The organism is Lutibacter sp., from assembly GCF_033723435.1.
Classification (GTDB): domain Bacteria; phylum Bacteroidota; class Bacteroidia; order Flavobacteriales; family Flavobacteriaceae; genus Lutibacter.
On sequence record NZ_JAWVXC010000003.1, the window covers coordinates 173,014 to 230,684 of the forward strand.

At 31.8% G+C, this 57,671-nt stretch carries 50 protein-coding genes and 4 tRNA genes (1 of these 54 running past the window's edge); 36 read left to right on the forward strand and 18 right to left on the reverse strand.

Translation table 11 applies throughout. The annotated features are described in order from the left end of the window. From R3342_RS06630 to R3342_RS06670, 9 genes are all read left to right on the forward strand, one after another. Nucleotides 1–90, forward strand: the 3' end of a protein-coding gene (locus tag R3342_RS06630; RefSeq protein WP_318939167.1) for a DNA-directed RNA polymerase subunit omega. 237 nt of this gene lie to the left of the window's left edge; only the last 90 of its 327 coding nucleotides appear in the window; its start codon lies beyond the left edge, outside the window; it ends in the stop codon at nucleotides 88–90. Next, the gene (gene coaBC, locus R3342_RS06635; RefSeq protein ID WP_318939169.1) at nucleotides 91–1,305 is read left to right on the forward strand and encodes a bifunctional phosphopantothenoylcysteine decarboxylase/phosphopantothenate--cysteine ligase CoaBC; all 1,215 of its coding nucleotides are present in this window, start codon (nucleotides 91–93) and stop codon (nucleotides 1,303–1,305) included. It abuts the gene before it with no gap. Continuing rightward, nucleotides 1,298–2,188: a DUF4835 family protein gene (locus R3342_RS06640; RefSeq protein WP_318939170.1), complete on the forward strand. Its 891-nt coding sequence runs from the start codon at nucleotides 1,298–1,300 to the stop codon at nucleotides 2,186–2,188. The genes coaBC and R3342_RS06640 overlap by 8 nt, the downstream gene beginning before the upstream one ends. Before the next feature lie 23 nt (nucleotides 2,189–2,211). After that, on the forward strand, nucleotides 2,212–3,864 hold the full coding sequence (gene recN / locus R3342_RS06645) for a DNA repair protein RecN (protein WP_318939172.1): 1,653 nt from the start codon (nucleotides 2,212–2,214) through the stop codon (nucleotides 3,862–3,864). Between the two features lie 40 nt (nucleotides 3,865–3,904). Next, nucleotides 3,905–4,765 (forward strand): enoyl-ACP reductase, encoded by an 861-nt coding sequence (locus R3342_RS06650; RefSeq protein WP_318939174.1) that lies wholly within the window; start codon nucleotides 3,905–3,907, stop codon nucleotides 4,763–4,765. 164 nt (nucleotides 4,766–4,929) lie between these two features. Further along, nucleotides 4,930–5,811: an electron transfer flavoprotein subunit beta/FixA family protein gene (locus R3342_RS06655; protein ID WP_318939176.1), complete on the forward strand. Its 882-nt coding sequence runs from the start codon at nucleotides 4,930–4,932 to the stop codon at nucleotides 5,809–5,811. Between the two features lie 26 nt (nucleotides 5,812–5,837). Next, a complete protein-coding gene (locus R3342_RS06660) occupies nucleotides 5,838–6,857 on the forward strand; it encodes an electron transfer flavoprotein subunit alpha/FixB family protein (protein WP_318939178.1) in 1,020 nt (339 codons plus the stop codon). 52 nt (nucleotides 6,858–6,909) lie between these two features. Continuing rightward, nucleotides 6,910–8,637: an acyl-CoA dehydrogenase family protein gene (locus tag R3342_RS06665; RefSeq protein WP_318939180.1), complete on the forward strand. Its 1,728-nt coding sequence runs from the start codon at nucleotides 6,910–6,912 to the stop codon at nucleotides 8,635–8,637. A 107-nt stretch (nucleotides 8,638–8,744) separates the two neighbouring features. Then, nucleotides 8,745–9,722, forward strand: coding sequence for a glycosyltransferase (locus R3342_RS06670; RefSeq protein ID WP_318939182.1), 978 nt, complete (start codon nucleotides 8,745–8,747; stop codon nucleotides 9,720–9,722). 55 nt (nucleotides 9,723–9,777) lie between these two features. On the opposite strand, the gene R3342_RS06675 is transcribed toward R3342_RS06670, so the two are convergent. Continuing rightward, complete coding sequence (locus tag R3342_RS06675) at nucleotides 9,778–12,315, reverse strand: ATP-dependent Clp protease ATP-binding subunit (RefSeq protein ID WP_318939184.1); 2,538 nt, start codon at nucleotides 12,313–12,315, stop codon at nucleotides 9,778–9,780. Between the two features lie 256 nt (nucleotides 12,316–12,571). Between R3342_RS06675 and gyrA the strand changes: the two genes are divergently transcribed. Together gyrA and R3342_RS06685 are read left to right on the forward strand one after the other, a co-directional pair. Continuing rightward, entirely contained in the window at nucleotides 12,572–15,097 is a 2,526-nt protein-coding gene (gene gyrA / locus R3342_RS06680) for a DNA gyrase subunit A (RefSeq protein ID WP_318939185.1), read from the forward strand. A 10-nt stretch (nucleotides 15,098–15,107) separates the two neighbouring features. Further along, nucleotides 15,108–16,388, forward strand: a complete 1,281-nt coding sequence (locus R3342_RS06685) for a tetratricopeptide repeat protein (protein WP_318939187.1) — start codon at nucleotides 15,108–15,110, stop codon at nucleotides 16,386–16,388. 50 nt (nucleotides 16,389–16,438) lie between these two features. On the opposite strand, the gene R3342_RS06690 is transcribed toward R3342_RS06685, so the two are convergent. Continuing rightward, entirely contained in the window at nucleotides 16,439–17,209 is a 771-nt protein-coding gene (locus R3342_RS06690; protein WP_318939189.1) for a C40 family peptidase, read from the reverse strand. 2 nt (nucleotides 17,210–17,211) lie between these two features. Continuing rightward, nucleotides 17,212–18,387, reverse strand: a complete 1,176-nt coding sequence (locus R3342_RS06695; protein WP_318939191.1) for an acetyl-CoA C-acyltransferase — start codon at nucleotides 18,385–18,387, stop codon at nucleotides 17,212–17,214. Nucleotides 18,388–18,535: 148 nt separating this feature from the next. Here R3342_RS06695 and R3342_RS06700 point away from each other — a divergent pair, with 148 nt between their 5' ends. The 15 genes from R3342_RS06700 (at nucleotide 18,536) to R3342_RS06770 (ending at nucleotide 32,827) form a co-directional block, all read left to right on the forward strand. After that, nucleotides 18,536–19,936: an FAD-dependent oxidoreductase gene (locus R3342_RS06700; protein WP_318939193.1), complete on the forward strand. Its 1,401-nt coding sequence runs from the start codon at nucleotides 18,536–18,538 to the stop codon at nucleotides 19,934–19,936. Between the two features lie 39 nt (nucleotides 19,937–19,975). After that, on the forward strand, nucleotides 19,976–22,030 hold the full coding sequence (locus R3342_RS06705; protein ID WP_318939194.1) for an HDIG domain-containing metalloprotein: 2,055 nt from the start codon (nucleotides 19,976–19,978) through the stop codon (nucleotides 22,028–22,030). A 102-nt stretch (nucleotides 22,031–22,132) separates the two neighbouring features. Beyond that, nucleotides 22,133–22,216, forward strand: a tRNA-Ser gene (locus R3342_RS06710). A gap of 20 nt (nucleotides 22,217–22,236) precedes the next feature. Further along, a tRNA-Pro gene (locus R3342_RS06715) sits at nucleotides 22,237–22,311 on the forward strand. 4 nt (nucleotides 22,312–22,315) lie between these two features. Further along, nucleotides 22,316–22,389 (forward strand) — tRNA-Arg (locus R3342_RS06720). A gap of 230 nt (nucleotides 22,390–22,619) precedes the next feature. Then, entirely contained in the window at nucleotides 22,620–23,876 is a 1,257-nt protein-coding gene (locus R3342_RS06725; protein WP_318939196.1) for a site-specific integrase, read from the forward strand. Nucleotides 23,877–23,994: 118 nt separating this feature from the next. After that, a tRNA-Leu gene (locus tag R3342_RS06730) sits at nucleotides 23,995–24,076 on the forward strand. 714 nt (nucleotides 24,077–24,790) lie between these two features. Next, nucleotides 24,791–25,927: an AraC family transcriptional regulator gene (locus R3342_RS06735; RefSeq protein WP_318939198.1), complete on the forward strand. Its 1,137-nt coding sequence runs from the start codon at nucleotides 24,791–24,793 to the stop codon at nucleotides 25,925–25,927. 185 nt (nucleotides 25,928–26,112) lie between these two features. Then, nucleotides 26,113–26,811 carry a cytochrome b/b6 domain-containing protein gene (locus tag R3342_RS06740; RefSeq protein WP_318939201.1) on the forward strand — a complete coding sequence of 233 codons (699 nt, stop codon included), beginning with the start codon at nucleotides 26,113–26,115 and terminating at the stop codon, nucleotides 26,809–26,811. Between the two features lie 266 nt (nucleotides 26,812–27,077). Continuing rightward, nucleotides 27,078–27,647: a hypothetical protein gene (locus R3342_RS06745; RefSeq protein ID WP_318939203.1), complete on the forward strand. Its 570-nt coding sequence runs from the start codon at nucleotides 27,078–27,080 to the stop codon at nucleotides 27,645–27,647. Beyond that, nucleotides 27,647–28,543 carry a cytochrome c3 family protein gene (locus tag R3342_RS06750; RefSeq protein ID WP_318939204.1) on the forward strand — a complete coding sequence of 299 codons (897 nt, stop codon included), beginning with the start codon at nucleotides 27,647–27,649 and terminating at the stop codon, nucleotides 28,541–28,543. The genes R3342_RS06745 and R3342_RS06750 overlap by 1 nt, the downstream gene beginning before the upstream one ends. A gap of 349 nt (nucleotides 28,544–28,892) precedes the next feature. After that, the gene (locus tag R3342_RS06755; protein ID WP_318939206.1) at nucleotides 28,893–29,393 is read left to right on the forward strand and encodes a hypothetical protein; all 501 of its coding nucleotides are present in this window, start codon (nucleotides 28,893–28,895) and stop codon (nucleotides 29,391–29,393) included. Between the two features lie 345 nt (nucleotides 29,394–29,738). After that, nucleotides 29,739–30,398 (forward strand): DUF6448 family protein, encoded by a 660-nt coding sequence (locus R3342_RS06760; RefSeq protein WP_318939207.1) that lies wholly within the window; start codon nucleotides 29,739–29,741, stop codon nucleotides 30,396–30,398. Nucleotides 30,399–30,471: 73 nt separating this feature from the next. After that, nucleotides 30,472–30,684 (forward strand): heavy metal-associated domain-containing protein, encoded by a 213-nt coding sequence (locus R3342_RS06765; protein WP_318939208.1) that lies wholly within the window; start codon nucleotides 30,472–30,474, stop codon nucleotides 30,682–30,684. 277 nt (nucleotides 30,685–30,961) lie between these two features. Continuing rightward, nucleotides 30,962–32,827 carry a cation-translocating P-type ATPase gene (locus R3342_RS06770; RefSeq protein WP_318939210.1) on the forward strand — a complete coding sequence of 622 codons (1,866 nt, stop codon included), beginning with the start codon at nucleotides 30,962–30,964 and terminating at the stop codon, nucleotides 32,825–32,827. Between the two features lie 75 nt (nucleotides 32,828–32,902). Here the strand turns inward: R3342_RS06770 and R3342_RS06775 are convergent, their stop codons facing one another. Continuing rightward, the gene (locus R3342_RS06775) at nucleotides 32,903–33,913 is read right to left on the reverse strand and encodes a lipoate--protein ligase (protein ID WP_318939212.1); all 1,011 of its coding nucleotides are present in this window, start codon (nucleotides 33,911–33,913) and stop codon (nucleotides 32,903–32,905) included. A gap of 205 nt (nucleotides 33,914–34,118) precedes the next feature. On the opposite strand from R3342_RS06775, the gene acnA reads away from it, so the two are divergent. The 10 genes from acnA to R3342_RS06825 all read left to right on the forward strand — a co-directional run bounded on the left by acnA (nucleotide 34,119) and on the right by R3342_RS06825 (nucleotide 44,997). Beyond that, nucleotides 34,119–36,911: an aconitate hydratase AcnA gene (acnA, locus tag R3342_RS06780; protein WP_318939214.1), complete on the forward strand. Its 2,793-nt coding sequence runs from the start codon at nucleotides 34,119–34,121 to the stop codon at nucleotides 36,909–36,911. 37 nt (nucleotides 36,912–36,948) lie between these two features. Next, nucleotides 36,949–37,938, forward strand: coding sequence for a type I glyceraldehyde-3-phosphate dehydrogenase (locus R3342_RS06785; RefSeq protein ID WP_318939216.1), 990 nt, complete (start codon nucleotides 36,949–36,951; stop codon nucleotides 37,936–37,938). 633 nt (nucleotides 37,939–38,571) lie between these two features. Continuing rightward, a complete protein-coding gene (locus tag R3342_RS06790) occupies nucleotides 38,572–38,904 on the forward strand; it encodes a carboxymuconolactone decarboxylase family protein (RefSeq protein ID WP_318939217.1) in 333 nt (110 codons plus the stop codon). 9 nt (nucleotides 38,905–38,913) lie between these two features. Continuing rightward, complete coding sequence (locus R3342_RS06795) at nucleotides 38,914–40,335, forward strand: nicotinate phosphoribosyltransferase (protein ID WP_318939219.1); 1,422 nt, start codon at nucleotides 38,914–38,916, stop codon at nucleotides 40,333–40,335. A gap of 165 nt (nucleotides 40,336–40,500) precedes the next feature. Beyond that, nucleotides 40,501–40,953 carry a carboxymuconolactone decarboxylase family protein gene (locus R3342_RS06800; RefSeq protein WP_318939220.1) on the forward strand — a complete coding sequence of 151 codons (453 nt, stop codon included), beginning with the start codon at nucleotides 40,501–40,503 and terminating at the stop codon, nucleotides 40,951–40,953. A gap of 33 nt (nucleotides 40,954–40,986) precedes the next feature. After that, the gene (locus R3342_RS06805; RefSeq protein WP_318939222.1) at nucleotides 40,987–41,514 is read left to right on the forward strand and encodes a hypothetical protein; all 528 of its coding nucleotides are present in this window, start codon (nucleotides 40,987–40,989) and stop codon (nucleotides 41,512–41,514) included. A 31-nt stretch (nucleotides 41,515–41,545) separates the two neighbouring features. After that, nucleotides 41,546–41,908 carry a DUF488 domain-containing protein gene (locus R3342_RS06810; protein WP_318939224.1) on the forward strand — a complete coding sequence of 121 codons (363 nt, stop codon included), beginning with the start codon at nucleotides 41,546–41,548 and terminating at the stop codon, nucleotides 41,906–41,908. Nucleotides 41,909–41,973: 65 nt separating this feature from the next. Continuing rightward, the gene (locus tag R3342_RS06815; RefSeq protein WP_318939226.1) at nucleotides 41,974–42,408 is read left to right on the forward strand and encodes an Rrf2 family transcriptional regulator; all 435 of its coding nucleotides are present in this window, start codon (nucleotides 41,974–41,976) and stop codon (nucleotides 42,406–42,408) included. Between the two features lie 90 nt (nucleotides 42,409–42,498). Next, complete coding sequence (gene nirK, locus R3342_RS06820; protein ID WP_318939227.1) at nucleotides 42,499–43,683, forward strand: copper-containing nitrite reductase; 1,185 nt, start codon at nucleotides 42,499–42,501, stop codon at nucleotides 43,681–43,683. Between the two features lie 33 nt (nucleotides 43,684–43,716). Further along, a complete protein-coding gene (locus tag R3342_RS06825) occupies nucleotides 43,717–44,997 on the forward strand; it encodes an NAD(P)/FAD-dependent oxidoreductase (RefSeq protein ID WP_318939229.1) in 1,281 nt (426 codons plus the stop codon). A 128-nt stretch (nucleotides 44,998–45,125) separates the two neighbouring features. On the opposite strand, the gene hemF is transcribed toward R3342_RS06825, so the two are convergent. The 14 genes from hemF to R3342_RS06895 form a co-directional block, all read right to left on the reverse strand. Next, entirely contained in the window at nucleotides 45,126–46,028 is a 903-nt protein-coding gene (gene hemF, locus R3342_RS06830; protein ID WP_318939230.1) for an oxygen-dependent coproporphyrinogen oxidase, read from the reverse strand. Between the two features lie 43 nt (nucleotides 46,029–46,071). Continuing rightward, on the reverse strand, nucleotides 46,072–46,401 hold the full coding sequence (locus tag R3342_RS06835; protein WP_413468701.1) for a hypothetical protein: 330 nt from the start codon (nucleotides 46,399–46,401) through the stop codon (nucleotides 46,072–46,074). Beyond that, complete coding sequence (locus tag R3342_RS06840; protein WP_318939232.1) at nucleotides 46,392–46,850, reverse strand: hemerythrin domain-containing protein; 459 nt, start codon at nucleotides 46,848–46,850, stop codon at nucleotides 46,392–46,394. The genes R3342_RS06835 and R3342_RS06840 overlap by 10 nt, the downstream gene beginning before the upstream one ends. A 50-nt stretch (nucleotides 46,851–46,900) precedes the next feature. Further along, a complete protein-coding gene (ric, locus tag R3342_RS06845) occupies nucleotides 46,901–47,620 on the reverse strand; it encodes an iron-sulfur cluster repair di-iron protein (protein ID WP_318939234.1) in 720 nt (239 codons plus the stop codon). A 92-nt stretch (nucleotides 47,621–47,712) separates the two neighbouring features. Continuing rightward, on the reverse strand, nucleotides 47,713–48,147 hold the full coding sequence (locus R3342_RS06850; RefSeq protein ID WP_318939236.1) for an Rrf2 family transcriptional regulator: 435 nt from the start codon (nucleotides 48,145–48,147) through the stop codon (nucleotides 47,713–47,715). A 103-nt stretch (nucleotides 48,148–48,250) separates the two neighbouring features. After that, nucleotides 48,251–49,807, reverse strand: a complete 1,557-nt coding sequence (locus R3342_RS06855) for an FTR1 family iron permease (RefSeq protein ID WP_318939238.1) — start codon at nucleotides 49,805–49,807, stop codon at nucleotides 48,251–48,253. A gap of 273 nt (nucleotides 49,808–50,080) precedes the next feature. After that, nucleotides 50,081–50,389 (reverse strand): metal-sulfur cluster assembly factor, encoded by a 309-nt coding sequence (locus R3342_RS06860; protein ID WP_318939240.1) that lies wholly within the window; start codon nucleotides 50,387–50,389, stop codon nucleotides 50,081–50,083. 7 nt (nucleotides 50,390–50,396) lie between these two features. After that, nucleotides 50,397–51,674 (reverse strand): hypothetical protein, encoded by a 1,278-nt coding sequence (locus tag R3342_RS06865; protein WP_318939242.1) that lies wholly within the window; start codon nucleotides 51,672–51,674, stop codon nucleotides 50,397–50,399. Next, nucleotides 51,675–52,490 (reverse strand): DUF2249 domain-containing protein, encoded by an 816-nt coding sequence (locus tag R3342_RS06870; RefSeq protein WP_318939243.1) that lies wholly within the window; start codon nucleotides 52,488–52,490, stop codon nucleotides 51,675–51,677. A gap of 14 nt (nucleotides 52,491–52,504) precedes the next feature. Next, nucleotides 52,505–52,915, reverse strand: coding sequence for a CopD family protein (locus R3342_RS06875; protein ID WP_318939356.1), 411 nt, complete (start codon nucleotides 52,913–52,915; stop codon nucleotides 52,505–52,507). Between the two features lie 67 nt (nucleotides 52,916–52,982). Further along, entirely contained in the window at nucleotides 52,983–53,924 is a 942-nt protein-coding gene (gene ric, locus R3342_RS06880) for an iron-sulfur cluster repair di-iron protein (RefSeq protein ID WP_318939245.1), read from the reverse strand. A gap of 214 nt (nucleotides 53,925–54,138) precedes the next feature. Beyond that, nucleotides 54,139–54,525 carry a group III truncated hemoglobin gene (locus tag R3342_RS06885; RefSeq protein ID WP_318939246.1) on the reverse strand — a complete coding sequence of 129 codons (387 nt, stop codon included), beginning with the start codon at nucleotides 54,523–54,525 and terminating at the stop codon, nucleotides 54,139–54,141. A gap of 56 nt (nucleotides 54,526–54,581) precedes the next feature. Beyond that, the gene (locus R3342_RS06890; RefSeq protein WP_318939248.1) at nucleotides 54,582–56,801 is read right to left on the reverse strand and encodes a nitric-oxide reductase large subunit; all 2,220 of its coding nucleotides are present in this window, start codon (nucleotides 56,799–56,801) and stop codon (nucleotides 54,582–54,584) included. Nucleotides 56,802–56,830: 29 nt separating this feature from the next. After that, the gene (locus R3342_RS06895; protein ID WP_318939250.1) at nucleotides 56,831–57,265 is read right to left on the reverse strand and encodes an Rrf2 family transcriptional regulator; all 435 of its coding nucleotides are present in this window, start codon (nucleotides 57,263–57,265) and stop codon (nucleotides 56,831–56,833) included. Between the last annotated feature and the right edge of the window lie 406 nt (nucleotides 57,266–57,671).

The following is a 57,671-nucleotide window of genomic DNA, read 5'->3' on the forward strand; positions in this document are numbered from 1 at the left end:
GAAAAATTACCAAAAGCAACTGCAATAGCTGTTGAAGAATGGCTTGAAGGTAAAATTTATTATAGAAATCCAGAAGAAATTCAAGAGTAAATGTCTGTTCTAAGCGGTAAAAATATACTGTTAGGTGTCACCGCCGGTATTGCTGCTTATAAAACAGCACATTTAGTTCGATTATTTATTAAATCTGGAGCCCAGGTTAAAGTGGTAATGACTCCAGCTTCAAAAGATTTTGTTACTCCGTTAACTCTAGCTACACTTTCTAAAAATCCGGTATATTCTACTTTTTTTGATAAAAATGAAGATGAGAATGAAGAATGGAATAGTCATGTAGATTTAGGGCTTTGGGCCGATTATATGGTAATTGCACCAGCAACTGCAAATACTTTATCAAAAATGTCTAATGGTGTTTGTGATAATTTATTATTAGCAAGTTACTTATCCGCTAAATGCCCAGTATTTTTTGCACCTGCAATGGATTTAGACATGTACCAACATCCTGCAACTTCTAAAAGTATAGCAAAACTTAAAAGTTTTGGAAATACTTTTATTCCACCAGCTTCAGGAGAATTAGCAAGTGGTTTAGTTGGAGAAGGTAGAATGGAAGAACCTGAAAATATAGTAGCTTTTATAGAAAAATCTATTATTAAAGGATTGCCTTTTTATGGCAAAAAAGTACTAATTACAGCTGGCCCAACCTATGAAGCTATTGATCCTGTTCGTTTTATAGGAAATCATTCTTCAGGTAAAATGGGATTTGAATTGGCTAAAAAAGCTGCAAATTTAGGAGCAGAAGTTATTTTAATTACTGGACCTTCATCGGAAATAATTTCTAATTCCTTAGTAAAAAGAATTGATGTTGTTAGTGCAGAACAAATGTATGAGGAAACACATAATTATTTTCCTTCTGTAGATATTGCTATATTGTCTGCAGCGGTTTCTGATTATAAACCAAAAGAAGTTGCAAAAAATAAAATAAAGAAAAGTACTGATACTATTTCTTTAGAATTGATAAAAACCAAAGATATTTTAGCATCGTTAGGAGCGATAAAAAAAGAACAAGTTTTAGTTGGTTTTGCATTAGAAACAGCTAATGAGTTGGAAAATGCGAAATCAAAATTACAAAAGAAAAATTTAGATTTTATAGTGCTTAATTCTTTAAATGATGAAGGTGCTGGGTTTAAAAATGAAACAAATAAAGTTACAATTATTGATAAATTCGAAAATATTTCGGAATTTAGTCTAAAATCTAAAGCAGAAGTAGCTTCCGATATTTTTAATGAAATTTTGAATAAAATGTATGCTTAAAAAAACGCTTCAAATTATAACGGTAATGCTTTTAGGTATGTCGTTAAATGCGCAAGAATTACTTTGCACAGTAACGGTTAATGCAGATAAAATACCAGGATCTAACAAACAAAAATTTACCACTTTACAAAATGATTTAACCGAGTTTGTAAATCAAAAACATTGGACTAATTTTAATTATAAAAACCAAGAAAAAATTCATTGTAATTTTACTATTACAATTTTGCAAGAGTCTGGTGATGAATTTAAAGGAAATATCCAAATTCAATCTTCTCGTCCAGTTTATAATGCAACTTATTTAACCCCTGTGTTTAATTTTAAAGATGATGATTTTTCTTTTCAATATACAGAATATCAACCGTTATTGTTTAATCAAAATGCCTACCAATCTAATTTAATTTCAGTAGTTACATTTTATATTTACACAATTATTGGGATGGACGCGGATACTTTTAGTTTGTATGGAGGAACACCTTATTATAATAAAGCACAAAATATATTGGTTCAAGCACAGCAAAGTGGCTATAAAGGTTGGAATCAAAATGATGGAACTAGATCACGATTTGTTTTAATTGATAATATTTTATCACCAACGTATAAAATGTTCCGTAATGCTTTGTATGAATATCATTTAAGAGGTTTAGACATTATGTCTACAGACAAAAAAAATGGTAAAATTAAAATTGCAGGTGCAATTCAAAAACTAAAAAATATATATAATTCAAGGCCAAATGCATTCTTATTACGAATATTTATGGATGCTAAAGCAGATGAAATTGTAAATGTTTTTTCTGACGGACCTTATTTTGATACTTCCTCGTTAAAAGAAGATTTATTAAAAATATCACCACTTAATGCTTCAAAGTGGAATAAAATAAAGTAATTTTATAATTCTAAATTACCTACATGCTTGTATCACTTTCCATAAAAAATTATGCTTTAATTGAAAATTTATCCGTAAATTTTAAAGATAAACTTTCCATTATTACAGGGGAAACAGGTGCTGGAAAATCAGTATTACTTGGAGCTTTAGGTTTGGTGTTAGGTAAACGTGCCGATTTATCTGCTTTAAAAGATTCTTCTAAAAAATGTATTATTGAGGCGCAATTTTCAATTTTAGATTATAATCTAAATTCTTTTTTTGAAAAAAATGATATTGATTTTGAAGCGGAAACAATTATTAGACGAGAGATTTTGCCTTCAGGAAAATCAAGAGCATTTATTAATGATACTCCAACTACACTAACTATTTTACAATCGTTAAGTGAAAAGTTGATAGATATTCATTCGCAACATCAAACATTACAGTTGGCAGATATTAATTTTCAATTTCATATTATAGATGCTTTAGCAAATAATGCTACTAAATTAGTGTCCTATTCAAAAGGATTGAAATTATATAATCAATTAAAAAAAGATTTGCGAGAATTGTTGAGTAATCAACAAAAAGCACAACAAAGTTACGAGTATAATTCACATTTGTATCAAGAGCTTGTACAAGCAAAATTAGTTGTTGGAGAACAAGAAGAAATTGAGCAGGCTTTAGATAAATTAAACAATATTGAATCTATTAAATTAAACTTATCAGAAGCAGAGAATATTACCTATAATGATGAAATTGGGTTACTTGCTTTGTTAAATTCAGTTACTTCTAAAATAGAACAAATTAGTTCTTATTCAAATGAATATAAAGATCTGTATGCTAGAATTTTAAGTGTAAAAATTGAAGCAGATGATATTGCTAACGAATTAGTTTATCTAAATGAGAACGTAAATTTTGAGCCATCAGAACTAGAAAAACTTAATAATAGATTACAGCTAATTTATAATTTACAGCAAAAACATTTAGTTAAAACTGTAGGTGAGTTGCTAGAAAAACAAAGTAATTTAGAGAAGGAAGTAAGTATGGTGGAAAATTCTGCAACGTTAATTTCAGAAAAAGAAAAAGAAATTAAAAATGTTACAGAAAAACTAGATGCTTTAGCAAATACTATTAGTGTTTCCAGACAAAAAGCAATTCCAATTTTTATAAAAAAAATGGAAAAACAACTTGCAAATTTAGGAATGGAAAATACACGATTAAAATGGAATTTGACCTTAACAGATCAATACTTTTTAAATGGTAAAGATGAATTGGAGTTGCTAATTTCAGCAAATAAAGGTTTAAATTTTGGAACACTTCAAAAAATTGCTTCTGGAGGTGAATTATCTAGAATTATGCTTTCAGTAAAAGCAATTTTGTCAGACTATTTAAAATTACCAACTATAATTTTTGATGAAATTGATTCTGGAGTATCAGGATCAATTGCACAAAAAGTAGCGGATATTATGGTTCAAATGAGCAAAAATATGCAGGTAATTGCAATTACACATTTACCACAAATAGCCGCAAAAGGAAAACAACATTATAAAGTGTTTAAACAAGAGATGAATAATCAAATTGTAACACAATTAAAAGAATTAACACCTGAAGAACGAATTGTTGAAATAGCAGAAATGCTAAGTGGAAAAAACACTTCAACTACTGCAATTGAACACGCAAAACAATTGTTAAACTAGAATTACTATATTTGCAAACTATTAAAATTAAAATACAATTATGTATAATTTACTTAAAGGGAAAAAAGGAATTATTTTTGGAGCATTAGATTCTAAATCTATTGCTTGGAAAGTAGCAGAAAGAGCACACGAAGAAGGAGCAACTTTTGTTTTAACAAATGCACCTGTTGCGTTACGCCTTGGAACAATTTCTGAATTGGCTGAAAAAACTGGATCAAAAGTTATACCAGCAGATGCTACATCAATTATGGATTTAGAACATCTAGTTGATCAAGCAATGGAAATATTAGGTGGTAAAATTGATTTTGTACTACATTCAATAGGTATGTCTGTTAATGTACGTAGAGGAAATCACTATACACACCAAGATTATAATTTTACTAAAACAGGTTGGGATGTATCTGCATTATCTTTTCACAGAGTAATGAGTGTTTTATATCAAAGAAATGCAATGAATGAATGGGGAAGTATTGTTGCATTAACTTATATGGCAGCACAACGAGTTTTTCCTGATTATAATGATATGGCAGATAACAAAGCATACTTAGAATCTATAGCTCGTAGTTTTGGATATTTCTTTGGAAGAGATCATAAAGTTAGAGTAAACACAATTTCTCAATCGCCAACACCAACTACAGCAGGAAGTGGAGTTAAAGGTTTTGATGGGTTTATAGCTTATGCAGAAAAAATGTCTCCTTTAGGAAACGCAACTGCATTAGAATGTGCTGATTATACTATTTCGTTATTTTCTGATTTAACTAAAAAAGTAACACTTCAAAACTTATTTCACGATGGAGGTTTTTCAAATATGGGAGTAAGTACAGCCATAATGGAGGACTTTATGAAAAATGAAACTTCAAATGAAGTTGTTGAAGAGCCTAAAAAGAAAGATAAAAAATAAAACTTTTTCTTAAAGAATATTAAAAAGCGGTGATTAATTAATCACCGCTTTTTTTTGTAAAAAGATTAAATATCAAAATATTAAGAAGTATGAGCATTGTCATGGTTTAGGTGAACTAATTACTCTATTTTTGGTAGGATTTATTATTTCTAACCAGAATATTCATGAGACCACTTAAAATTATAGTACTAGCAAAGCAAGTGCCTGATACTCGAAATGTAGGACCTGATGCAATGAAGCCAGATGGTACAGTAAATAGAGTTAAACTTTCAACTGTTTTTAATCCAGATGATTTACATGCGCTCGAACTAGCATTAAATATTAAAGATAGAATCCCAGGCACAGAAGTTACAATTTTAACAATGGGACCTCCTAAAGCAGCCGATATTATTAGAGAAGGTTATTATAGAGGAGTTGATAAAGGAGTTATAATTTCGGATAGGCGTTTTGGAGGTGCAGATACGTTAGCTACAAGTTATACTTTGGCAAAAGGAATTGAAAAACTAGCTCCATTCGATCTGGTTCTTGGAGGAAGACAAGCAATTGATGGCGATACAGCTCAAGTTGGACCACAATGCGCCGAAAAATTAAAAATTCCACAAATAACTTACGTTGAAGAAATCTTAGAAATTAATGATACTGGTATTATAGCTAGAAGACGATTAGAAAAAGGAGTAGAATCTGTATCCTCACCTTTTCCTTGTTTAATAACAGTTCATGGTTCATCACCGGAATGCAGAAGAAGACAAGCCAAAAAGGTAATGAAATATAAGTATGCTAGAACTGAAACGGAATTAAGTTCTAGAAATATTGATGAATTATTTATAAAATTAAATAAAGAAAGACCTTATTTAAATATTCCTGAATGGAATGTTGAGGATATAAATGCAGAAGCACATAGAATTGGATTAGCAGGATCACCAACAAAAGTAAAAAGTGTAAATAGTATAGTTTTAACTGCTAGTGAAACAAAACGTTTAAGTGATTCTGATACAGATATTGAAGAAATGATTAAAGAACTAATAATACATCACACCATAGGGTAGTGGTTATAACTTTAAAATAATTACAAATGAAAAGTGTATTTGTCTATTGTGAAGTAGAAGATCATAAAATAGCAGAAATAAGTCTTGAAATAATTTCTGCAGGTAAAAAACTTGCCCAAAAATTAGGATGTTCATTAGAAGCTATGGTTTTTGGAGAAAATTTAAACAAAATAGAAAACCAGATTTCAAAATATGGAGTTGATAAAATTTATGTTGCAGATGATAAAAGATTGGAGCCATACAGAACATTACCACATGCAGCTTTAGCAACTCAAATTTTAAAAGAAGAAGATCCTCAAATTGTTTTATTTGGAGCTACATCTATTGGAAGAGATTTAGCGCCTAGGTTAGCTTCAGTTCTTAATTGTGGTTTAACTGCCGATTGTACAATTTTAGATATTGGAGATCATTTTGTAAAAAAAGAAAAGAAAGAATATAAAAATTTACTTTACGCAATTCGCCCAGCTTTTGGAGGTAGTATTATGGCAAATATTATCAATTGGGACATGCATCCTCAAATGGCAACGGTTAGAGAAGGCGTTATGAAAAAAGAAATTTTTGATGCTAATTATACTACAGAAGTTGTTAATGTTAAAGTTGATGAAGTACTAAAGGAAGAAGATTTTGTTGTAAAAATTATTGATCGTCATATGGAACAATCCGATGTTAATTTAAAAGATGCAACAATAATTGTTGCTGGAGGTTATGGCGTTGGTTCTAAAGAAAATTTTAAACATTTAGAAGAATTAGCAAATTTACTAGGAGGAGAAGTAGGAGGTTCCAGAGCTGCAGTTGATGCTGGTTATATTAAACATAATAGGCAAATTGGACAAACAGGAACTACAGTTAGGCCTAAGTTATATATTGCAGCTGGAATATCAGGCGCTATTCAACATACTGCAGGAATGCAAGATGCGTCATTAATTATTTCAATTAATAAAGATCCTGAAGCTCCAATTAATAAATTGGCAGATTATGTAATTGAAGGAGATTTGGTAGAAGTAATTCCAAAAATGATTAAATACTACAAAAAAAACGCAAAATAGAATAAAAATATAGAGGAGTTTTCAGTAAAACTCAAACCAAAAAACTATAAAAATGGATAATTTTTTTCAAGATACGCCCGATTTCAAATTTCATTTAGATCATCCTTTGGTACAAAAAATTGTTAAATTAAAAGAAAGCGATTTTAAAGAATCGGAAACTTTTGATTTTGCGCCTTTTAATCATGAAGACGCAATAGATACTTATGAAAAAATATTAGAAATAGTTGGCGATATTTGTGCTAATACTATAGCGGGGAATGCGGAATCTGTTGATGTTGAAGGTCCACATATTGAAAATAATGAAGTTATTTACGCTAAAGGAACTTCTTCGGACTATAAAGCTTTATATGATGCAGGTTTAATAGGAATGTCTTTACCAAGAAAATTTGGAGGATTGAACTTTCCTTTACTTCCTTATGTAATGGCAGCAGAAATGGTAGCAAGAGCAGATGCAGGTTTTGCTAATATTTGGGGACTTCAAGATTGTGCCGAAACTATTAACGAATTTGGCTCAGAAGAACAAAGAGAAAAATATTTGCCAAGATTTAATCGTGATGGTACAACTGCAGCTATGGTTTTAACAGAACCTGATGCTGGTTCCGATTTACAATCCGTGCAATTAAAAGCTACTTTTGATGAAGAAAATAATATTTGGAGATTAAACGGAGTAAAACGATTTATCACTAATGGTGATGCAGATATTTCTTTAGTTTTGGCAAGATCAGAAGAGAATACTACGGATGCTAGAGGTTTATCTATGTTTATTTATGATCGTAAAAATAAAGCTGTTGAAGTAAGACATTTAGAAAAAAAACTAGGAATAAAAGGTTCTCCAACGTGTGAATTAGTGTTTAAAGATGCACCCGCAGAATTAGTAGGTAAAGAACGTTTTGGATTGATTAAATACGTTATGGCTTTAATGAATTCTGCTCGTTTAGGTGTTGGTGCTCAATCGGTAGGAATTGCGGATGCAGCATACAGAGAAGCTCTTAAATATGCAGAAGAAAGAGCTCAATTTGGAAAGTATATTATGGACTTTCCAGCAGTTTATGAAATGCTTACTAATATGAAAATTCGTTTAGATGCAATTCGTTCCTTATTATATGAGACTACAAGGTTTGTAGATATTTCTAAAGTATTTGAAGAGGTAATGAGAGATAGAAAATTAGAGCAGGAAGAACGTATGGAAATGAAACATTATATGAAACTTGCAAATGTTTTTACGCCACTTATTAAAATGACGGCAAGTGAAGCTTGTAATAAAATGGCTTACGACTCTTTGCAAATTCATGGAGGTACAGGTTTTATGAAAGATTTTCCTATTGAGCGGATTTATCGTGATGCTCGAATTACTTCAATTTATGAAGGAACTACTCAATTACAAACCATTGCTGCAATAAAAGGAGTTACTACAAATGTTTTCTTAGAACAAATGAAAGTTTATGAAAGTGAAGTCTTAGAGGAAAATGAGGAATTGAAAAAAGTGCTTCAAGAAATGACTAAGGAATACGAAAATATTATAAGTAAAGTTGAAGAGATTAATAATGCAGAATATTTAGATTTTCATTCGAGAAGATTGGTGGAAATGGCTGGAAATATTATTATGGGATATTTATTAATTATAAACGGTCAAAGAGAACCTAAATTCATTAAATCAGCTAAGTTATTTATAGATTTAATTCGTTCTGAAAATACAGAAAAGTTCAATTATATAAACAACTTTAAAATTGAAAATTTGGAATTATATAAGCTAAAAACATCCGAGCTTATTGAAAATTAGTAGAACATTTAATTGTAAACTTAAATATTAAGCCCTCAATTTTTGAGGGTTTTTTTAGGCTTTCAAATTTTAATCAATATCTTTGATTCATATTACAAAATAGTTTGATGAACTTAAATGACGGTACTAAATATTTGAAATTTTCCATTATAATTCCAGTATATAATCGACCTCAAGAAATTGAAGAATTGTTGGAGAGTTTGACAAAACAATCCTATAAAAATGATTTTGAAGTTATTGTGGTAGAAGATGGTTCAACATTAAGTTCAAAGGGAATTGTTGAGCAATTTTTAAATAAATTAAATGTAACTTATTATTTTAAAAAGAATAGTGGCGCTGGATTAAGTAGGAATTTTGGAATGCAAAAAGCTACTGGAAATTATTTCATTATTTTTGATTCGGATTGTATTATTCCTTCAAATTATTTAGAAGAAGTTGAAAAAAAATTAACCTCAAATTATACCGATGCTTTTGGAGGAGCAGATGCTGCGCATAAAAGTTTTAGTATTATTCAAAAAGCAATAAATTATAGCATGACTTCCTTTTTAACTACTGGAGGTTTGCGTGGAAATAAAAAAGCAATCCATAAATTTCAACCACGAAGCTTTAACTTTGGAATTTCAAAAAAAGCTTTTGAAAAAACTAAAGGTTTTTCGGTAATGAAAATAGGAGAAGATATTGATTTAACTTTTAGGTTGTGGCAGCATAATTTTGAAACTCAGTTTATTGAAAACGCTTTTGTTTATCATAAAAGAAGAGTTTCTTTTTCTAAATTTTTTAAACAAGTTTTTGCATTTGGAAAAGGAAGACCATTCTTAAATAAAAAATATCCAGAAACTTCCAAATTATCCTTTTGGCTACCAACATTGTTTATTATAGGATTTTTTATTGCAATTGTTTGCTTGTTAAGTGGGTTTATATTGCCAATTATTGTTTACGCTATTTATTTTATACTACTTTTTTTTGATTCCTTATTTAAAAATAAAAATATTGGAGTTGCATTGTTTAGCGTTGTATCTACTTGTATACAATTTACAGGTTATGGATTAGGATTTTTGTTAGGTGTTTTTTTTAAAACAAAATAGGATTTTAAAAGCTTAACTTTCAAAATCCTATTTCAATAAGTATTAATTATTAATTTTATACTTTATCTTTTCCTTTGCCTTTATTTATTTTTATAGTTAATTCATTCGTTTTTTTGTCTAAATCCATAAAAATAGAATCACCTTCATTTAATTTTGAATTCACTATTTCTTCCGCCAAAGTATCTTCAATATATTTCTGAATCGCTCTTTTTAAAGGTCTTGCGCCATACTGTCTATCAAAGCCTTTGTCTGCTATGTAATCTTTAGCTGCATCAGAAAGCGTTAATGAATATCCTAAACTATCAATTCTTTTTAAAAGTTTGCTTAACTCAATATCAATAATAGAATGAATATCTTCTTTTTCTAAAGAATTAAATACGATAACATCATCAATTCTATTTAAAAATTCAGGGGCAAAAGACTTTTTTAAAGCGTTTTCAATTACACTTTTTGCAGCAGAATCAGCTTGTGCTTTTTTAGAAGAAGTTCCAAATCCAACACCTGTTCCAAAATCTTTTAATTGACGAGAACCAATATTGGAAGTCATAATAATAATGGTATTTCTAAAGTCAATTCTTCTACCTAAACTATCGGTAATATGTCCATCATCTAGAATTTGCAATAGCATATTAAAAACATCAGGATGTGCCTTTTCAATTTCATCAAGTAATACAACAGCATATGGTTTACGTCTAATTTTTTCGGTTAATTGTCCACCTTCCTCATAACCTATGTATCCTGGAGGAGCTCCAACTAAACGAGAGATGGCAAATTTCTCCATATACTCACTCATATCAATTCTCACTAAAGCATCTTCACTATCAAAAAGTTCTGTAGCTAATACTTTAGCAAGTTGTGTTTTACCAACACCTGTTTGACCTAAAAATATAAACGATCCAATTGGCTTGTTTGGGTCTTTTAATCCAATTCTATTACGTTGAATTGCTTTAACTACTTTGGCTACAGCTTCATCTTGCCCAATTACTTTTCCTTTAATTAATTTAGGTAAATCATTTAAGCGTTTACTTTCAGCTTCTGCAACTCTGTTAACAGGAATTCCAGTCATCATAGAAACCACTTCGGCAACATTATCTTCAGTAACCGTTTCTCTATGTAATTTTGATGCTTCTTCCCATTTTAATTGTTCGGTTTCTAATAAGCCTTCTACTCTTTTTTCATCATCACGTAGTCTAGCTGCTTCCTCATATTTTTGTCCGGTTACTGCTGCGGTTTTATCTTTTCGAATAGTCTCTAATTGACTTTCTAATTGTAAAACTTCTTTTGGGACTACTATATTAGTTATATGAATTCGAGAGCCTGCTTCATCCATTGCATCTATAGCTTTGTCAGGTAAATACCTGTCAGTCATATATCTATTGGTTAAATTTACACAAGCTTCAATTGCACCATCAGTATAATCTACATTATGATGATCTTCATATTTATCTTTTATGTTTTGTAAAATTTGGATGGTTTCTTCAACAGTAGTAGGTTCTACTATAATTTTCTGAAATCTTCGTTCTAAAGCACCATCTTTTTCTATATTAGTTCTGTATTCATCTAAAGTTGTTGCGCCAATACATTGAATCTCTCCGCGTGCAAGGGCAGGTTTAAGCATGTTAGATGCATCTAATGAACCAGTTGCGCCTCCAGCGCCAACAATAGTATGAATTTCATCAATAAATAAAATGATGTCTTCATTTTTTTCTAACTCATTCATCAAAGCTTTCATGCGCTCTTCAAATTGTCCGCGATATTTTGTACCAGCAACTAAACTAGCTAAATCTAAAGAAACAATTCTTTTATTAAATAAAATTCTAGATACTTTACGTTGGATTATTCGCAAAGCTAAACCTTCTGCAATGGCAGATTTACCTACACCAGGTTCTCCAATAAGCATTGGATTATTTTTCTTTCTTCTACTTAAAATTTGAGAAACTCGTTCAATTTCTTTTTTTCTACCAACCACTGGATCTAAGTTTCCTTCTTCCGCTAAGCGAGTTAAATCGCGTCCGAAATTATCTAATACTGGAGTTTTAGATTTTTTTGGTACGGATTTTCCTCCTTTTTGTTGTTCAAAAGGATTTGATTTTGGTGTTTCAAAATCTCCATCAGATGTGTTTTCCGCTTTTGGAATATTTAATTCTTCATCTTCCATAAATAGTTGTTTAAATACAATTTTTACATCGGCATAATTAACGGTGAAATTTTGTAATACTTTAGTAGTTGGATCATTTTCATTTCTTAAAATACAGAGTAATAAATGAGCTGTATTAACAGATTCACTATTGTATAGCTTAGCTTCTAAAAAAGTAGTTTTAAGTGCTTTTTCGGCTTGTTTGGTTAAATGAATACTTTTAGATTCATTAATAGAATATGCTTCATTAACGTTATTTAAGCTTTCAATTTTTTTACGTAAATGATCTAAATTAATATCTAAATATTTTAAAATTTCAATAGCCTTTCCATCTCCTTTTCTTAGAAGTCCTAAAATTAAGTGCTCAGTTCCAATAAAATCATGCCCTAAACGTACAGCCTCTTCTTTGCTATAAGCAATTACATCTTTAACTTTTGGTGAAAAATTATCGTCCATAGTATTGTGTTTATATGGTAAAATTAGTTGATTTTTTTCTTATTTTATTACAAAAATAGCGCCAGTTTTTTTTAACAAATAAATATCAATTTTAAATATTATTATTATTCACTGATAATCAACACATTAACTTGTGTTTTTTCAACTAAATATTGTTGATAAAAATTATAAATTCAATAAGTAATATAAGTTGTAAAAAAATGAAATATTGTATATTGCTTTGTTAAAAAATCAAGAATAAATTAAATAAAAAATAATGTCAGACGGAGAAAAACTAATACCGATAAACATTGAAGATCAAATGAAATCTGCTTACATTGATTATTCAATGTCAGTAATTGTTTCAAGAGCATTACCTGATGTAAGAGATGGTTTAAAACCAGTGCATAGAAGGGTTTTGTTTGGAATGCATGAATTAGGAATTAAAGCTACTGGATCATATAAAAAATCTGCAAGAGTTGTAGGGGAAGTACTTGGTAAGTATCACCCTCATGGAGATACTTCTGTGTACGATTCTATGGTTAGAATGGCTCAAGATTGGAGTGTTCGTTATATGATGGTAGATGGGCAAGGTAACTTTGGATCTGTAGATGGTGATAGCCCTGCAGCAATGCGTTATACAGAGGTTAGAATGCAAAAAATATCAGAAGAAATGTTATCTGATATTGAAAAAGATACAGTTGATCATGCTTTAAACTTTGACGATACTTTAAATGAACCAACAGTTTTACCAACTCGAATTCCAAATTTATTGGTTAATGGAGCTTCAGGTATTGCAGTTGGTATGGCTACTAACATGGCTCCACATAATTTAACCGAAGTTATTAATGGAACGTTAGCTTATATTGATAACCGAGAAATTGAAATTTCAGAGTTAATGCAATATATAAAAGCTCCAGATTTTCCAACAGGAGGTACAATTTATGGTTACGATGGTGTAAAAGATGCATTTGAAACAGGTAGAGGTAGGATTGTATTACGTGCAAAATCGGTTATTGAAGAAGTAAATGGTCGCGAGTGCATTATTGTTTCTGAAATTCCTTATCAAGTTAATAAAGCAGAAATGATTAAAAAAACTGCCGAATTAGTTAATGATAAAAAAATAGAAGGAATAGCTAATATTCGTGATGAATCCGATAGAAAAGGAATGCGAATTGTATATGTTTTAAAACGCGATGCTATCCCAAATATCGTTTTAAATAAACTGTATAAATATACTGCACTTCAAACATCATTTAGTGTAAACAATATTGCTTTAGTGAATGGTCGCCCTCAACAATTAAATTTAAAACAACTTATCCATTACTTTGTTGAACATAGACATGATGTTATAGTTAGAAGAACCAAATTTGAACTTAAAAAAGCAGAAGCTAGAGCTCATATTTTAGAAGGTTTAATTATTGCAAGTGATAATATTGATGAAGTAATTAAAATTATTAGAGGATCTTCAAATGCCGATGAAGCTAGAGAAAGTTTAATCTCTCGTTTTAAATTAACTGAAATTCAAGCCAAAGCAATTGTTGAAATGAGATTGAGGCAATTAACTGGTTTAGAGCAGGATAAGTTGCGTTCTGAATATGATGAGTTAATTAAAACAATTGAAAATTTAAAAGATATTTTAGAAAACGAACCAAGAAGATTCGAAATTATAAAAGAAGAATTAGTAGCAGTTAGAGATAAATATGGTGATGATCGTAGATCTGTAATAGAATATGCAGGAGGAAGCCTATCTATAGAAGATATGATACCTAATACAAAAGTAGTGGTAACTATTTCTCATGCTGGTTATGTAAAACGAACTAATTTAGACGAATATAAAGTTCAAAATAGAGGAGGTAAAGGGCATAAAGGTGTAGCAACTAGAAATGAAGATTTCTTAGAAAAATTATTTGTTGGTACAAATCATCAATATATGTTATTCTTTACTCAAAAAGGAAAAGTATTTTGGATGAGAGTTTATGAAATTCCTGAAGGAGGAAAAGGATCTAAAGGAAGAGCTATCCAAAATCTAATAAATATTGAACAAGATGATATGGTTAAAGCCTTTTTAGTTACAGAAGATTTAAAAGATGAAGATTATATAAATAATCATTATGTCATTATGGCAACTAAAAATGGTCAAGTTAAAAAAACACCATTAGAACAATATTCTCGTCCAAGAACTAATGGAATTAATGCAATAACAATTAAAGAAGGTGATGAATTATTAGAAGCTAAACTAACTACTGGCGATAGCCAAGTAATGTTAGCTGTAAAATCTGGTAAGGCTATTCGTTTTGAAGAAAGTAAAACCAGACCAATGGGTAGAAATGCTTCAGGTGTTAGAGGTATTACTTTAGCCAATGATAAAGACGAAGTAGTAGGTATGCTTGCTGTGAATAATGAAGATGATAATATTCTTGTAGTATCTGAAAACGGTTATGGAAAACGTTCTAATTTAGACGATTATAGAATTACAAACCGAGGAGGAAAAGGAGTTAAAACAATCAATGTTACAGAAAAAACAGGTAGTTTAGTAGCTATTAAAAATGTTACTGATGAAGATGATTTAATGATTATTAATAAATCTGGAATAACTATTAGGTTAGCTATAGATACTTTAAGAGTTATGGGAAGAGCTACTCAAGGTGTAAAACTTATCAATTTAAATGATAATGATTCTATAGCTGCTGTCGCAAAAGTTATGCATGAAGAAGAAGGAGACAGTGTTGATGAAACCCTTGAAGAAAATAATGGCACGGAAATTGAAAAAGATAATGAAGCAAATACAAATGAAGAATAAATCAAATAAAATGAGAAAACAACTATTAATCCTGTCAGTTTTACTTATAAGTATGACAGTGTTCGGACAAAAAAATGAACTTAAAACTGCTGAAAAAGCAATCAAAGCGAATAATTTTTCTGCGGCTATGCAGGCAATTAATCAAGCAGAAGGAATGATTGCTAATGCAGATCAAAAAACAAAAGCTAAATTTTACTATTTAAAAGGAAAGGCATTATATCAAAATGGTGCAAATTCCGCAGATTTAGAAAAAGTAGGTGCAGCATTTAATCAATTAATTGATTATGAAAAAGAAACGAATAAATTAAAATATTCTAATGAAGCAGCTAAAATTATTAATGATTTGATTAACAAATTAGCAGCAAGTGCCTCAACGGATTATAATACAGCTTTAAGTACTAAAAATTCTGAAGATTATGAAAAAGCTGCTAAAGAATTTAATACAGTATTTATGCTAAGTCCTAGAGATACTTCTTATTTAGATAATGCTGGTTTAGTTTATTTTTTAGCTAAAGATTATGATAATTCTATTAAATCTTATAATAAATTATTAGACCTAAACTACACAGGTGTAGCAACGGTTTATGCAGCTACTAATAAAGATGATGGTAAAGAAATAACTTACAATGATAAGAAATCTAGAGATTTACAAGTAAAATTGGGACTTGCTGAAAATCCTAGAACAATTCAAAAAGAATCAAGAAGAGAAAGTGTATATAAATATTTAGCACAAAATTATGCGGCTAAAGGAATGAATGATAAAGCTTTAGAGATTTTAACTGAGGGTAGAAAAGAGTTCCCTAAAAGTTACTCTTTATTAATTGATGAAGCTAATATTTATTATTCTAAAGGTGATGAAGCTAAATTTAAAGAAAAATTAGAAGAAGCTATTGAAATGAATCCAACAGAGCCTACTTTGTATTATAATGTTGGAGTTATGAATATGAACCAAGGAAAAACAGATGAGGCCATTGAAAATTTCAAAAAAGCGATTGAATTAAAACCAGATTATGCAGATGCATATAATAATATTGGAGCTGCAATTATAGATAAAACAAAACCAATTATTGAAGAAATGAATAAAAGTTTATCAGATTTTGATAAATACGATAAATTACAAGCAAAACAATTGGCTATTTATAAAGAGGCGCTTCCTTATTATGAGAAAGCATATGAATATAATAAGACAAGTATAAGCACAGTTCAAACTTTAATGGGGTTGTACGAAAATTTAGATATGACCGAAAAATCTAAAGAGTTGCACGCTGTTTATGATAAGTTAAAACAATAACAATAACAAAAGTTTAATCAAAAAAAGGCTCACAATTGTGAGCCTTTTTTTTAAATAATTTTTTTAATTACTCTAAGTTTGTGTGTGTGAGTATGTGTGTTTAAATTAAAAATGCCACTGTGATCAATTCTATCAACCCTAACTTTTCCATGAGCATGAATGATATAGTTGTCTTTCATAATAATGCCAACGTGAGTAATTATACCTTCTTGGTTATCAAAAAAAGCTAAATCACCAGGTTCACTTTCTTCAATAAAACTTAATACTTCCCCTTGTCCGGCTTGTTCAGCAGCGTCTCTCATTAAATTATATCCACAAAGTTTATAAACCATTTGAGTAAATCCAGAGCAATCTATACCAAAAGGAGTTTTTCCTCCCCATAAATATGGAGTGTTTAAATATTTATATGCAGCTTCAATTAATAACTTTTTTGGTTTTTTACCTGAAACCACATTACCTTCATATAAAAAATTAGAATTATTTATTTTTAATTGTTGATTGTTATAAAAAGGTAAACTTGAACCAATAACAATGGTCAGGTAATTTTTGGTGCTATTTGTTGCAAAATCTATAAGTTCTCCTGCTAATTTAGGCTCTGAATTGCTAATACTTTTATATATTTCTTCTGTAATTTCCTCGTATTGTTTATTGTCTATCCATCCTTCATAGTTATCAAAAGCTAAACGAATTTTACTCCAATTTTTTCTAATTTCTAGAACTTTAAAATGTTCACCAAATAATAATTGCGAAACCATTTCACTAGTATCACTTGGATCAATTCTAATAGGAACAATACTTAAATTACAAATTCCGTAGTGCATATTTATAAACGTTCTATTACCATTGCACCTGCACCACCACCACCATTACAGATAGCTGCGGCACCGTATTTTGCATTATTTTGTTTTAATATAGAAGTTAGAGCTATTACTATTCTTGCACCTGACATTCCTAAAGGATGCCCTAGTGAAACAGCTCCACCATTTACATTTACTTTGTCAGGATTTATGCCAAGTATTTTAGTGTTTACTAAACCAACAACAGAAAAAGCCTCGTTAAATTCAAAAAAATCAACATCATCAATAGATATATTTGCTTTAGCTAAAGCTTTTGGAAGTGCTTTTGCAGGAGCTGTTGTAAACCATTCTGGTTCATGAGCAGCATCTGCATAGCCACTAATTTTTGCAATTGGTTTTAAATTTAGCTCTTCTGCTTTTTCTTTGCTCATTAAAACTAGAGCCGCAGCACCATCATTTAAAGTAGAAGCATTAGCAGCAGTAACTGTACCTTCTTTATTAAAAACAGGTCGTAAGCTAGGAATTTTATCAAAATTCACATTTTTAAATTCTTCATCTTCTGAAAAAATAATTGGATCACCTTTTCTTTGAGGAATTTCAACAGGAACAATTTCATCATTAAATTTTCCTTTTTGCCAAGCATCTGCCGATTTTTTGTAAGATTCTATAGCGAAATTATCTTGATCTTCTCTAGTAAAGTTGTGCTCAGTAGCACATAAATCTCCACAAATTCCCATATGTTTTTGGTCGTAAACATTTACAAGACCATCTACTAACATTCCGTCTGCAACTTTTACATCTCCTAATTTTACACCTTTTCTGCCTTGTAAATAATGAGGAATACTACTCATGTTTTCCATACCACCAGCAACTACTATTTCTGCATCACCAGTTTTTATAGCTTGAGTTGCAACCATAATAGCTTTCATACCAGAAGCACAAACTTTATTTATTTGGGTACAAGGAACTGTATTTGGAATTCCTGCAAAAAGTGCTGCTTGACGAGCAGGAGCCTGGCCTAATCCGGCAGATACTACATTACCCATAAATACTTCATCTACTAAATTTGGATTTAAATTTACTTTATTTAAAGCGCCTTTTATTGCAATTGCTCCTAATTTTGGAGCTGGAATACTAGCTAAACTACCTAAAAAACTCCCAATTGGTGTTCTGGCAACAGATACTATTACAACTTCTTTCATTTTAGTTTTAAATTTAATTTTCAATTGCGAATTTAATCAAAATTGAGCAATCTATTAAATTTTGAAAGCGCTATTGTTATGTGTAATAAAGATTACAGATAAAATTTATATATTTCTTAATTTGGATGTGCTTTTAAATCAAAATGTTATGTCATTAAATTCATCTTATAAAAATCATTATGTTGCCATTATTGGAGGTTCTATTTCAGGTTCTGAAGCAGCTAATATACTGGCGCAAAATGGTATTAAAGCAGTAGTTTTTGATATGAATAAATTACCTTATGGTAAAATTGAAGATGGGCTGCCTAGTTGGCATATTAATTTAAGAAACAGACAAATTGCAGAAATTGATAAAAAATTAGATCAAGAAAATGTTCGTTTTGTTCCAAATACTAAAATAGGTAAGGATATTGATTTTTTAGATTTAATTAATAATTGGGGATTTTCTGCTGTTATTTTAGCAAATGGAGCTTGGCAGGATAGAAAATTTCCAATAGAAGGAATTGAAAAGTTTAGGGATAAAGAACTTATCTATCAAAATTCATTTATAAATTGGTTTAATCATAAACATGAGTGTGATTTTAAAGGTAAAAATTATTTTATTAAAAATAATGCAGTTATAGTTGGAGGAGGGTTAGCATCTCTAGATGTTGTAAAAATTGTAATGATTGAATTGGTAAAAAAACAATTGTTTTTAAAAAAAGGAATTCAAATTGATTTATTTACTTTAGAAAAAGAAGGTGTACAGAAAACTCTAGAAAAATTTAAAGTTACTCTCGAAGAATTAGGCATAAAAAAAGCTCGATTAGTTTATAGAAGAACAGCTAAAGAAATGCCTTTAAAAGCTCCAAAAGATGACTCAGAAGAAAGTATTATTAAAGCTCAGGAAGTTTCACGAAAATTATTAGTTAAATATCAAGAAAAATATCTATTTGATTTTATTCCTCAAAGTGTACCATTGAGTTTTACAGAAAAAAACAAAAAACTAACTGGAGTAGTTTTTCAAAAAGTTACTACCGTAAATGGTAAAATAACACCAATAAAAAATAGCACTTTTGAACTTAAAACCGAAATGTTAATTTCTTCAATAGGAAGTGTTCCAGAACGAATAGATGGTTTAACCTATGAAAATGGAGTGTTAAAAATGTTAGGTATTACAGATTATCATGTAGATGGCTTTAGCAATGTTTTTGCAATTGGAAATGCCGTTACTGGTAGAGGAAATATTCAAGAATCTAAACGGCATGGAAAAGAAATGACTTCATTAATTTTAAATAAAGATTTAACCAAAGATGCGTTAGAAAAATGGGTTACTTATCATAATAATGAAATTAAAAGTAAAGTAAAAAAGCAGATTAATATAATGCTAAAAGAAATTGCAAATAAAGAAATTCAACCCGAAAATATTATAGAAGGAATTTTAAACAAAACAGCAAAAATTCAACAAAATTTAGGTTATAAAACGTATAAAGATTGGATTAAAAAACATATTCCAAATAGGTTAGAAGACGAACTGCCAAAAAATAAAACTAACTTAAAATGTTTATAATATATTTATTAGTATTTTTGAATTGCTAAAAAGTACTTCGTGAAAAAACTTATAAATAAATTTTTGGTAAATCATTCCTTAATATATAAGCTATTCTTATACATATTAACTGTATTTTTAATTGTTTATTTATTCCCAAAAGGAGGTCAATTTAAATACGAATTTCAAAAAGGAAAGCCTTGGCAATACGAAAACTATTATGCGCCATTTAATTTTTCTATACAAAAATCTAAAGCTGAAATAGAAAAAGATAAACAACAAATTATTGCTACTTCAAAACAATTTTACGATTATAACGAACAAACAGTAGTTGAAGTTAAAAATAATATAACTCAAAAAGTAGCGGAAGCATTACTTAATTCTAACTTATTTGAGAGCCAGAAGAAAAACCTTATAAAAAAAGTTGATGAAATTATAAATACTATATACGAATATGGTTATATAAATGAAGCAGATAGATTACAGTTAAATAGACCAGTAATAACTTTAAAAAAAGGTAATAAAATACAAGATATTGAAACAAATAAATTGTATTATCTATCTAAAATAAATGATTTAATTAATGCAAAAATAGGAGTAGACCCTTTAACACAAACCGAAAGCACAATACAAACTATATTATTTGATGAATTAAAACCTAACGTATCTTTTAACAACGAACTTACAAATAAAAACTTAGAAGAAAACTTAAGTAAAGTATCCTATACAAAAGGATTGGTGTCTGTAAACCAAAGAATTATACTTAAAGGAGATATAGTTGAAGGAGAAAAGTTAGCTATATTAAATTCATTAAAACATGAATTTGAATCTCAGGTTTGGAGTAAGTCAAATTATAATTGGATAGTTTTTGGTTATACTATTTTAGTCGCTTTAGCCTTTTTAATGTTGCTACTTTTTATACGAAAATATCGTTTAGAAATTTTTGAAAACAACACTAAAGTAACGTTTATATTTTTTAATGTTATATTAATCGTACTATTAATAACTTTAGTTGTAAAGTACGATGCAAAATATGTATATATTGTACCAATTGTGACGCTTCCGTTAGTTTTAAAAGCATTTTTTGACGCAAGACTAGGTTTGTTTACTCATGTGTTAACAGTGCTGTTATTAGGCTTTATAGTGCCAAATAGTTTTGAATTTATTTTTCTCCAAATAATTGCAGGTATAGTAACCATTTTAACTATTTCTGAATTGTATAAAAGGGCTAATTTATTTATATCAGTTTTACAAATTACATTAGTTTATTACATTGCATACTTGGCATTTTCTATCATTCAGGAAGGAAATGCAAAATCAATAATTTGGGAAAAATTTGTTTATTTTGCTTTAAATGGAGGTGCAACTTTATTTGTATTACCGCTAATTTATATTTTTGAAAAGTTATTTGGTTTAGTTTCTGATGAATCTTTAAAGGAATTATCCAATACAAATAATAAATTATTACGTGAATTAGCTGAAAAAGCACCAGGTACTTTTCAACACTCATTACAAGTTGCTAACTTGGCTGAAGCTTCAGCTAATGAAGTTCATGCAAATTCTATGTTAGTTAGAACAGGAGCTTTATATCATGATATTGGTAAAATGGAAAACCCAATGTATTTCACTGAAAACCAATCTACTAATGTTAATCCGCATAATGAGTTAACACCAAAGGATAGTGCTAAAATTATTATAAATCATGTAATAAAAGGAGTTGAATTAGCTAAAAAGAATCATTTGCCAGATAGAATTATTGATTTTATTAGAACACATCATGGCACAACGTTAGTTTATTATTTTTATAAGATGGAAGAAAAGATTGGCGGTGATGATGTAGATACTTCTTATTTTCAATATCCAGGGCCAATTCCTTTTTCAAAAGAAACGGCCATTTTAATGATTTGTGATTCTGTGGAAGCAGCTTCAAGAAGTTTAAAAGAACCAACGGCTCAAGTTTTAGATGATTTAGTGGAAAAGATTGTAACTAAGCAACTTGAGAGTGGACAATTTATGAATGCGGATATTACTTTTAAAGAACTTCAGATTATAAAAAAAGTATTAAAAAAGAAATTAAAAAATATTTATCATTTAAGAATTGAATATCCAGAATAATAAGTTGGAAATTTTATACAAAAAAAATTAAAAAATCTTGTTTAAGTGTAATTGTAATGCTACATTTGCACTCGCAAAAATAAGTTCATAAACATATTTTTAGGAGAGGTGCCAGAGTGGTAATGGAGCAGATTGCTAATCTGTCGACGGGTAACTGTCGCCAGGGTTCGAATCCCTGTCTCTCCGCAAAATTTTAAAGATAGCCTCGGGGTGTAGCGTAGCCCGGTTATCGCGCCGCGTTTGGGACGCGGAGGTCGCAGGTTCGAATCCTGCCACCCCGACAATGGTCGCGTAGCTCAGCTGGATAGAGCATCTGCCTTCTAAGCAGACGGTCACAGGTTCGAATCCTGTCGCGATCACTTTTTTTACTCGTAAAGAGTATTAAAACCTTGCAAACTATATGATTTGCAAGGTTTTATAATTTTTAGAGCATCATAAAATTTGATATAAATTTATATTTTATGTTTGCAAATCGGTCAACAGTTTAATAATCAAAAAAGTGTTGACCGAATAAGCTTTAAAAAGTTGAAATACAAATAGTTGATTTGACTTTCGTCTTTGAATAATGTTTAACTAAAAGACGACAACTATGAGAACTCGGTCAACGTTTGCCCTCTTATTTTGGGTAAATACTTCAAGAACAAAAAACAATCAATCTACTATTTATGCAAGGGTAACTGTTAACGGAAAAAGGGTTAATATTAGTCTTAAGCGTAAAGTGCTACTTTCGGATTGGGATTCATCAAAAGGTATGGCAAAAGGTAATAAACAAAATGCCAAATTATTAAACCAATTCCTAGAACAAATTCGCAATAAGATTTACCAAGCTTATGAAGATTTGATGAGAGAAAATAAGCTTATAACTGCACAAGCTATAAAGTCAAGATATTTTGGAGAAGATGAAAAATACAGAAGCCTATTAGAGCTTTTTGATTATCATAATAATTCAATGGAGCAAAAGCTTCATAAGGATACTATGAAGCATTACAGGACCACTCAAAAATATCTGAATCAGTTTTTATCTGAAAAACACAAAACCGATGATATTTATTTACACAAGCTAAATTATGCTTTTATTATAGATTTTGAACATTATTTAAAATCTTATCAGCCAACAGATCACCAAAGAAAAATTAGCAATAATACGGCCATGAAGCATTTACAAAGGTTACGCAAGATGGTTACAATGTCTTTTCATTTAGAGTGGATAGATAGAGATCCTTTTGTACGTTTCAAATCTTCATTTGAAAAACGAGAAAGAGAGTTTTTAACCAATGAAGAACTTATGAGTTTAGAAGAGTTTTCTAGCTCTGTAAACAGATTAAATATAGTAAGGGATCTATTTGTGTTTAGCTGTTATACTGGGATTTCATATATCGATATTGACCAGTTAACAAAAGATAATATTGTAAAAGGGATAGATGGTAGTGACTGGATAGTTTCAAAAAGACAAAAAACAAAGTCTCCGGTTAAAATTCCATTGCTAAACCAAGCAAGTATATTAATTGAAAAATATCAGGATAACCCAAGAGTGATCGCTTCAAATAGTTTACTGCCTAAATTCTCTAATCAGAAGATTAATAGCTATTTAAAAGAAATTGCAGATTTATGTGGTATCAAAAAGAATCTCACTTTCCACATGGCACGTCATACATTCGCTACTACAGTGACGCTCTCCAATGGTGTGCCAATCGAAACCGTTTCAAAATTACTTGGTCATACTAAAATAGCCACTACTCAAATTTATGCTAAAGTCATTGAACGAAAAGTAAGTGAAGATATGAAAATATTAATAACAAAGCTGAAGAAAACGGGTATTGATGAAAAACGTGCCTTCAGCAAATAGATATATTTGAGTTATGTATGAACTTGAAAAATTAAGAGAAAATTTTCCAATTAAACAACTTAGTTAACTTTTTATGTTTTAGATAAAAATTATTTATAAATTTGCAAACCTATTACAAGCCTCGATGGCGGAATTGGTAGACGCGCTGGATTCAAAATCCAGTGTCTTAGGACGTGCGGGTTCGATTCCCGCTCGGGGTACTAAAGTGAAAGCCGAGACTTATGTCTCGGCTTTTTTATTTCAGGTACAACATAGGTACAACATTTAGTTATTTTCCCTTTACAATATTTAATATACTTATCTGGGATTGTTTAGGAGTAATTCATATTAAATAGCGTTGGAGCCAATAAAAAACATCAATATTTGTATAACAAATAAGTCTGAAATCGGAATACGATTTTGAACACGATTTAACAAATTTATAGCGTAGGAGGTAAGTAAAATAGTTGAGAAATTGGTCAACTTTGAGCTCATAACCCGAAGGTCGCTGGTTCGAGTCCAGTCCCCGCTACTAGTAAACAAAGGGCTTTCAAGAAATTGGAAGCCTTTTTTTATTCAATGGGTACAGAATAGGTACAGGATAATATGATTTTCAAAGTAGTCATATAAATAGCAATCATTTACTTTCTTTTAATGTTAAATGCTATTATTTTCTGCTAAAATTCATTTTTTTTAAGGCAAAAGCCTTTTTGTTTTTTTAATCATTCAGTTTGTTTCTGCTTCATTTGGGTAGTTCCTATTTTCGAAATATTCACTTTATGATAGATTATGTTTTCTATTTCCAACCTCCATCTTTAATGTTAAGTCCGCTAAAACATCCTACATGAAAAAACTGATATTGATATGAAATAAAGATGGTAAAGAGTCTAAAAAATCATATTTTTGAGAAATAATTTAAAGATTATAATTCATAGATGAAATTCATTTTTTTAATAGCGGCTTTTAATGCGTTCTTTTTTGCAATTTTATTGTTTCAGAAAAAACCCAGGGCATTGCACGACAATATATTAATTTTATGGTTATTGTATTTGGGGCTGTTTATTGGAGTTTATTCCTTTTATTCCCATGAGTTATTTACTCATTTTAAATTGTTGTCCATCAGTTTTACTTCACTGTTTTTATTGCATGGCGTATTTTTGTTTTTTTATATTTATGCGCTAATTGCTTCTAAAAAGATTTTCAATAAAATTAATCTTATACATTTTGTTCCTTTTACGCTGTTTAACGGCTATCTTTTAATTATTTCATTCTTTCCAGATATTTCTGAACGAATACGATTGGATTATGTGCAAATGCCAGATTCACCGCCATTGCTATTTTTTTTCTTTTTAATGATAACTCTTTTATCGGGACCAATATATTTTGTAATATCCATTAAATTGTTTGAGAAATTAGATATTGACATCTTTAATAATTTTTCTTCTTCCGAAGAAATGGATTTGGTATGGCTTCGTAAACTTGTCTATGTTTTTGGCATTATTTGGACGGCCTTAATTGTCATCACGGTCATTCACCATGTGTTTAATTTATTTTCTATGGTTTTTTGTACCGACGGATTGTTTTTGTCCTTATCGGTTTTTGTAATTTTAATTGGTTATTTCGGATTAAAACAGAAGGTTATTTTTAGTGGTGATGCTGAAAATGAACAGATTTTTGTTGAAGAGACAAAAGTAAAATATGCTGGTTCACGATTAACGGAAGCCGAGGCAAATCAATTTGTGGACAAACTTAACAACTTTATGGTTACGGAGAAACCTTATTTAAATCCAAATTTAACACTGCAAGAGTTAGCTTCTGAATTGGAGATTTCTACCCATTACCTGTCACAGATTATAAATGAAAAATTCAACCTTAACTTTTTCGATTACATCAATCAGTTTAGGGTAGAGGAATTCAAAGTAAAAATAAGCGACCCAAAATTTGAAAATTATTCCTTTCTGGGCATCGCATTTGATTGCGGATTCAATTCAAAATCGGCTTTTAACCGAATCTTTAAGAAATTTACAAATCTTACCCCTTCCCAATACAAAACAGCTGTTACTAAGCCCTAAACCTTGTTTTTTAATAAATATTGATATTTTATGTTACGAGAGCCAATTTTATATTAAGATAAACAAGTCCCACTTTATAGATTAAAGCTACTGGTCTTGTTCACCATCCTATATTTGTAAATTATTGTGAACAAAGAATTATAAATTAAAAAAAACAGTAACTTAATGTACAAATTTTTTATATCATGAAAACTTATATCTGGACAGCGCCAACAAGGATTTTTCATTGGCTTTTAGCCGTTGGATTCACTGTTGCTTTTATTTTAGGAGATTTTGACAATCTCAGCAATCTGCATTTTGCTTTCGGTGCTTTCGTGGGAGCATTGTTATTTTTTAGAATTTTGTTTGGTTTGTTTGGGCCAACGTATTCAACTTTTAAAGATTTCCCAATAGGATTGAAAAGTCAGCGAGAATTTATAAACTCGTTTTTTTCGAAAGGAAAAATATTTGCTGGTCATAATCCGGCAGCTTCTGTAATTATGCTAAGTATATTTTTTGTTGGAATAATTTGCAGTATGTCAGGCTACCTTTTATATGCCAATGAGAATAATGTATCAAATATTGGAATTAATGAGGATGCTCTTGAAGAATTACACGAAATAACGGCGAACCTTTTTTTAATTTTAGTGGTTATCCACTTACTTGGCATTTTGGCTGAAACATTCTTTCATAAGAAAACGGGTACACTTCAATCAATTTTTACAGGATATAAAAATATCGAGTCTAAAAATGCCAAATTAAATGGTTTTCATAAAATATTTATGGTGCTTTGGCTTATAGTTCCTTTTTATGTTTCTTATTTGGCCTATGGCTTGCCGGTTAACACAAAAGAGCAAGAAAATAAGATTGAGAACAATGAATATTATGACAATGATGATGATTAAAAATTACAGAAGTTAAACCAATGGCATAGGAGTATAGGCAATAAGTGCCGCTTATAAAATAACCTTTTGTTCAGCTCAGTTCAGCATAATCAATTCCAAATCATTCGCCTTTATTTTAATGTATGTTGTACCCGTTGGACTTAATTTATAAAATAAAAAACATTGATTATAAATTGTTCAATTAAGCAAATTGAAGACACAAAACAAACAATTTTGGGTTTATAATCAAAATGAGTTAGTCAAATAATAGAACGAATCAATTCAATATGAAAAATGGCATAATTTTAAAAGACGTTATTCCCTTTATTCTTTGGTTTTCCACTATGATTTTTAGTGCTATTATATTGGATTTTGTTCTTCATTATTTTAATATCGTTTTTATTGGAAGGCACTTAGGATATTTAGGGACTTTTACAATTTTAATTTCGTTTTTATATTCTTTAAAGAAGAGGAAATTAATACGTTCTGGAACTCCAAAAGGATTGTTGGATTTTCATGAATACCTTGCTTTGTCTGGTTCCATTATGATTTTAGTTCATGCCGGAATTCATATCCATTCAATTTTGCCTTGGATGGCTGTTTTGGTTTTGATAATAAATGTTGCCAGTGGATTGGTCGGAAAATACATACTGCAACAATCCAATCGAACTATGAAAAACAAAAAAGCAAAATTGAGAGAATCCGGCTTAAGCGATGAAGAAATTTCAAAAAAGATTTTTTGGGATGAAGTAGCAATAGACAACATGAAAAAATGGAGAAAAATTCATTTACCAATTACCTATTTTTTAGGATTATTTTCACTGATACATATTATATCTATTTTACTGTTTAATTAATGGAAAGAAAATATATTTATACAATCATTACAATCATAATCATTGGAATTGTTTTAGTATTTCCACACAAAATGGTATCACCTGGAAATCTTTATCAATCACATTCCGATTTGAATAAAGATTGTTTTTCCTGTCATAAAGCGTTTTCGGGAATACCAAATGAAAACTGTATCTCTTGTCACAAAGTTTCGGAAATTGGTTTAAAAACCAATAAAAATGGAGATAGTATTTCAATTAATTCTAATATTCTTTTTCATAAAAATCTAAAAAATCAGGATTGTATATCCTGTCATTCCGACCACAACGGATTAAATCCAAAATTGTCGTTAAAGAAATTTGACCACATATTTTTGTCTGAAAGCAATAGAAATCAATGTGTCAGTTGTCATTCCCAACCAAAAAACAAACTTCACAATCAAGTTTCTAATTCCTGTGTAAGTTGCCATTCTACTACAAGCTGGACTTCTGCAATATCATTTAATCATGATTTGATAAAAGATACTTCCAAAAACAATTGCATTGCTTGCCATCAAATTCCTAAAGATAATTTTCATGGCATCTCTACTAATAATTGCGCATCCTGTCACGAATTAAACAAATGGAAACCTTCAACATTTAATCATGACAATTCATTTATTTTGGACGAAAATCATAAGACAGATTGTAAAACTTGTCATGTAAACAATAATTTAAAAACGTATACTTGTTATGGTTGTCACGAGCATTCCATAAATAATATCAGAGGGGAGCACATTGAAGAAGGAATATACAATTTTGATAATTGTGTAAGTTGCCATAGAAGCGGCAATGAACACGATATCAGAATGAATGAAAATGCTGTCCGAAAATACATCAGCAAAGAATTAAAAAATAATAGAGAAGACGACGATGATTAGAAAATGGGTTTTTCAATCCGTTGTTGAGCTTATAAATTACCGAACTAAAGCCCATGATAAAAAACACAAATTACAATAATAATTTATATCTCAAAAATGTATTACTGAATAATCAATTTGCTAATTGTTGATTTATTATCAGATATGATTTTAGTGAGATACATTCCAAATTCAATTCGATTTTCTTTTCTTTTAATACCTGATGTATAGATCTATAGCTAGGGACTTTTTTGGCCAAATAAATAAGTCCTACTTTATAAATTAAAGCGATTTGCCTATATATCGGGGCTATTTTTGTCAAATATTTTAAAATATATTAACCTTAATAACAACTAAAATAAGTAGACAAATGAAAAAAACTTTTAAATTAATTTTGGCAATTGCAGTACTGGTATTTGCTGTTTCCTGTGACAGTAAAACTGGAAAAATACATGACCATTCTGCAGCTCAACAAACAGATGAACATCAACAAGAGAAACCTGTATCACAGCAAACAAACAAACAAGAACATGCAGAGGGTGATGTTTTACAATTAAATAATGGAAACCTATGGGAGGCTAATATAGAAACCACCGCAGGAATAGACAATATGAAACTTATAATAAAGTCTTTTTCAGAAGGAGATAATATGGAAGCTTACGCAAAAGTTAAACAAAATTTGGAAAAGGAATTTGGAACCATTATAGCCAAATGTACTATGACAGGTGAGGCTCATAACCAATTGCACAAATATTTGGTCCCAATGAAAGATCTGTTTGATGGATTAGCGGCATCAGATTTAGAAATCCGCAAGGCCAGCCTTAATCAAATAAATATGCATTTAGAAGAATATACGAAATACTTTAAGTAAAATGTTTTTGAATTTTATTGGTATTTGATTTAAATTTTAAAGAATGGGATTTCTGTATAGATTTCCCATTTTTATTTTATAATACAAATAAAAGGCATAAAATAAGGAGCTTTCGCAAATACCTTATTTTTAAAAAAATTTATCCGCCAACACCTGTTGAATATAATACTTGCATTTCAAAGCGCTTGGCCTCCTTTTCTTTAAATATTAGCATCAGAAGTTATAGGCTAACGCTTTTTTCGGTAATTAAACAAGTCCCACTTTATAGATTGAAGCGATTGGCTCTTTTTTCCAGGCTACATTTGTCAAAAAATTAATAGTAATCATTTTAAATTAAGTAAAATAATGGAAACAAAAATTAAAAAACATTCAGAAAAAGTAAGTGTTAATAAAGGATTTAGAAAACCTTTAAAATTTGGTGCCTTGCCGCTAATATTATTTGCAATCTTATTATTCTCTTCACAGGCAACATTTGCCCATTGTGATTCATATGACGGACCAGTAATTAAAGATGCCGTTAAGGCACTTAAAACCAACGACGTAAATTTGGTGTTTAAATGGCTAAAAAAAGATCAGGAGCAAGAAATTACCGCCCTGTTCAACAAAACATACTCATTAAAAAATGGCGATAAAGAAGTGTATGAAATTGTGGAAAAACACTTTTTTGAAACATTGGTACGTTTGCACCGTGAAACGGAGGGCGAACCTTATACCGGACTAAAACCAGCAGGAACCACAAAACAAATTATTCAAATGACAGATGAAGCTATTAAAGAGGGCAATGTAAATGGCTTTTTACTAAAATTTAATAAACACTTTGAAAAAGTAGTTCGTGAAAAATACGATAAAGTTTTGCAACTAAGTAAAGTTAAGGACAATTCAACTGAGGAAGGCAGGGCTTTTGTGGCAGCTTATGTGAACTACACGCACACTATTATGATGATGCACGATATTCTTGAACACGGAATTGAACATGGTAGCGGAGATGCAGAACACAAAGAATAATCCATATTTTCAGAATCTGTGTTTGCCTTCTGAAAAGTGAAATTAGATATTATTAATTAAATAAAGATGAAAAATGAAGATAGAAAAAATTCAATTAGAGGAACTCACCTGCCCGAGCTGCATCACAAAAATTGAAAGTGTGCTCTCAAAAGAGGAAGGGGTAGAAGAAGCCAAAGTACTTTATAATGCAAGCAAGGTAAAAGTAACTTACGAAGAAGATAAAATATCGGGAAAACACATTACTGATTTAATTGAAAAGTTGGGATATGTGGTAAAAGGCAAGTAGGCCATCGCTTTAAAATGAATAAAAAAATCCCTCAATCAGGGATTTTTTTAAATGTAACTACTGCGAAATTGGCATAAAACAGCCGATTTATCATACAGCAAACAGCACAAATATTTAGAAAAACCACTTATGACAAAGAAATAAATTTTATAAGCCAATAAGCCAAGGATGAATTAAAAAGACGAACAGATGAAACGAGCATTATAAATTTTGACACACAAAAGAATGGTTAATGGCAAACAGCATCTGTTACCGCTAAAAAATAAAATGTAAATAGATGAAAATTAATAAAAAAAATAGTTTAATAATCGCTTCGGGTATTTTACTCGTTATTGCTTTTATATTATATCTTCTTAAGCTGAATAGTTTATTGATAAATATTATTTTAATTGCGTCCTCAATTATTGCAGGGTTTCCCATTGCAAAAAAGGCACTTCAGGCTGTTTGGATGAAAGTTTTTAGCATTGAGCTCTTAGTGTCGATTGCGGTTGTTGGCGCGTTAATTATAGGTGAATATGTTGAGTCGGCAGCGGTTTCCTTCCTGTTTTTATTTGGTGCTTTTCTCGAGGCGAGAACTTTAGAGAAAGCAAGATCCTCATTAAAATCCCTCATTAAAATGATGCCAATGGAAGCGACTGTGGAGAGGGAAGGCAAAAGGGTAACACTTCCTGCGGAAGAGGTAAAAAAAGGTGACCTCGTATTTATGCAGTCGGGTGAAAAAGTTGCGGTTGACGGTAGGGTTTTTTCTGGAACGGCTTCGATTAATGAAGCGGCGATTACCGGCGAATCAGTGCCTGTCAAAAAGGAGAAAGGGGCGCAGGTATTTAGCGGTACGATACTTGACAGCGGATACCTTGAAGTAATTGCTGAAAAAGTTGGAGATGACACCACCTTTGCTAAAATTATTGACCTGGTGGAAGAAGCCCAGGAGTCCAAGGCAAAAACTCAGAAATTTTTGGAACGGTTCGCAGCTTTCTACACGCCAGGAATCTTGGTTCTGTCTGTTATTGTTATGCTGTTTACTTGGGATATTCACCTAACGCTTACGTTTTTGGTTATTGCTTGTCCGGGTGCTTTGGTTATTTCTGCTCCGGTATCAATTGTTGCCGGCATAGGAAACGGAGCCAGAAATGGAATTCTAATTAAAGGTGGCGACAAAATGGAAAAGATGGCCAAGATAAATGGGATAATATTTGATAAAACAGGAACTTTAACCCAAGGAAAACCATCCGTTACAGCCATTCAATCATATGGCGTAAAAGAAGATGAACTGCTATTAATGGCAGCAGGAGCCGAGCTGGTTTCTGAACACCATTTAGGGCGCACTATTGTTAAAGAAGCTGAAAGCAGGGGGTTGCAGCTTTCCCACAAGCCAATGAATTCGCAGATAATTAAAGGACAGGGAATCAAAGCGACTGTCAATGGAAAAGAATTGTTGGTAGGCAATAAAAAAATGCTTGTTAGCAACCAAATAACCTTTACGGAAGCAATAGAAATTTATGCTCTTGAGCAGGAAATAAAAGGAAATACAGCAGTTTATATTAGCGATAATAATCGCGTCTTGGGTATAATCTCCATTGCAGACAAAATTAGGGAAGACGCATCAGACGCCATCAATCAACTCAAACAAAGCGGAATTAAGCATCTGGTTATGTTAACTGGGGATAACGAGCATACAGCCAATAAAGTGGCAAAACAACTTGGGATTGAAAAAGTTTTTGCCAACTTACTTCCTGAAGATAAGGTTTCAAAAATAAAAACGTGTAAACAAAAAGGAAAAATATTAGCCATGGTAGGAGATGGCATTAATGATGCACCCGCCATTGCAACAGCTGATGTGGGTATTGCCATGGGTGGTGCAGGAACCGATATCGCCATGGAAACTGCAGATATTGTTTTATTATCAGATAAATTGGACAAGTTAGCTTACGCCTATAAACTGTCAAAAGCAACCGTTCGAAATATGAAACAAAATATGTTTTTTGCCGTAGGCGTTGTTTTTTTGTTATTGGCAGGAGTTTTAACAGGAAAAGTATTTTTGGCATCTGGAATGCTTATCCATGAGTTAAGTGTTCTTATTGTTATTTTAAACGCTATTCGATTGGTGCGTTTTCCAAAGTATCAATTTTGGTTTAATCGTTGAAAATTAAAATTAAGCCGTTTCTTTACCTCATAAAAATGATATAGATGATTTGTATAAATGAGACGGTAAGAGTTTTTAGATATCCTCTTCATCAGAGCCATAAAGCAACTCAATAAATTCTGATTTAGGAACATCCCCAAAATATTCTTCTATTATAATTCCTTTTAGCTTTTGTGAGATTTGCTCCTTGTCATACTTTACGCCTGTTAAAAGATTTTCTATATCTTCTAAAGGTTCTTTCCCAAAGAAATCACCAAAAATTTTAAGTTCTGTAAGATATCCTTTCTCCACAAACATCCTCACATCAATTTCTCCCACAGAGAAACGCTTGCTGCGCTGAATATTGAATTTTGGGGAACGTCCATAATTCCACTCCCAGGAATCATATTTTTCTTCTTTTAATAGATGTACAGACTGCCACTCTTCAGGGGTTAAATGATACGTTTCGAAAGGTTCCCTTTCTTTATACAAACCTTCCAGTAAAAGTGTTCTGAATTCTTCAATTTTTAGTGGATTATTAAGGTATTCACTAATATTGGCCACGCGGCTGCGTACAGACTTGTGCCCTTTGGATATGATCTTGCTCATTTTTACCTGAAGTGCATTCCCCACTTCTCCAAGATCTGTGTCAAATAAAAGTGTACCATGACTTACCATTCTTTTTCCTGTTGAAAATTGAGCAGTTCCCGAAATTTTTTTATCATTTACAAGAAGGTCATTTCTTCCTTTCAACTCCGCTTTTACCCCTATTTTTGAAAGTGAGCTGATAACAGGTTCTGTAAATTTTTTAAAATTGTTCAAACTTGTAATATCGTGATTGGTGATGAAACTGAAATTGAGGTTTCCATAGTCATGATAGACAGCTCCACCGCCCGAAATTCTTCGTACCACATGGATATGGTTTTTTCCTACATAATCATGGTTGATTTCTTCTAAAGTATTTTGACTTCTTCCTATAATGATGGAAGGTTCATTAATATAGAACAGTAAATAATCAGATTGAGAATTGAAATTTCGAAGTGCATATTCCTCCAAAGCCAGATTTAGCATAGGGTTGGTATGGCCTTCGTTTTCTATAAAAATCATACTTGTGTAAGTTAAAATTTAAAACAGCAAAGTAAAGAAATATTTACCGGACAATTATGTCTTTTATTATAAAAATTGTTTTTAATTTTAAAAAAATAGGTAACTTTAGCTCGGAAGTAAATGGTGCTTATATTTTCAGACACCTCCTTTTCTCTAAATAAAATAAGCTTATATACCTTCCAATAATCTTTTAAATATTTCAGCCATGTCTAAAGACCCTTATCAAATTAAAAAATCAGTACATACAAAAAACGGTAGTTTTACATATTATAGTCTTACTGAACTTGAAAGACAGGGTTATAAAATTCATAAATTGCCTTTTTCTATCCGAATATTATTAGAGAATGCCTTGCGAAATTTTGATGATTTTTCGGTAACTAAAGAAAATATTGAGACCCTTTTACATTGGACACCAAAGGGATCCGAAAAAGATATTCCATTTAAGCCTGCTCGTGTGCTGATGCAAGATTTTACAGGTGTTCCGGCAGTTGTTGATATTGCTGCACTACGTGCTGAAGTGGCAAGAAAAGGAAAAAATCCAAACCTGATTAATCCGCTAATACCAGTTGATTTAGTCATTGACCACTCAGTTCAGGTAGATTATTTCGGAACAGGATATGCTTACAAACGCAATATGGATGAGGAATATAAACGCAATACAGAGCGCTATCAATTTTTGAAATGGGCACAAAATTCCTTTGATAATTTTAGCGTGGTGCCTCCTGGAATGGGGATTTGTCATCAGGTAAATTTGGAGTACCTTTCAAAAGTGGTGGTTGAAAGAAATGGAGAAATCTTTCCTGATACGCTGGTGGGAACAGACAGCCATACGCCCATGGTCAACGGCATTGGCGTGGTGGCTTGGGGAGTTGGTGGTATTGAAGCCGAAGCGGCTATTTTAGGACAACCTATTTACTTTATTATGCCCGAAGTCATTGGTTTAAAACTTACTGGAAAACTTCCTTTGGGCTCCACGGCAACCGATCTTGTTTTAACTATAGCAGAGTTGCTGAGAAAATTTGGTGTCGTAGGAAAATTTGTAGAAGTTTTTGGTGATGGTTTAAGGAATCTTTCCGTGCCAGACAGAGCCACTATAGGAAATATGTCACCTGAATTTGGATGCACCATTACCTATTTTCCTGTAGATGACAAGACTTTGGAGTATATGCGGAAAAGCAATCGCTCCGAAGAACAGATAGCCTTAGTGGAAACCTATTGCAAAACCAATATGTTTTGGCGGGAAAATGAAGATAAAATAACTTATACTGCGGTTTTGGAATTGGATTTAACAACCATTGAACCCACTGTTGCCGGTCCTAAACGACCACAGGATAAAATTCTTTTAAAGGACTTTAAAGATAAGTTTATCGATTTATTGGATACATCGTTCGATCGAAAATATATTGCACATGGAGACCGTGAGGTAGAAAAATCCATCACGCGATGGAATTCTGAAGGAGGTGATCAACCTGTAAACAAGCCCAAAGAGAAAGCTTTGGCAATTGAAATTGAAGTCAAGGAAAAAGACGGACTAAAAACAGTTTGGATTACGCGTGGCCAAGAGAAATTTATGCTATCTGACGGTGCGGTGGTCATAGCAGCTATTACTTCCTGCACCAATACCTCCAACCCATTTGTGATGGTTGGTGCCGGACTGGTAGCCAGAAAAGCCAGAGAACACGGAATTGACGTAAAACCTTGGGTGAAAACTTCGCTTGCACCAGGCTCTAAGGTGGTTACTGATTATTTAGAAAAGGCCGATTTGATGAAAGATTTAGAAGCATTGCAATTCCACTTGGTGGGTTATGGCTGCACTTCTTGTATTGGAAATTCGGGTCCTTTACCAAAACAAATTGCCAAAGCTGTTGACGAACATAATTTAGTGGTGACTTCAGTGCTTTCTGGCAATCGAAATTTTGAAGCCAGGATTCATCCACAAGTAAAAATGAATTTTTTAATGTCACCTATGCTTGTGGTGGCTTATGCCATTGCTGGCCGTGTGGATATCGATTTAATCAATGAGCCGATAAGCTATGATTCCAATCAGGAACCGGTTTTTCTGAAAGATATTTGGCCATCAGACGATGAAATTAATGAAATTTTAAGTCGTGTGTTATCTCCCAAAGATTTTGCAAAAAACTACGGGGAAATTTTTGAAGGCAATGAGATATGGAGAAATCTTGAGATACCCAAAGGGAAGTTGTATGAATGGGATAAAAATTCGACCTATATCAAAGAAATTCCATTCTTTCACGATATTTCAGAACATCCTGAACAACTGCAAGAAATTCAAAATGCCAGAGCTCTGTTGGTACTGGGTGACAGTGTCACCACCGACCATATCTCCCCTGCAGGTGCATTTAGTGCGGAATCGGCCTCCGGTAAATATTTATTGGAGCGTGGTGTGAAAAAGGAAAGTTTCAATTCTTATGGTTCTCGTCGGGGTAATGATGAAGTGATGGTTAGGGGCACGTTCGCCAATGTGCGAATTAAAAATAAATTGGCAGATAAAGAAGGTGGATTTACTAAATTCTTACCAACCGGTGAAGAATTAAACGTATATGATGCGGCTGAAAAATATATGCTTGCAAAAACACCATTACTTGTTTTGGCTGGAAAAGAATATGGTAGCGGTTCTTCAAGAGATTGGGCCGCAAAAGGCACTTTTTTATTGGGCATAAAAGCTGTATTGGCCGAAAGTTATGAACGTATTCACAGAAGTAACTTGGTTGGAATGGGTGTTTTGCCCCTTCAGTATAAAAATGGGGAAACTGCCGAAAAATTAGGGATTACGGGTAACGAAATATTTACTGTAACGGGAATTGCCAACGACATCAAGCCATTAAAAGAAATACAGATTACAGCCAAAAATGAGCAAGGAAAAGAGAAGATATTTCAGGTCATCGCTCGACTAGATTCCCAAATTGAAATTGAATATTACCATCATGGCGGAATCTTGCAATATGTATTGAGGCAATTTTTACAAAAGGAAAATTAAACAGACTAGTAACTAAAGCACTAAAGAATAAATGATCATGAAAAGAATAGCAATTAACGGTTTTGGCAGAATTGGAAGAGCTGCCTTGAAAGTAATTATATCAACTCCCCAATTAGAGGTGGTAGCCATTAATGACTTAATGAGCATTGAAAATGCAGCATATTTATTTAAATACGATAGTGTTTATGGAATGTGTAAAAATAATATAATTATTCGCGATAACTATTTACTTATCGATGATAAAAAGATTTTATTTCTCAATAAAAAAGACCCTGCAAATCTCCCTTGGAAAAGTCTGAATATTGATGTAGTTATTGAAAGTACGGGATTATTTACAAAAAAAGAAGATGCTGAGAAGCACATCCTTGCTGGAGCAAAAATTGTAGTAATTTCCGCACCAACCAAAAGCAAGGACACACCAACAGTTCTACATGGCGTAAATACTTTGGATGAAAAGAAGTCAATATTTTCATGTGCAAGTTGTACAACTAATAATATTGGTCCCGTTATGGAGATTATTGACCGAAGAATTGGTATAAAAAAAGCTATTCTAAATACCATCCATTCCTTTACAGCTTCTCAATCTCTGGTAGATGCTCCTTCTAAAAGAGATCTTCGTATGGGAAGATCTGCGGTAATGAATTTAGTTCCCGCCTCTACAGGAGCGGCAATAGCTACTATTAAGGCACTGCCTCAATTAGAAGGTAAATTTGATGGTGTCGCAGTGCGAACGCCTGTGCCTGTTGGTTCTATTTCGGATATTACTTTTGTGGCTGCAAGAAATACATCTGTTGCCGAAATTAATAATATTTTAATAGAAGAATCAAAAACTGACAGATATAAACTGGTTTTGGCTACTTCAAACGAGCCTCTGGTTTCTTCAGATATTATCCAAAATCCATTTGCTTCAATTGTTGATTTGGCAATGACCAGGGTTGTAGATGGGGATTTAGTAAAAATTATGACCTGGTATGACAATGAATGGGGATTTACCAATCAAATGATTCGTGAGATTCAGTTGATATAAAAAAATAAAGTTAGTGCTAAACGTCTAAAATATTATTTTTTTTTCTTAAAAATTGACAATTAAAATATTTTATTATAAATACAGAGAATCTATATCCAAAAACAACAAAAGAGCTCACAGTTAAATGGCGGACTTAGCTCTTAAAAATAACGCCAGATGGTCTTTTGGTAGATGAAATTATAAATTTCTACCTTATTAGTCAAATTGATTGTAACCTTTTCATTTTAGCGCTACTCCAATCTTAGAAAGAGTTTAACTTTAAATTAAAATGAAATGAAAAATTTTAAAAATGTTTGACAATTACCTTATGGATACTGTTATTTTTAACAGATGCCTGAAAAAGTAACAAAGAAAATCAATATCTTGTTACCTGATAAAGATTGAGAATTAAGCAAGATTCTAAATAAATATTTCAGATAGCTAAAACACCCATTGACATACTTATCAGTAAAATAGTTTGAAGTTTTAATATCTTAAAATTTAATTAGGACAAATTTGTCCGATATGAATTTTTTAACTAACTTTGCTTAATTGAAAATAGCAATTCAACACTTAATAATTCATAAATCATTTTTTATTGATGCGGGAATTTTTTTGAGTTTTTAAATTAATAAATAATTAAAACATCTTATCATGGAAACAGAAAACCTATATCCAAAAACAACCAAAGAACTAGCAGATAAAAAAGCAGCATTAGCCCCTAAAAACATAGAAGCTTGGCGAAATTTCAGCAAAACAGTTTTTGAGGCAGGTGCGCTACCCGAGAAAACAAAACAATTGATTGCTGTTGCCGTTGCCCATGTTACGCAATGTCCGTATTGCATTAAGTCACACACCACCCAGGCTTTGAGAAAAGGAGCGAGTAAAGAAGAAATCATGGAAGCAATATGGGTTGCCAGCGAAATGCGTGCAGGTGCAGCCTATGCCCATGCAACAATTGCGATGGCCGAAATGGAGAAACATTAACCTACCGTTATGAATGTGTTTAATAAACATTTAGGACTTTTTATTGACCGATATGAATTGACCATGGCTGAAGGTTATTTTCGTGATGGCAGGGAAAATGTTCAGGCAAATTTTGATTATTTTTTTAGAAAAAATCCTTTTAATTCGGGTTTCACTGTTTTTAGTGGTTTGCAAGACCTGCTTAAAATGATTCAGGAATTTAAATTTGATGCCAGCACTATTGACCATTTGCATAAAGAAGGCTTCCATGCTGAATTTTTGGAATATCTAAAGAAATTTCATTTTAACGGCACTATAGACGCACCGGATGAAGGAGAAGTCATATTTCCTAATGAGCCTATTTTAAATGTTCAAGGATCGCTAATTGAAACGCAGTTACTTGAAACAATCGTACTTAATACCTTAAATTTTCAATCGCTGATTGCAACCAAAGCAAACAGATTGAGAAAAGCTGCAGGGAATCGTACTTTAATAGAATTTGGTATGCGAAGAGCGCAAGGATGGGCAGCCATTCACGGCAGTAGGGCTGCCATTGTCGGAGGCGTTGATAGCACTTCAAATGAGCTGGCTTCATATTTATATGGACTGAAAGCGGTCGGTACTATGGCGCATTCCTGGATTCAGAGTTATGAGGACGAACTGACCTCATTCAGAAAGTATGCCGAAATTCATCCCGAAAACTGTGTCTTACTGGTAGATACGTACAATACTTTAAAAAAAGGAATACCCAATGCCATAATAGTTGCCAAAGAGATGGAGCAAAGAGGGCAAAGACTTTTTGCCATACGGCTCGACAGTGGCGACCTGTCATATCTTTCAAAAAAAGCGAGAAATATGCTGGATGATGCCGGTCTGCCCTATATCAAAATTGTTGCATCCAATCAACTTGATGAATATTTAATTAACAGCCTTATCCTACAAGGGGCAAAAATTGACAGCTTCGGGGTCGGAACAAGCTTGATTACCGGACAGAAAGACGCGGCTCTCGATGGCGTTTATAAATTAACGGACATCAATAACAGGCCGGTTATAAAACTTTCGGAAAATGTGGCTAAAATAACTTTACCTGGAAAGAAAAAAATCATTCGATTTTTTAATGAAATGGGATCATTTTATGCAGATGGAGTGATGCTTTCCGATGAAAACGAAAACGACCTTGATGTGATAGTCCATCCTCAATTCGATGAAAAAAAGTCGTCTGTTAGGGGCTTAAAAAGAGAACAGATCGGTTCAATGGTTATGAAAGCAAGCGAAATTCTTTTAAATATGAAAAGTGTTTCTGAAATATCGGAGTATCGGGAGTACCGTGTCTCACAATTATCAGAAGAGAATAAGAGATTTGAGTTTCCCCATGTTTACAAGGTTGGCTTGAGCAAAAAATTAAAAAAACAGCGGGACCTATTAATAAAGAAAAATGTTAACGAAGAGTGATCTGAAAGTCCCTTCTGAGGAAATCATTAAATAAAAATAGAGTTTAAAGAACCACAAAATGAAACGAGCACATCAAATTTTGACACCTAAAGAAATGATTAATGGCGAACCTGCCTGCGGTAGGCAGGCAGTAGCTGTTACCACTAAAAAATAAAATTTAAACAGATGGAAGCACGATTAAACTATTCAAAAGTAGCCCCAGATGCTCTAAAAGGAATGTTGGAACTTGAAAAATATATTAACGATTCTGGGCTTGAACGCCCTCTTTATGAATTGGTAAAAACGCGAGCTTCTCAAATAAATAGGTGTGCTTATTGTTTGGATATGCATACCAAAGATGCCCGAAAAGCTGGAGAAACAGAACAACGTCTTTACGCTTTAAGTGCCTGGCGGGAAACACCCTTTTACACCAAACGTGAGCGCGCAGCTCTAGAATGGACAGAAACTTTAACTTTAATTTCAGAAAATGAAGTGCCAGATTCTTTATATGATTCTGTTCGTAAACATTTTAATGAAGCGGAATTGGTTGCTTTAACAATGGCAATTGTGGCCATAAATGGATGGAATCGTTTGGCAATTTCATTTAGAACTGTTCCTGGAACTTATAAACCTCAATAAAGTTGCTAATTAATATTTTTAAAATATTATCAAATGGAAAATAGTCATATGAAAAAACAATTACACCAATTTTTCGCAGAAGACCATCGCCGGATTGACAAGTTGTTTAATAAAGCTACAGAGCATCCCGTTGAAGTTGACATGAATTATTATCTTCAATTTCGAACTCAATTATTGAGACATATTAAAATGGAAGAAAAAATCCTTTTTAAAGCAGCAAAAAAGGCGAATCATGCCGTAATGCAGGAACTTCTTCCTCAGTATCGCCTTGAACACGGCGCACTAACTGCGTTAATGGTACCTCCTCCAACGCCTTCTTTGATAAAAGTGATAAGATATATTTTGAAAACACACAATATGAAGGAAGAAGAACTGGAAGGTTTGTATGATATTTGTGAATCGATTACGCAAGGGAAAACACAAGAATTGTTAGATCAGCTTATAGATACAGATGAAGTTCCGCTTCACCCACCTAACCCTGCACCTATTGCATTAGAAGCAGTGCGACGCGCATTAAAACGAGCTGGTTATGATTTTGATGAAATTGTTAGCATTGGATAAATAAAAAGCTAATTCTTAATAGGTCAAACCCATGAAAAAAATAACGCTAAAGCGAATTTACGATGAACCTTCCGATAAGGATGGTTACAGAGTGCTGGTTGACCGGCTATGGCCACGTGGAATTTCTAAGAAAGATGCTAATCTTGATGAATGGAATAAAGAAGTTGCACCATCGACAGCATTAAGAAAATGGTTTGATCATAAAGAAGCACTTTTTGATGAGTTTACCAAGCTGTATTGCAATGAATTACTGACAAAAAAAGTAGAATTAAACAGATTGAGAACCATCGCTAAAAAAAATAATATCACATTATTATACGGGGCAAAAAACGTCAAAATAAATCATGCCATTATACTAAAGGATGTATTATTAGAGAAAATGTTAAATAAATAATAATTAATTCGGATAAGTTTGTCCGTGATAAATTTTTTCACTAAATTTGTCTAAAAATTATAGATATGTTTTCTAAAGCTTGTCAATATGGAATAAAAGCCGCGATATTTATTGCAGTTAAATCCCAAGAAAAGTCGAGAGTTAACTTAAACGATATTTCTAAAGAGATTAATTCTCCAGTTGCTTTTACAGCAAAGGTCTTACAGATATTGTCAAAAAACGGCATTATAAACTCCGTAAAAGGTGCTACTGGGGGCTTTGAAATAAAAAACGAGCAATTAGATAAAATTATGATAAGTCAAATTGTGGATTCAATCGATGGAAATACTATTTATACTAATTGTGGTTTGGGATTTGACAATTGCTCCGAAACAAAACCTTGTTCTGTTCATTTTAAATTTAAACATATAAGAGAAGGTTTAAAAGACATGTTAGAGACCACTTCTCTACTAGATTTATCCAATAACATAAATAACAAATTAGCTTTTATAAAGCGGTAATAATCAAACGTACATTAACTACTATCAAGATTACTTAATCTTAAAAAAATCAAATTATTAATTCATAGTCATATTTAAGTTTAGTTCAAAATGAAAAAAAATAAAATAATGCCAAGATCAAACAGAACATATAAAATAAATATGGTTCTCGTTTTAGTAATCGCTTTATTTTTAAGCGCCTGCAATTCGAAAAATTCAATTAATAAAAATCAGACCTCAAATACAAATATAGTTCAGGCTTCTGTTTTTGATGAATCTCCTTCAGAAAATGCAGATAATCTTGAGCATGTAAAAGAAACATTAGTAACCCCTCCTTTTTTACCGAAATTTAATCAGGTTGATACAGGTGCCCCTAAAGTTGTAGAAGTAAAATTAGTGGTTCAAGAAAAATTATTACAGATTGCACCCGATGCTAAAATATGGGCGCTAACTTATAATGGTTCTGTACCAGGACCACTTATTGTTGTGCATCAAAATGATTATGTTCAGGTTACTATTGTAAACCCTAAAACAAATACGTTAACCCATAATATTGATTTTCATGCTGCTACAGGTGATTTAGGTGGTGGATCTATTTCTGTAGTTTCTCCTGGGCAACAAGTCACATTTAGATTTAAAGCAACTAAAGCAGGTGTTTTTGTTTACCATTGCGCACCAGGTGGTATTATGGTTCCATTACATGTTGTATCTGGAATGAACGGAGCAATTATGGTACTTCCTAGAAATGGATTAGCTGATGAAAATGGCAATCCTGTTAAATTTGATAAAGCATATTATGTAGCCGAACAAGATTATTACATACCAAAAGATAAAGATGGAAAATATATGGAATTTCCTACTCCTGCAGACGCATTTGGTGCAATGCTTCAAACTATGCAAACACTAACACCATCTCATATTGTGTTTAATGGCGCAAAAAATTCATTAACTGGAAAAAAAGCGCTTACGGCAAAAGTGGGCGATAAAGTGCTGTTTATAACTTCTGAAGCAAACAGAGATACACGAATACATATAATTGGTGGTCATGCCGATTTATATTGGCCAGGTGGATCATTTAACAACAAACCACTAACCAATTTTGAGTCTTGGCCTGTAGTTGGAGGTTCTGCAGTTGCCATTATGTACAAATTTCGTCAACCAGGCACCTATTTATATTTGGATCATAATTTAATTAATGCGTTTTTGTTTGGAGCTGCTGCAGAAGTGAATGTTAAAGGAGATACTAATGATGACCTGATGAAACAAATTAGCAAGCCTAATAAAATAAAGGAATAATTAAAACCATAGCTAACTGTTTATTTTTACACAATGAATAAAGAAAAAATAATTATTGTAGGTGGTGGATTTGCAGGTATTCAACTTGCAAGAAATTTGGATAAAAATCTTTTTGATGTGCTGCTAATTGATAAAATTAATCATCATCAGTTTCAACCATTATTTTATCAGGTTGCCACCTCACAAATTGAACCCTCAAACATCTCTTTTCCGTTTAGGCATATTTTTAAAAATGAGAAAAACGTGCAAATTAGGTTAGCAGAAGTTATAAATATTGATTCCTCTAACAACATAATAAATACTACTATTGGCTATTTTGATTACGACTATTTAGTAATTGCAATTGGCTGTAAAACCAATTTTTTTGGCAACAATACTATTTGTGAACATTCTTTTACGCTAAAAACAACTTACGATGCCATTAAAATACGAAACCATATATTGCAAACCTTCGAAAACATTATCTCGGCAAAAGAAGGAGAAAGAGAAAGCTTATTAAACTTGGTAATTGTTGGTGCAGGACCTACAGGAGTTGAACTGGCAGGTGCGTTCGCTGAAATTAAAAAAAATATATTACCTAAGGATTATCCCAAAATTGATTTTACAAAATTCACAATTATTTTAGTGGAAGGATCTAAAAACACCTTAAATAGTATGAGTGATAAAGCCAAAAAAACTTCTCGGAAATATCTTGGCCAAATGGGTGTAAAGATACTTGACGAAACATTTGTAACTGGTTATGACGGTAATATTCTTAAATTAAACAATGGCAATCAAATAAAGACAAAAACAGTTATTTGGGCTGCAGGTGTTACTGGCAACACCATTGAAGGATTACCAAATGAGGCCAAAACTTTTGGCAATCGGTTAAAAGTGAATAGGGTAAACAAGGTTGCTGGAAGTAGAAATATTTTTGCAATTGGAGATATTGCATATATGGAAACTCCACTATATCCAAAAGGACATCCTCAATTGGCAAATGTTGCAGTAAATCAGGGAAAGAACTTAGCAAAAAATTTTAAACGAATATTTCAAGGAGAAGCCCCAATTGATTATGAATATAAAGATCGTGGCGCTATGGCAACCGTTGGCAAAAACAAAGCAGTGGTCGATCTTCCCTTTATGACTTTTAAAGGTTATTTTGCTTGGCTTATGTGGATGTTTTTGCACTTGATGTTTATTCTAAGCATCAGAAATAAATTATTAATTTTTATCAATTGGGCTTGGGTTTATATTACAAAAGACTCTTCGCTTCGGTTGATACTTACTCAAAATAAAGAGACCTGCAATGTTAAAAAGACATTGGCTCCTTAAAATTAACATGCCCTTTTTGTTAAATTGGACAAAACGAGATTTATGCTATATGAAAGTAAAATATTGAAAGATTTATATAATTTTTTGAGAGTATTAGTTATATTAATTAGCTTAACCGGAAATGATACTTAAAGCCAATCTTTGGGATGTGCTAGCACTTCCAATAATTTTTCCTCCTCACTATTCTTCGCTGGATGATAATCGTAAATCCATTGTGCATGAGGTGGCAAACTCATTAGGATGCTCTCTGTTCTTCCATTAGTTTTTAAACCGAACAGGGTGCCTTTGTCATATAATAAGTTGAATTCGATGTAGCGACCATGCCTTATTTCCTGCCATGTTCTGTTCGCTTGAGAATAATCCAATTTTTTTCGTTTTTCAACAATGGGTGTATAAGCTTCTAAAAAGCTATTACCCACTTCGGTTACAAAATGATACCAATTTTTAAGACTCATTTCTTCTGATGATTTACAATAATCAAAAAATAAACCACCAATTCCACGTGCTTCTTCCTGATGTGAACTCCAGAAATAATCATCGCATTGTTTTTTGAATTTTGGGTAAAATGTGCTATTGTGTTCATCACAGGCTTTTTTACATACCTGATGAAAATACTTTGCATCTTCTTCAAAGAGATAATTGGGTGTTAGATCCTGCCCACCGCCAAACCATTGATCCATTATCTTTCCTTTTTTATCATACATTTCAAAATAACGATAATTTGCATGTACAGTAGGTATCATCGGATTTTTGGGATGAATGACCAAACTAAGCCCACAAGCGAAAAAATCAACATCCCCAACCTTAAAATAGTGTTGCATCTCCGAAGAGAGCGGTCCGTACACTGAAGAGATATTAACGCCGCCTTTTTCAAAGATTGCACCGTTCTCAATTATGCGGGATTTTCCGCCACCTCCTTGTTTACGTTCCCAAATGTCCTCACGGAATTTCCCTACACCATCAATTTCTTCTAATTTAGAAGTTATTTTATTTTGAAGTTCTTGTATGTATTTGTAAAATTTATTTTTCATCACTCAACTAAATTGGCCTTATGAGTTGTCCTAATTTTTTAATTTAACCAATGATTTCAATACAGGAACCCTCTAAATCTTTGGTTATCAATAATTGACACGAGAGGCGAGTACTTTTGTCTTCATGACCCATTTTGGATAGTGTAGCGGGTTCATTTCTGTCTTTTATTGCCGAATTCCCCTTAATTCCGTTTGTGTTAACAATGCAGGTGGCACATCTTCCCACGCCGCCGCATTCCCCAAAGCTGTCCAAATAAAGTTTATCTTTTAGCAGTGCCATTAAATTTCGGTATTCACCATAATAGGTTTCCATAACTTGTTCAGAAACCCCTTCTATTAGGGTAAATTGAATTTTATTATTCACTATTCCCAAAAGGTATCAGTTAAATTATCCACAAATTTTCCTTCTGAATGAATTTGCTCTAAAGATAATAATTGTTCTTGTGTTGCTTTTCTCTGAATCTCATTAAATAAGACACGCTCTTCAAATCTTATATGCCTATCCAGTTCCTCTTCAATAAGACTAAGCGATTTTTGATGGTCCAAATCATTTTCAAAAAGGCGTTTTAACCTTCGATGTTCTGCAATAGCTTTTTTAATCAATTCATTTTCCTTGCCAAGAATTGGAAAGAAATATTTTTCTTCCACTTCGAAGTGGGGGATCAGATGGTTTACATAAAACCAATCTGTATATTTTTTTATTCTACTTAATTCAATATTATTTTTAATTCCGGTACGAATCTTCCAGCAAAGCAATAATCCGTGATGGTGTTCATGGCTTAATGTTTTTAAGGTCTCATGTCTTTTTATAGGTTTGTTCATATTTATTAACGTTTCTTAAAAAGTTAATCTGAGTCGCAACAAATTAGTTTTTAACTTAATTCTTTTTCCATTTCAATTGCTTTTGGAAACAAAATATTGTTTTCTAAATGTATATGCAAATGTAAGTCATCTTCAAATTCTTTTAACAAGGCCAAAGTAACCCTATAGGTATTGCAGGCATCTTCGGGCAACGCATAATCATTGCTTAATTCGGTAATTCTTAGAAACCGTTCCCCTTCTGCTTCGTGGTCGTCCATCATCATATTTATCGGATTTTGAACAGTTCCAAAACCTGGTTTTGTGATGGATTGATTGCTACTTTTTGAAGACACCATTTTTCGTATAAAAGGGAAAATTATCAATTCTTCTTTTTTCATGTGTGCAGCTAAGGCTCCCGCAGATTCTATAAATTCTTCATTTATTTTAAACAGTTCGGGATGATGTTCGCCATGAACTTTACAAATTTTAGCTAAATAAGGTTTAATCTCCAAGGTTTTTTCTTCCACATACCGATGGTGTTTCTTTTCGATATAATCTGCCAATAAATCTAATGGCCAGGATTGAAAATCGATGGACGATACTTTGCTTTGCATTGCAGCATCCAAATCATCTAATATTTTTGAAGAATCAATTTTGCTTTTTTCGCAAGCATCAGCTATGGTTCTGTTGCCATTGCAACAAAAGTCTATTTTATATTTTTTAAAAACTGAAGCTGTGCGGTAATCTTGTGCCACCAATTCTCCAATATTTTTATTTTCTTGAATTTTCATGTTGTTGTTTTTTTAGTGAATTTATAATTATTTAATTAGTGTAAGTAAAGTATTGGATAAAAATATCCAGTATTAATTCAATTTTTTTTTTTTTATCTTTTCAGAAATGTTAATCCGTCTTTAAGCCCCATTGTTAAGGAAATAATTGTTGTTGTTTCGAGCATAATTTTAAGATCTTCTCTAACGGTTTTAAATTGATTGTGCACTGGACAAGGCATTTGTTCATTGCATTTTTCTAAACCCAAACCACAACCATTATAAATATTGTCGCCATCAAGGATAAATACAATGGTGCTTAATTTGACTTTGTCAAGTTCGTGCTTGTCCATTGAAAAACCTCCTGTTGGCCCTTTATCTGAATTAATGATGCTTTTTTTCGCAAGTTTCTGTAATATTTTTGAGGTGTAAGCTTCGGGTGAATTAATTGCCTTAGCCACTTCTTTTAAACTTACCTTTTGATCCGTTAGTGATTTTTTGGCAATATATATGACTGCTCTTATTCCGTATTCACAAGCTTTTGAAAACATATATCCTTTTTATTACTGACAAAGATAGGTAATGTTATTTAATAGTGGACATATATGTCCAATAAATTTAGGCTAAGTAATAATGGTTTTAGTAATTTGTATATTAAAGATTGTAATTTGAATGAATTGTGCGCTTATGTCTACTCAAATAATTCAATATGAACACGACACCAATTAATATCATCTGTGAAACAATCGTTTCAATTGTAGAATATATGCCTAACCAATCTACGTGTACAAAAATTGGAAATTTTGTGATGGGTATCCAACCGGATTCTTGGAAAGAATGAATCCCCTTTCCCAGAAGGATTATTGCCAATAATGAAATTCCCCATGAGGAATAAAGAAATAATTGTCGTACCGGAATTTTTTTCGAGTATTTTAGGAACAGGGACCCTAATAATGCAATTATACCGAAAGCGGCGAGTACCCCAAATCCTATGGCGGACTTATTTTTAGAAATTGTTTCGAGATTTATGGCTTGCAAAAAGAGAATTGATTCAAAAGCTTCCCTAAAAACAATCATAAATGAGAAAAATGCCAATCCATACATTTTTTCTTTCTGAAGTTGCTTTCCAATTTTGTCTTCTACAAAAGTTTTCCATTTCTCTACATGGGAATTATTATGCAACCAAAATCCTACAAAAGTAAGTATTATTACTGCAATCAAAGTAATGAATCCCTCCATGTTTTCTCGGTTTTGCCCGCTGATGCTTATTATCCAACCTGCAAAAAACCATCCGGCAATCCCCATAGCAACAGCCGTAATCCATCCACCATGAATCCATCTTTTGGCTTTCTTTACTTGTGCTGTACGAATAAGTGCAAGTATTAAAACAATTAGTAAAAAGGCTTCTAAGCCTTCCCGTAACAAAATAGATGCCGCTAATACAAAGGTTAGCCAATAGCTTAAGCTATTATTTTCCATGACTTGCTCGACTTCAACAAGTAGAGAGAGCGCATTGTTAACCTCCTTTTCTACTTCAAAAGTATTTTTGTTTTGTTCTATTGCAAGACGCACCTGCAACATTTGTTGTTCAAGTTTTGAAGCAATAACTGGGGCATAAGTTTTTAATTTTGCTTCTAGTGGTTCAATACCTTCTAGATACGCTGCTAGGGCATCCTCTCGGGCAATTTCATTGTTACCTTCTTTATAGTTTTTTAATGAGTTAATTAAATAGTGATTTGCTATTTTTAAGGAATTATCGGATGAACTTTCTATTTGAGTAGAGAACTTCTGCCCACCATTAGTATTCGTCCCAACGGTAGTTGTAGTTTTATTCCCTCGATTTTTTAAGATTTCCTTTTTTAGAAGTTTTATGACGGAGTCTATTTTTAAAAACGATTCTTTGTTTTGTATTAGCTTTTGTAAGTTCAATATATGGGATAATAGGAGTGTTTTTTCTTTGGTGGAAAAGGTTATTTTATCTGTTAAGGTGTATATTATTTTGCTGAATTCTTGCATTTCCACATATTCACTTTTATTTAATACAAGCCCATCTTTTATCACCAAGGGATAATCCTTGGAAATATGATCCAGCAATTGGATGATTGTTTGTATTTCTTCCTTATTGTTATTTTTTGCCGAGACTTTATTAGGGTTAAGAGAGGTTAAAATGTATATAAGAAAAAAAATATAGTTTAGCTTTCTGATTATCATTTAGGTATAATTTAATAATATTTTATTTAGAATCATTCTAAACAAAGGTAATTGTTTTATGCCCAACAAGAGTGAAAATCTTCATAATTTTTTAATATTAATCGAAGAATTTGAGTGATGTTTAACTTGCCTTAATAAGTCGAAAGTATTATTATTCTACCGGCTTCGTATAATTTTTACTACGCGGTTATAACGGCCAAAACGATTTGATGGCGTTGAAATTGGAAGTGAGGAGTTTATTAACTTAGGGGGAAAGAGATCATTATTTTATCTTTAAAAATAACCCAGTTCCTCTTTTCCTTTCTCGGTAAGTTTTTCTATCGACCATACGGGATCCCAAACAAGATGAATCTCGGTTTCATAGGTAGGATAGTTTGCATTAATTAATTGTTTGGCATCTTCAGTAATCATGTCTCCCATTGGGCACCCAGGGGAAGTAAGTGTTAAATCAACATCAATTTCATGTGTAGATTCATTGATAGTTACCCCATAAACCAAACCTAAATCCACAATATTAACCATTAATTCAGGATCGATGACTTCTTTCAGTAATTCTATTAACTTTTCGTTTGTTGTATTCATAATGCTATTATGTTTTTTTGGGTTTATGAAATATAATTTTTAAAACATTGTAATTGTAGAGGGCAACCGACAAAAACAACACGGTTCCGCCAGTGCTCACCAAGCAATTTGTTGTGGATGATATTCCTGTTAAAAGCAATAAAAATCCTATTGCGAAAAGCCAGAGCTGTGCAACAGCTACTTTCTCGGCAAAGAGATCTTTTGGTAATGGGAGTTTTACTTTTCCAATCCGTCCCCTATATACTTTTAGCCATATGATAAAAGGCAAAGTTTTATAAGTTTGTCCCATGATTAAAGAAGAAATAAAACCAATAAAAATGGTGCTTCCATAGGCTACAGATAGGGGTAATGTAAGGTTGTTGATTAATTCAAAATTAAACACAAGCGATAAAATAAGGAATAATGGAATAACCAGCACGACAAAAGAGAGCGCAGATTGTTTCATGCCGATATCAAGTCGCTTCTTTACTCGTTTTTTATAAGCTTTAAAAATAAATGACAGATAACTAAAAATACCCAATACAACCATAATTACGCTTATAATTACACCAGACTTCCATTGTATAAATAACGAAATAATTCCGAAAATTAAACCAATATTTATTAAAAAGTAGGCATAAGTTAACTTTTTTGTTTTCAGGTTATGCGAAACCATAAACATTGGCAACAACTTGCTGCTAACTCCTATAATCAGCTGAATAAACCAACCAACAATGCCCGCATGTGCATGGAGTTTTAACAACTCTAGATTTGAAGTTTTCATAAAAGGAAAAGCAAAATTAATGGCGAGGGTAAGTCCCGCTAAAACAGTGAACAACAACCAAATTGACGCAGTAATAATAAAAATTCTTTCTATATTTTTTTTCTTTGATGAATACGCTGTGATTAAAACATTTGTAACAAAAAACACAACCGCAACTACAACAAATGTGGCTCCTACAAATAATATAGAATGAAAAGAAAATTGCCAAAATGAATAGGCTAATAAAACAGAGCCGAACCCAAGCAAAACAAAAGAAAATAAGGCAAATCGCTCACTATATAATTTCACTTCCATAATAACAGGAATTAATTGATATAATGCTCCAAAAATAACCATGGTCATCCACCCTAAAGCAAGTAAGTGCGTTATGGAAAGCAATAACGGATTAAAAAAATGTTGCGTAAAAGCCGTCGGATTAAATAGAATAAGCAGTGATACTACAAGCCAAGTCAGGCTTCCGAACACAAAATGAGGCACAACTACTTTTGGAGAAGGCGCATTTTGGCTTGCGATCTGATTCATTTATTTATGAATTAAAAGTTTGACATTTTCACTGTTGATTTCCGTAATCCACGTTTTAAACTTCCTTTCTTCCAATTCTGGCAATAAATATTGTGGAATTTTTTTATGATGTACATACAAGACTTCATTTTCTTTAAGACTTTCCAATTCCTGTAAAATCGTTAGCATAGGCAATGGCATTTCTAAATTACGAACATCAATTTCGTGAATTTCTTTTTTGCAATTGGCTTTTTTTTCTTCAAATGCATCGTTTGAAATTTTAAATGTAGAAGTTTCAGCTGGTTGTATTTTTTCAATCTCAGCCACTTTAAGGAAATACGTAAAAACGGTATCTTTTTTTGTTTCCACCATGCTCAAATATCCTTTGGAATTCACTATTTTAATGAGCGGTGTAGGTTCAAAAGTATTTATGACTTCTAATGCATAGCCTTCTTTCAGTGTTTTTAAAGCTTCCATAATATTTTTAAAAGGATCTTCACCTTTTGCCAAGGCAGGCCTTACATCCAAAGTGCTAAATTTTGATGAGTTAATGGCCTCTAAAATTGCAGAATTTTGCAATATCTCATTTTTCTCCTCTTTTAACATCGGACTGGTTTCAATTTCAAAGCCAATGTCTGCAAGTTTTTTAAATAAAATATTTACGTCACATTTTCCTATTCGAGCGGCATCTTCAATGGTTACTCTTGAAGCTAAAATTTTGCGAAGCAATGGATTTCTTAATTTATTAAAATGCGAGCTAATGGAGGCAATTGCTTCGATAGTTTCTTGGTTCTCTTTAATTAGAGTAGATATTTTAGTTTGTTTGTTAATTTTCATTTTTGGGTCGTTTTTTAAAATCCGCCTCTTGATATTGCGATGCCTAAGAAAGCGATTGTTAAGGCCAATAACAAATTAAGCATCCCTGTCCATCGTGCCATTCGTTTAAATTTATTATTCTTTGTTTGCTTCATTTCATCTATGGATCTAATACCGTAGTAAAAATCATGAATTCCGGCTATGAATAACATTATTACAAATAGACCTAATTTTATACTCAATAATTTTCCATAATTACTGTTGGTTAAAAACTCCAACGTAAAAGGCAAACCTCTAAAATACATATTTAAGAATCCGGTAATAAATAATATTATAATTGAAATCCAACCATAAAATCGAAATTTAATTCCGGTTTTATAAAGCAGTAATATACGATTGGGCTGTTTTTTAATACCCGGCACCAATATAAGTGGTATAAAGAGCATTCCGCCTATCCAAAATGCTGCACAAATTACATGGATAAATACCGAAATTAAATAGACAATACCCACACTACTTTAATAATTCTTTTTCCAGTTGGATTACTCTAGGAAAAAGGATGTTATTTTCTAAATGAACATGCTTATGAAAATCTCTGTCAAACTCATCCAATTTACTGAATAGAACTTTATAGGAAGAACAGGCATCTTCCGGAGGAGTAAATTCATTGCTTATTTCACGTATTTCGTACATGTATTTTCCTATCAGCTCATGTTCACCAAGATGAATTTTTAATGTACTTCCAATATTTTTAAACGGAGGCGTTTCTTTGCTCTCATCTCTTTTCGCAATAGCTAATTTTTTAATATAAGGGAAAAGAGTAGTTTCTTCTTTTTGCATATGTGCCTTAAAAAATATAGCAATTTCTTTATATAATTGACCAATTCTAATTACTTCCGGATGGTTAATACCGTGCCTGTTGGCTACTTTATCACTGTATTCATAAAGCATAATAACATTTTCTTTTACATATTTGTGATGTACATTTACAATATAATCCACTAAAAAGTCTAACTCCAAGGAATTAAAATCAAGAAGCATACTTTTTGGTTGCCTTTCAATTTCGGCAAGAGCGGTTGCGACTTCTTTTTCATCAATACCTTTCTCGTTACATGCCGCTCTAAGAGATTTTTTCCCGCCACAACTAAAATCCAATCCAAATTTGCCAAATACTTCTGCTTTCCTGTAGTCCTTAGCAACCAATTCTCCTATAGTGGTCGACTTCTCCTCAGTATTTAATTTGCTGATTTTTACTTCCCAAAAATCTGGGCCTTCTAAAATGTATTCCCAATCAAACGTTTTTCCTCTTTCTGCAATCATCTGGTAATATAGCGGTTTTGGGTCGTGATCATTATGGATTATAAATGATTCTCCTCCCAACAAACCATCAAATTGTTTGAATATAGTTGAATGTTTAAATTTTGGTTCAAGCAGTGTTACATCTAATATCTCCATAATTTTTAATTTTGTTATAATATTATTTATAATGCAAAGATATACAATAATTTTATAGTGGACAATTTTGTCCTTTATATTTTTAATCACAAAAATTATCTAATAAACTTTTAATTTTTATTCTATTAATAATCAGGATTGAAAAAGAGAAGGGGGGTTTTAGGTTACTTTATACCATCAACATTGTCAAATAGTTTTATTGTTTATCCTTATTTTATAGCCTATTATTGTACATTGCCAAAAATAATCCAGTAGACATTCTCCTTGCAGATTTTTTAGCTTTATTCGCTAATTCTCCCTTAAATAATGAATCTATGGTGGAGAACCAAAGTTGAAGCCATTGTCCAAAATGTTTTTGTTCAATGGTATAATTTAAATTTTTATCTACAGTTTTGTGAGCTTGTATTGGGTTTCCTTTAAAACACGAAATTCCCAAAAGATTGGTAACCCAAAAATCAGTTAATTTTTCTAAATGATTAGGCCATTGATCCTCCGAAATATGTAAATCAAAAATGGGCCCCAATAAACTGTCCTTTTTAATTTTCGAGTAGAAAGTCGATACCAATAAAAAAATATCTTCTCTATTCTGTATTTCTTTCATACTTTACATTTAAAATAGAACAAATACTCGAGAGAGTATTTGTTCTATTATTAAATTTATAGCTTCCTTTTATAATTATAAATAGTTTCATTTATAGTAAACCAACAGAAATAAAATATCCCCAAAGAAAATATAATATCACCTATCATACGTAACCACTTTAAGGTTTGTATTGTTGGAGAATACAATAGCTCGGAATCTCTGGCAAAAGAATAACCTTTAGTAATTGAAGTATATGCTTGAATAATACCTACCGGTAATAAACTTAAGAGAACCATTGCGATTAATCCAATATTTAAAAGCCAAAAAGCTCTTTTTAACTTTTTACTCTCCCAATTTCTATCGGAATAAAATCTCAAACTAATTAATATAAATCCCATTCCTAACATTCCATATACACCAAACAATGCCGAATGTGCATGAACGGCTGTGGTATTCAATCCTTGTATATAATACAAAGCAATTGGAGGATTAATTAAGAATCCAAAAACTCCAGCTCCAATAAAATTCCAAAATGCAACAGCAATAAAGAAAAAGATCGGCCATTTGTATTTTTGCATCCATTGTTTACTTTTTAGAAGATTCCAATTTTCTCTTATTTCAAATCCCATAAGAGTTAGAGGTACAACCTCTAAAGCACTAAATGTAGCTCCTAAAGCAATTGCTTGTACTGGTGTTCCAGAATAATATAAATGATGTAATGTACCAATAATTCCTCCTGCTAAAAATATAGAAGCTGAAGCAATTGATACTCTACCTGCAGTGCTTGCAGATATTATTTTCAATCTAGAGAAAATAAAAGCAATTACTACTGTAGCAAATACTTCAAAGAAACCTTCAACCCATAAATGAACCAGCCACCATCTCCAATAATTAATAACTGGTAAGCTACTGTTCTCTCCATACATTAATCCTGAGAAGAAGAACATCCCAATAGCTATTACAGATATCAATAATATAATTAACAGATGTTTGGAAGAATCGTTTTTACGAATACCATAAATAACATGTCTGCTCACCATTACAACCCAAAGAACTAAGCCTATTCCTAAAAATATTTGCCAGAAACGCCCCAAGTCCATATACTCATATCCTTGATGCCCAAAGAAGAAATTGATAGTTAAACTAAAAAACTGATGCACACCTAACCATTCTCCTAACATAGATCCAAATACAATAACAATAAGTGCTACGAATAGAAAATTAATACCAAAAACTTGATATTTCATTTCTTTTCCAGAAATCATTGGTGCTAAAAATAAACCTGTTGCCAGCCAAGTAGCTGCAATCCAAAATACGGCCAGTTGTGTATGCCAAGTTCTTGTGATGGAATAGGGTAAAAATCTAGATAATTCAAATCCGAAAAATGCCTGACCTTCTACAGTATAATGTACGGTTAAAATTCCTAAAACAACTTGTAAACCAATAAGTAAGGAGATAACAATAAAATATTTAAGAACTGCTCTTTGTGACCGAGTAAATTTCAAGTTTTCTAAAGGATCACTATCGGGTTTTGTTAATAATTCTCCCTTTTCATGGTTTCTCAAATAATAAAAAGTAAGTATTCCTATAAAAAGCAATAAAAGGACAATAGACAACCCCGACCAAATAAGAGAATTTTTTGTGATGTTGTTATCAATTAAGGGTTCATGAGGCCAATTTGACGTGTAGGTGTATTCTTTATTTGGTCTATTGGTACTTGCTGCCCAAGAAGTCCAAAACAAAAATGCATTTAGTTTTTCTAATTTATACTTATCAACTAAAGCTCCTTTTGGTATGGCGTATTCTGCTTTTCCTTCAGAAAAAATAGTGGTATAATGCTTTATATTACTTTCAGTGGCAGCCAATCTATTTTCAGAAATCGTAATTGTTCCATCTGATTTATTATAAGTATTGGTTTTTATATCTTTAATTAACCGAGCTTTCAAAGCAGCCTTTTTCTCAACATCTAGCGTTTCATAGCTGGTTTTAAAATCTCTTTGCGACCAAGCATTAAGCATAAATACAGCTTCCCTATGTATCCAGTCTGCTGTCCAGTCTGGTGCCACATAACTTCCATGTCCCCAGATAGATCCTACTTCCATTCCACCTATAGACTCCCAAACATTTTGCCCTATTTGAATATCTTCTTTAGTAAAAAGTACTTCTCCTGTTTCTTGTATAATGACCTTTTCAGGGATTGGTGGTTGTGTCTGATAAACTTCAGTACCAACCCATACGAGTACAATAAATGACAATACAACGACACTAGTAAATACAATCCAAATTTTTCTCATCTTAACTTAATTTTTATTTTATATAATATTTATCTCTTTAATCTTAATAAATCGGAATCCAAATCATTTAACAACCCCGATAATGTTGAGTTCTCAAGCATATATTTGAGTTTATCTCTTATTTCTATAAATTTGTGATGCAAAGGACAGGGTGAATCTCCGTTACATTGGGATAAACCCAAACCACATCTTGTGTATATAGTATCTCCGTCAAAAATATTAACCACCTCACTTAACGTTATGACATCTAACTTATCTTCTTCAATTTTAAAACCACCGTAGGGTCCTTTAATTGATTTTACGATATTATTCCGTGTAAGTTTTTGTAAAATTTTGGCAGTGAACGCCTCTGGAGAATTGATTTCAGCTGAAATAGTTGATAGACTTACCTTATTATTTTGTGTAGTTTGTTGAGCAATAAAGATAATAGCTCTAAGTCCGTATTCGCATGAATTTGAAAACATAAAATTTCTAAATTTTTGGCAAATATAAGCTATTTTTTATAACGGACATTAATATCCGTTATAAAAATAATTACAAAGCAAATTGGCAAGAATTGAAGTCATTATTTGCAACTATAAAAATTGAAAACTAACTAAATACACTTTATAAAAGCAGTTTAAAAGCAGTTTTTGATTTTAATTTAACTACCCGTTTTACTTGTTATGCTCAAGAAGCTGATTTGTATATAATATTTCAGGACGAGACACCTAATTGAAAAATCGAAGAAAGCGAATAGTCTTCTGATTCCTGAAATTAGAAAGTATTGGGCAGACGATGAAAATAATCAGTTTATTATTTCCCAACTAGAAAGAAATCTTTCATAAGTTGATACGGTTCTTGCTCACAAAACAAGTACATTTTGGGGAA

What these genes read in the sequence shown, in the direction of transcription:
- gyrA (WP_318939185.1), top strand. Translation starts at nt 12,572, where the DNA reads ATGTCAGACGGAGAAAAACTAATACCGATAAACATTGAAGATCAAATG.
- R3342_RS06895 (WP_318939250.1), bottom strand. Translation starts at nt 57,265, where the DNA reads ATGTTTTCAAATTCATGCGAATACGGACTTAGAGCTATTATCTTTATT.
- R3342_RS06755 (WP_318939206.1), top strand. Translation starts at nt 28,893, where the DNA reads ATGAAAAAAACTTTTAAATTAATTTTGGCAATTGCAGTACTGGTATTT.
- R3342_RS06805 (WP_318939222.1), top strand. Translation starts at nt 40,987, where the DNA reads ATGGAAAATAGTCATATGAAAAAACAATTACACCAATTTTTCGCAGAA.
- R3342_RS06775 (WP_318939212.1), bottom strand. Translation starts at nt 33,913, where the DNA reads ATGATTTTTATAGAAAACGAAGGCCATACCAACCCTATGCTAAATCTG.
- R3342_RS06700 (WP_318939193.1), top strand. Translation starts at nt 18,536, where the DNA reads ATGTCATTAAATTCATCTTATAAAAATCATTATGTTGCCATTATTGGA.
- R3342_RS06655 (WP_318939176.1), top strand. Translation starts at nt 4,930, where the DNA reads ATGAGACCACTTAAAATTATAGTACTAGCAAAGCAAGTGCCTGATACT.
- coaBC (WP_318939169.1), top strand. Translation starts at nt 91, where the DNA reads ATGTCTGTTCTAAGCGGTAAAAATATACTGTTAGGTGTCACCGCCGGT.
- R3342_RS06795 (WP_318939219.1), top strand. Translation starts at nt 38,914, where the DNA reads ATGAATGTGTTTAATAAACATTTAGGACTTTTTATTGACCGATATGAA.
- R3342_RS06750 (WP_318939204.1), top strand. Translation starts at nt 27,647, where the DNA reads ATGGAAAGAAAATATATTTATACAATCATTACAATCATAATCATTGGA.
- R3342_RS06650 (WP_318939174.1), top strand. Translation starts at nt 3,905, where the DNA reads ATGTATAATTTACTTAAAGGGAAAAAAGGAATTATTTTTGGAGCATTA.
- R3342_RS06670 (WP_318939182.1), top strand. Translation starts at nt 8,745, where the DNA reads ATGAACTTAAATGACGGTACTAAATATTTGAAATTTTCCATTATAATT.
- R3342_RS06695 (WP_318939191.1), bottom strand. Translation starts at nt 18,387, where the DNA reads ATGAAAGAAGTTGTAATAGTATCTGTTGCCAGAACACCAATTGGGAGT.
- R3342_RS06770 (WP_318939210.1), top strand. Translation starts at nt 30,962, where the DNA reads ATGAAAATTAATAAAAAAAATAGTTTAATAATCGCTTCGGGTATTTTA.
- hemF (WP_318939230.1), bottom strand. Translation starts at nt 46,028, where the DNA reads ATGAAAAATAAATTTTACAAATACATACAAGAACTTCAAAATAAAATA.
- R3342_RS06890 (WP_318939248.1), bottom strand. Translation starts at nt 56,801, where the DNA reads ATGAGAAAAATTTGGATTGTATTTACTAGTGTCGTTGTATTGTCATTT.
- R3342_RS06800 (WP_318939220.1), top strand. Translation starts at nt 40,501, where the DNA reads ATGGAAGCACGATTAAACTATTCAAAAGTAGCCCCAGATGCTCTAAAA.
- ric (WP_318939245.1), bottom strand. Translation starts at nt 53,924, where the DNA reads ATGGAGATATTAGATGTAACACTGCTTGAACCAAAATTTAAACATTCA.
- R3342_RS06785 (WP_318939216.1), top strand. Translation starts at nt 36,949, where the DNA reads ATGAAAAGAATAGCAATTAACGGTTTTGGCAGAATTGGAAGAGCTGCC.
- R3342_RS06825 (WP_318939229.1), top strand. Translation starts at nt 43,717, where the DNA reads ATGAATAAAGAAAAAATAATTATTGTAGGTGGTGGATTTGCAGGTATT.
- R3342_RS06850 (WP_318939236.1), bottom strand. Translation starts at nt 48,147, where the DNA reads ATGTTTTCAAAAGCTTGTGAATACGGAATAAGAGCAGTCATATATATT.
- R3342_RS06865 (WP_318939242.1), bottom strand. Translation starts at nt 51,674, where the DNA reads ATGAATCAGATCGCAAGCCAAAATGCGCCTTCTCCAAAAGTAGTTGTG.
- R3342_RS06740 (WP_318939201.1), top strand. Translation starts at nt 26,113, where the DNA reads ATGAAAACTTATATCTGGACAGCGCCAACAAGGATTTTTCATTGGCTT.
- R3342_RS06875 (WP_318939356.1), bottom strand. Translation starts at nt 52,915, where the DNA reads ATGCTCTTTATACCACTTATATTGGTGCCGGGTATTAAAAAACAGCCC.
- ric (WP_318939234.1), bottom strand. Translation starts at nt 47,620, where the DNA reads ATGAAAATTCAAGAAAATAAAAATATTGGAGAATTGGTGGCACAAGAT.
- R3342_RS06885 (WP_318939246.1), bottom strand. Translation starts at nt 54,525, where the DNA reads ATGAAAGAAATACAGAATAGAGAAGATATTTTTTTATTGGTATCGACT.
- R3342_RS06685 (WP_318939187.1), top strand. Translation starts at nt 15,108, where the DNA reads ATGAGAAAACAACTATTAATCCTGTCAGTTTTACTTATAAGTATGACA.
- R3342_RS06640 (WP_318939170.1), top strand. Translation starts at nt 1,298, where the DNA reads ATGCTTAAAAAAACGCTTCAAATTATAACGGTAATGCTTTTAGGTATG.
- R3342_RS06870 (WP_318939243.1), bottom strand. Translation starts at nt 52,490, where the DNA reads ATGAAAATTAACAAACAAACTAAAATATCTACTCTAATTAAAGAGAAC.
- R3342_RS06665 (WP_318939180.1), top strand. Translation starts at nt 6,910, where the DNA reads ATGGATAATTTTTTTCAAGATACGCCCGATTTCAAATTTCATTTAGAT.
- R3342_RS06815 (WP_318939226.1), top strand. Translation starts at nt 41,974, where the DNA reads ATGTTTTCTAAAGCTTGTCAATATGGAATAAAAGCCGCGATATTTATT.
- R3342_RS06855 (WP_318939238.1), bottom strand. Translation starts at nt 49,807, where the DNA reads ATGATAATCAGAAAGCTAAACTATATTTTTTTTCTTATATACATTTTA.
- R3342_RS06760 (WP_318939207.1), top strand. Translation starts at nt 29,739, where the DNA reads ATGGAAACAAAAATTAAAAAACATTCAGAAAAAGTAAGTGTTAATAAA.
- recN (WP_318939172.1), top strand. Translation starts at nt 2,212, where the DNA reads ATGCTTGTATCACTTTCCATAAAAAATTATGCTTTAATTGAAAATTTA.
- R3342_RS06660 (WP_318939178.1), top strand. Translation starts at nt 5,838, where the DNA reads ATGAAAAGTGTATTTGTCTATTGTGAAGTAGAAGATCATAAAATAGCA.
- R3342_RS06745 (WP_318939203.1), top strand. Translation starts at nt 27,078, where the DNA reads ATGAAAAATGGCATAATTTTAAAAGACGTTATTCCCTTTATTCTTTGG.
- R3342_RS06690 (WP_318939189.1), bottom strand. Translation starts at nt 17,209, where the DNA reads ATGCACTACGGAATTTGTAATTTAAGTATTGTTCCTATTAGAATTGAT.
- R3342_RS06790 (WP_318939217.1), top strand. Translation starts at nt 38,572, where the DNA reads ATGGAAACAGAAAACCTATATCCAAAAACAACCAAAGAACTAGCAGAT.
- nirK (WP_318939227.1), top strand. Translation starts at nt 42,499, where the DNA reads ATGAAAAAAAATAAAATAATGCCAAGATCAAACAGAACATATAAAATA.
- R3342_RS06765 (WP_318939208.1), top strand. Translation starts at nt 30,472, where the DNA reads ATGAAGATAGAAAAAATTCAATTAGAGGAACTCACCTGCCCGAGCTGC.
- R3342_RS06860 (WP_318939240.1), bottom strand. Translation starts at nt 50,389, where the DNA reads ATGAATACAACAAACGAAAAGTTAATAGAATTACTGAAAGAAGTCATC.
- acnA (WP_318939214.1), top strand. Translation starts at nt 34,119, where the DNA reads ATGTCTAAAGACCCTTATCAAATTAAAAAATCAGTACATACAAAAAAC.
- R3342_RS06735 (WP_318939198.1), top strand. Translation starts at nt 24,791, where the DNA reads ATGAAATTCATTTTTTTAATAGCGGCTTTTAATGCGTTCTTTTTTGCA.
- R3342_RS06840 (WP_318939232.1), bottom strand. Translation starts at nt 46,850, where the DNA reads ATGAACAAACCTATAAAAAGACATGAGACCTTAAAAACATTAAGCCAT.
- R3342_RS06675 (WP_318939184.1), bottom strand. Translation starts at nt 12,315, where the DNA reads ATGGACGATAATTTTTCACCAAAAGTTAAAGATGTAATTGCTTATAGC.
- R3342_RS06810 (WP_318939224.1), top strand. Translation starts at nt 41,546, where the DNA reads ATGAAAAAAATAACGCTAAAGCGAATTTACGATGAACCTTCCGATAAG.
- R3342_RS06725 (WP_318939196.1), top strand. Translation starts at nt 22,620, where the DNA reads ATGAGAACTCGGTCAACGTTTGCCCTCTTATTTTGGGTAAATACTTCA.